Origin of the sequence: Chryseosolibacter indicum (assembly GCF_018598585.1) — a bacterium.
GTDB lineage: Bacteria > Bacteroidota > Bacteroidia > Cytophagales > Cyclobacteriaceae > Chryseosolibacter > Chryseosolibacter indicus.
Map to the genome: position 1 here is coordinate 1 of NZ_JAHESD010000050.1, position 46,174 is coordinate 46,174.

36 protein-coding genes and 1 pseudogene are annotated in these 46,174 nt (G+C 39.7%); 26 read left to right on the forward strand and 11 right to left on the reverse strand.

Annotation, left to right across the window (positions count from 1 at the left end; genetic code table 11):
* A pseudogene (locus KK060_RS18075) lies at positions 1-182 on the forward strand (gliding motility-associated ABC transporter ATP-binding subunit GldA); the annotation flags it as partial.
* 18 nt (positions 183-200) lie between these two features.
* Here KK060_RS18075 and KK060_RS18080 read toward each other — a convergent pair.
* The gene (locus KK060_RS18080; protein WP_254155183.1) at positions 201-1,610 is read right to left on the reverse strand and encodes a serine hydrolase domain-containing protein; all 1,410 of its coding nucleotides are present in this window, start codon (positions 1,608-1,610) and stop codon (positions 201-203) included.
* Positions 1,611-1,690: 80 nt separating this feature from the next.
* On the opposite strand from KK060_RS18080, the gene KK060_RS18085 reads away from it, so the two are divergent.
* The 20 genes from KK060_RS18085 (at position 1,691) to KK060_RS18180 (ending at position 26,119) form a co-directional block, all read left to right on the forward strand.
* Positions 1,691-2,488, forward strand: a complete 798-nt coding sequence (locus KK060_RS18085) for a TIGR02757 family protein (RefSeq protein WP_254155184.1) — start codon at positions 1,691-1,693, stop codon at positions 2,486-2,488.
* Between the two features lie 528 nt (positions 2,489-3,016).
* A complete protein-coding gene (locus KK060_RS18090) occupies positions 3,017-4,267 on the forward strand; it encodes a c-type cytochrome (protein WP_254155185.1) in 1,251 nt (416 codons plus the stop codon).
* A 44-nt stretch (positions 4,268-4,311) separates the two neighbouring features.
* Positions 4,312-7,413, forward strand: a complete 3,102-nt coding sequence (locus tag KK060_RS18095; RefSeq protein WP_254155186.1) for a TAT-variant-translocated molybdopterin oxidoreductase — start codon at positions 4,312-4,314, stop codon at positions 7,411-7,413.
* Positions 7,414-7,454: 41 nt separating this feature from the next.
* Positions 7,455-8,861, forward strand: a complete 1,407-nt coding sequence (nrfD, locus tag KK060_RS18100; protein WP_254155187.1) for an NrfD/PsrC family molybdoenzyme membrane anchor subunit — start codon at positions 7,455-7,457, stop codon at positions 8,859-8,861.
* Between the two features lie 30 nt (positions 8,862-8,891).
* Positions 8,892-9,422: a DUF3341 domain-containing protein gene (locus tag KK060_RS18105; RefSeq protein ID WP_254155188.1), complete on the forward strand. Its 531-nt coding sequence runs from the start codon at positions 8,892-8,894 to the stop codon at positions 9,420-9,422.
* Positions 9,423-9,428: 6 nt separating this feature from the next.
* On the forward strand, positions 9,429-10,085 hold the full coding sequence (locus KK060_RS18110; protein WP_254155189.1) for a c-type cytochrome: 657 nt from the start codon (positions 9,429-9,431) through the stop codon (positions 10,083-10,085).
* Between the two features lie 55 nt (positions 10,086-10,140).
* Positions 10,141-11,544, forward strand: coding sequence for a quinol:cytochrome C oxidoreductase (locus KK060_RS18115; protein ID WP_254155190.1), 1,404 nt, complete (start codon positions 10,141-10,143; stop codon positions 11,542-11,544).
* Positions 11,545-11,557: 13 nt separating this feature from the next.
* Positions 11,558-12,631 (forward strand): cytochrome c oxidase subunit II, encoded by a 1,074-nt coding sequence (locus tag KK060_RS18120; protein ID WP_254155191.1) that lies wholly within the window; start codon positions 11,558-11,560, stop codon positions 12,629-12,631.
* Between the two features lie 17 nt (positions 12,632-12,648).
* Complete coding sequence (locus KK060_RS18125) at positions 12,649-14,535, forward strand: cytochrome c oxidase subunit I (protein WP_254155192.1); 1,887 nt, start codon at positions 12,649-12,651, stop codon at positions 14,533-14,535.
* 79 nt (positions 14,536-14,614) lie between these two features.
* Positions 14,615-15,625, forward strand: coding sequence for a COX15/CtaA family protein (locus tag KK060_RS18130; RefSeq protein WP_254155193.1), 1,011 nt, complete (start codon positions 14,615-14,617; stop codon positions 15,623-15,625).
* A gap of 1 nt (position 15,626) precedes the next feature.
* Positions 15,627-16,523 (forward strand): heme o synthase, encoded by an 897-nt coding sequence (gene cyoE, locus KK060_RS18135; protein WP_254155194.1) that lies wholly within the window; start codon positions 15,627-15,629, stop codon positions 16,521-16,523.
* Positions 16,524-16,542: 19 nt separating this feature from the next.
* Complete coding sequence (locus KK060_RS18140) at positions 16,543-17,127, forward strand: cytochrome c oxidase subunit 3 (protein WP_254155195.1); 585 nt, start codon at positions 16,543-16,545, stop codon at positions 17,125-17,127.
* 14 nt (positions 17,128-17,141) lie between these two features.
* Positions 17,142-17,915 (forward strand): cytochrome c oxidase subunit 3, encoded by a 774-nt coding sequence (locus KK060_RS18145; RefSeq protein ID WP_254155196.1) that lies wholly within the window; start codon positions 17,142-17,144, stop codon positions 17,913-17,915.
* Between the two features lie 26 nt (positions 17,916-17,941).
* Entirely contained in the window at positions 17,942-18,280 is a 339-nt protein-coding gene (locus tag KK060_RS18150; RefSeq protein WP_254155197.1) for a cytochrome C oxidase subunit IV family protein, read from the forward strand.
* Between the two features lie 65 nt (positions 18,281-18,345).
* On the forward strand, positions 18,346-18,834 hold the full coding sequence (locus KK060_RS18155; protein WP_254155198.1) for a hypothetical protein: 489 nt from the start codon (positions 18,346-18,348) through the stop codon (positions 18,832-18,834).
* Between the two features lies 1 nt (position 18,835).
* Positions 18,836-19,372, forward strand: a complete 537-nt coding sequence (locus tag KK060_RS18160) for a DUF420 domain-containing protein (RefSeq protein WP_254155199.1) — start codon at positions 18,836-18,838, stop codon at positions 19,370-19,372.
* Position 19,373: 1 nt separating this feature from the next.
* Positions 19,374-19,628: a hypothetical protein gene (locus tag KK060_RS18165; protein WP_254155200.1), complete on the forward strand. Its 255-nt coding sequence runs from the start codon at positions 19,374-19,376 to the stop codon at positions 19,626-19,628.
* On the forward strand, positions 19,588-19,971 hold the full coding sequence (locus KK060_RS18170; protein ID WP_254155201.1) for a DUF983 domain-containing protein: 384 nt from the start codon (positions 19,588-19,590) through the stop codon (positions 19,969-19,971). The genes KK060_RS18165 and KK060_RS18170 overlap by 41 nt, the downstream gene beginning before the upstream one ends.
* 30 nt (positions 19,972-20,001) lie before the next feature.
* Positions 20,002-23,649 (forward strand): sensor histidine kinase, encoded by a 3,648-nt coding sequence (locus KK060_RS18175; protein ID WP_254155202.1) that lies wholly within the window; start codon positions 20,002-20,004, stop codon positions 23,647-23,649.
* Positions 23,650-23,758: 109 nt separating this feature from the next.
* Entirely contained in the window at positions 23,759-26,119 is a 2,361-nt protein-coding gene (locus KK060_RS18180; RefSeq protein WP_254155203.1) for an ABC transporter permease, read from the forward strand.
* Positions 26,120-26,155: 36 nt separating this feature from the next.
* Here the strand turns inward: KK060_RS18180 and KK060_RS18185 are convergent, their stop codons facing one another.
* Complete coding sequence (locus KK060_RS18185) at positions 26,156-26,908, reverse strand: ABC transporter ATP-binding protein (RefSeq protein ID WP_254155204.1); 753 nt, start codon at positions 26,906-26,908, stop codon at positions 26,156-26,158.
* Positions 26,905-27,639 (reverse strand): MlaE family ABC transporter permease, encoded by a 735-nt coding sequence (locus KK060_RS18190; protein WP_254155218.1) that lies wholly within the window; start codon positions 27,637-27,639, stop codon positions 26,905-26,907. Before KK060_RS18190 ends, KK060_RS18185 begins: the two co-directional genes overlap by 4 nt.
* 66 nt (positions 27,640-27,705) lie before the next feature.
* Here KK060_RS18190 and KK060_RS18195 point away from each other — a divergent pair, with 66 nt between their 5' ends.
* From KK060_RS18195 to KK060_RS18215, 5 genes are all read left to right on the forward strand, one after another.
* Positions 27,706-28,413, forward strand: a complete 708-nt coding sequence (locus tag KK060_RS18195) for an SDR family oxidoreductase (protein ID WP_254155205.1) — start codon at positions 27,706-27,708, stop codon at positions 28,411-28,413.
* A 331-nt stretch (positions 28,414-28,744) separates the two neighbouring features.
* Complete coding sequence (gene ispG / locus KK060_RS18200) at positions 28,745-30,706, forward strand: (E)-4-hydroxy-3-methylbut-2-enyl-diphosphate synthase (RefSeq protein ID WP_254155206.1); 1,962 nt, start codon at positions 28,745-28,747, stop codon at positions 30,704-30,706.
* Between the two features lie 11 nt (positions 30,707-30,717).
* A complete protein-coding gene (locus KK060_RS18205) occupies positions 30,718-30,930 on the forward strand; it encodes a DUF6728 family protein (RefSeq protein WP_254155207.1) in 213 nt (70 codons plus the stop codon).
* 23 nt (positions 30,931-30,953) lie between these two features.
* Positions 30,954-31,307, forward strand: coding sequence for an MmcQ/YjbR family DNA-binding protein (locus tag KK060_RS18210; protein WP_254155208.1), 354 nt, complete (start codon positions 30,954-30,956; stop codon positions 31,305-31,307).
* Between the two features lie 155 nt (positions 31,308-31,462).
* Positions 31,463-32,464 carry a hypothetical protein gene (locus tag KK060_RS18215; protein WP_254155209.1) on the forward strand — a complete coding sequence of 334 codons (1,002 nt, stop codon included), beginning with the start codon at positions 31,463-31,465 and terminating at the stop codon, positions 32,462-32,464.
* Here the strand turns inward: KK060_RS18215 and KK060_RS18220 are convergent.
* From KK060_RS18220 to KK060_RS18255, 8 genes are all read right to left on the reverse strand, one after another.
* Positions 32,461-33,159 carry an SOS response-associated peptidase gene (locus tag KK060_RS18220; protein WP_254155210.1) on the reverse strand — a complete coding sequence of 233 codons (699 nt, stop codon included), beginning with the start codon at positions 33,157-33,159 and terminating at the stop codon, positions 32,461-32,463. The genes KK060_RS18215 and KK060_RS18220 overlap by 4 nt on opposite strands.
* Positions 33,160-33,257: 98 nt before the next feature.
* Complete coding sequence (locus KK060_RS18225) at positions 33,258-34,214, reverse strand: YheT family hydrolase (RefSeq protein ID WP_254155211.1); 957 nt, start codon at positions 34,212-34,214, stop codon at positions 33,258-33,260.
* Between the two features lie 86 nt (positions 34,215-34,300).
* Positions 34,301-34,825 carry a YfiT family bacillithiol transferase gene (locus KK060_RS18230; RefSeq protein WP_254155212.1) on the reverse strand — a complete coding sequence of 175 codons (525 nt, stop codon included), beginning with the start codon at positions 34,823-34,825 and terminating at the stop codon, positions 34,301-34,303.
* Complete coding sequence (locus KK060_RS18235) at positions 34,818-35,573, reverse strand: TerC family protein (protein ID WP_254155213.1); 756 nt, start codon at positions 35,571-35,573, stop codon at positions 34,818-34,820. Before KK060_RS18235 ends, KK060_RS18230 begins: the two co-directional genes overlap by 8 nt.
* A 183-nt stretch (positions 35,574-35,756) precedes the next feature.
* The gene (locus tag KK060_RS18240; RefSeq protein ID WP_254155214.1) at positions 35,757-42,188 is read right to left on the reverse strand and encodes a fibronectin type III domain-containing protein; all 6,432 of its coding nucleotides are present in this window, start codon (positions 42,186-42,188) and stop codon (positions 35,757-35,759) included.
* A 26-nt stretch (positions 42,189-42,214) separates the two neighbouring features.
* Positions 42,215-43,489, reverse strand: a complete 1,275-nt coding sequence (locus KK060_RS18245) for a hypothetical protein (protein WP_254155215.1) — start codon at positions 43,487-43,489, stop codon at positions 42,215-42,217.
* Positions 43,486-44,532 (reverse strand): porin family protein, encoded by a 1,047-nt coding sequence (locus KK060_RS18250; protein ID WP_254155216.1) that lies wholly within the window; start codon positions 44,530-44,532, stop codon positions 43,486-43,488. The genes KK060_RS18245 and KK060_RS18250 overlap by 4 nt, the downstream gene beginning before the upstream one ends.
* A gap of 63 nt (positions 44,533-44,595) precedes the next feature.
* Entirely contained in the window at positions 44,596-45,864 is a 1,269-nt protein-coding gene (locus tag KK060_RS18255; protein WP_254155217.1) for a WD40 repeat domain-containing protein, read from the reverse strand.
* Positions 45,865-46,174 lie beyond the last annotated feature (310 nt).

Below are 46,174 nucleotides of genomic sequence, written 5' to 3' on the forward strand. Positions count from 1 at the left end.
CAATAGCAGGTGTTAAAGAAGTGATGGAAATTTCATCCAATACCTATCGGATCACGAGCACGGAAGAAAAGGACCTTCGTCCTGAAATTTTCAGGTTCGCTGCCGACAGAAATCTTTCTATGGTAGGGTTGAAACAGGAGAAGAACTCCCTTGAAAGTATTTTTCAAGAGCTGACCAAGTAGCTTACTTTTTAGTAACTTCTAATATTCCTGATTTTCTATCGAAGTTTGACTATTCGGAAGTGCATTTATGATTTTTGCAAGAAACTCGTTATCATCAAGATAATTGCCTTGCGAGAGGCTTAGTTTCACCACCACTAATTTTTTTGATGGAAGTATAAAGACGTTTTGTCCTTCAAAACCATCAGCCCAATACAAATCTGTAGGAACGCTTGGGTAATATCGTAACTCCGGTTTTCCGGGGGCACCTGCATTTAACCAGAATTGCGCACCATATTGTCCTCTATCAGCACCACGTGCAGGTGTAGTTGTGTATTTTACCCATCCTTCTGGTAGTATGCGTTCGCCATTCCATACACCATCATTTAAATACAAGAGTCCAAATCTGGCCCAATCTCTCGCCGTTCCAAATGAGTATGAAGAACCAACGAAAGTGCCGGATGCGTCTGGTTCCAGCGTTGTATTAAACATTCCAATCTTATAAAATAACTCCGTGTAGGGAAACTGATAATAGTTCTGATCACCAATAGCGTCTCTTACAATCCTGGAAATTATATTAGTAGTACCACTTGAGTAATAGAAGACCTTTCCCGGTTCGTTAGCCAATGGTACGTCAGCCGCATATGTTCCCATTGCCTTCTTCTTAAAAAGCATGTTGGTAGCGCCGCTAGGGCCACTATAATTCTCCTCCCATTTTAATCCGGAGCTGGCATGCATCAGGTCATTTAAAGTAATCCTGTTTCGGTCATCATTCTTCCATTCACCAACAGGGGCAGGTTCATTTACGTCTAGTTTGCCTTGCTTTACAAGAATACCCACAAGTGCATTGGTTATACTTTTGGTCATTGACCACCCGATCAACTTTGATTCTGTGGTAAAGCCAGGTGCATAGCGCTCTGCAATTATTTTTCCGTTATGTACTACAATCACGGCTCTTGTTCGCCGTAGCTTTTTTGGCCCTGGTTCTGCAAAGGCAGTTTCTAATACAGCTTCAAGTGTCTCATGCTTTGTACTTTCATTAATTGAATCCATTATTAGATTTCCAGTAGGCCATGCGACAGTATCCTGATTAACACGGGGAGGAGCAGGGATGTTAATCTTTTGATTTCTGAGGTCTTCCTCGTCCATTTCTGCAATTAAAGTGCATCCTAATCCCTTGCGATAAATGGCTTTTCTCTTCGCAAGGCCGAATACAGTACCAGTTGTTGAAGAGTCATTGAAGTTAACAGAGAATGAACCAAGGTGAAGCGGGAATTTGCCCAACTCGTTTTTAATAACATCTTCAGCGTTTCGTTGAGCAAGCATTACGCATGAACACATGTTTTTAGCTCCATAACCGCTTATTATCGGAAATGCTCTCCATACATAAAAGAGAGCATAAGCAATTATAAGTAACAGGGAAATAAGGAGGATACGCTTTAAGATTTTCATCAATAGAAGTATAGAGTCATTGCTGCTAAATTATTTAAAGATTGTAGGATTTACATTAATCTTGTAAAAATCAAATTGCATTGGCGCGCAGGTTAACTATTTCAGAACTAAAAGAATTCCTGGATGAGAAAACGGATCAATACAACGTTGAAGGCTTTATAGAGAATGATCCTGTTTCAATTCCTCATGAGTTTAAGAAGAAACAGGATATCGAAATTGCTGGTTTTTTTGCAGCAGTACTTGCCTGGGGGCAGCGGGTAACAATTATAAGGAAATGCCGTGAGCTTTTAGAACGGATGGATAACGATCCTTATAAATTCATTCTTAATCACAGAGAGAAAGATTTAAAGCAATTTGAGGATTTTAAACACAGGACTTTTAGCAGTACGGATGCTCTATATTTTATTGAAGCCTTAAAATCTATTTACTCACAGTATCCATCGCTCGAAGAGGCTTTCAAGGTACCGCAAGAAGCTGAGAATATTGAAGCGGGCCTCGTTCAATTCCATCATCTCTTCTTTAGTTTGGAGCACCATCCCCATCGCACCAAGAAGCATTTGCCGACACCCGAAAGGAAGTCGACCTGTAAGCGACTCAATATGTACCTAAGATGGATGGTTAGAGCTGATAATAAAGGTGTTGACTTTGGAATATGGAAAAAGATCTCTCCATCTCAGCTGATATGCCCATGTGACCTTCATGTAGATCGTGTATCCAGAAGACTTAAACTTATTAAAAGAAAGCAAACAGACTGGTTAACAGCAGTTGAGTTAACAAATAACCTGAAGAAGTTTGATCCGATAGATCCCGTAAAGTATGATTTTGCATTATTTGGTTTAGGTATAGAGGAGGGGTGGTCGAAGTTGAAGTTGGATTAACAAACATTAAGGCCATATTAGAAAGACGTGTCGCTGTAAAATGCGCGTTTAATTTTTCTAAGATATTAACGAATAAAGGTTAAGTTTGAAAAGGCTTAATTCTTAGGCATTAGAACCGGAAGCCGGAAAGGCTTAGATAACCTGCAGGAGAACAATGAGGAGTTTATGAAGGCAAAACAAGGTTTTTAAATAAATTAGATATACCGACTCTTTAAGATATAAGTTAAGATAAATACAGTGATAGTAAGTAGTTGTACGTTGCCTTAAGTACTTCTACTTATTTAGTAGTTATTAAACTGAAGAAGAGTCCTTCAAAAAGGGTGATGTCAATTTAAAATCGTTCTAAATTAATAATTTCTCGCTTCTTGTTCGCTTTCTGTAACTACCTTTCGCGGCCGATTTCGCGCCTTGTGATCGAGCCTTTAAAATATTGATAAAATATTGTGCAGAACCATAAATAAATTTGAAAAAATGAGTTCCGATAGTAGATTTGTGCCACTTGTTTTGGAAACGGACACTAACCTAATCATGATAAATAATTACCTTTATTCATCGTACAAGTCCTTCATATTAGTTTTCCTTCTCTCATTATTTAGTTTCACCGCTTTTTCCCAGGATATTCCATCAGAACCTGCTGCGATTTCAGCTGGAGAACAACTATTTAACGGAAACTGTAAGGCCTGTCACCGTGTAAATCAGAAACTGGTTGGCCCAGCATTGGCAGGCGTATACGATAGGGCTCCTTCCATTGACTGGATCAAGTCTTTTATAAAGAATTCTTCTGCCGTGATTGCAAGCGGAGATCAGTACGCTGTGAACTTGTTTAACGAGTACAACAAGACACAGATGACTGCTTTCACAAGCTTTAAGGATCAGGACATCATGAACATCCTGGCCTATATTAAGGCTGAAGCAGGAAAAGCACAGGCAGGACCAGATGGAGGTGGACAAGACGGAGGCGCGCCAGTACCTCCTCAAGGCGGAGATACTGCACCAAAATATCTTAACATCATTCTGATAGGAATGGTGATCATCCTCATTCTGCTCGTTATCATATTAGGCTTCTTGATTTCTGCTATCAAGCGTTTCCTCGATCAAAAAACTTTAACAGAAGAAGAAAGAGAAGTTGTACATTCTCCTATTACGGCAGGATCAATCACAAGAAGTCCTGGTTTCATCTTCGCTGTTACATTTATTGTTGCGGCACTTGGTTTCAAGACAGTAATTAATGGTTTATACTCTGTTGGTATTCAACAAGGTTATGCACCAAAACAACCAATTGCATTCTCACACAAAGTACACGCGGGTCAGTATGAAATTGACTGTAAATATTGCCACACTGGTGTAATGAAGTGGCAAAGCGCAACAATTCCTTCTGTAAATATTTGTATGAATTGTCATAATCAGATTAAGTCAGGTACAAATACAGGCGAAGGAGAGATAGCAAAAATTGTAAGAGCCTATAATGAGAATAAACCTATTGAATGGGTTCGCATTCACAATCTGCCTGATTTGGCATACTTTAACCACGCGCAGCACGTAAATGTTGGTGGTGTTGAATGCCAGACCTGCCATGGTCCTATTCAGGAAATGGATGTAGTTCGCCAGCATTCTTTATTAACAATGGGATGGTGTATTGACTGCCATAGAAAAACCGATGTTAATGCAAAAGGTAATGCGTATTACGATAAGCTAGTTGAATTACATAATAAGACATCTAAGCAACCAATGAAAGTTGAAGACATTGGTGGTCTTGAATGTTCTAAATGTCACTATTAAGAAGAAAAGATTAGTCTAGATCTAGAAGATATAGTATTAAACAGATGAAAGATTCTAAGAAGGTTTACTGGAAAGGCATCGAGCAACTCAAAAATTCTTCTGAGTTTGTAAAAAATGCTAACGCAGAATTTGCTCAACCTGGTCCGGAAGAAGATTTAGGTCACTCACGCAGAGATTTCTTAAAGATGATGGGATTTGGTGTTGCTGCAGCTTCATTGGCTGCCTGCGAAGCCCCTATCAGAAAAGCAATTCCATATGTGCAGAAACCTGTTGATGTAGAGCCAAGTCTTCCAAACTACTACGCGTCTACATATATTAACGGTGGTGATTATTGCAGCATTGTTGTTAAAACACGCGAAGGTCGTCCTATAAAGATTGATGGTAACGCGTTATCATCAGTAACACAAGGCGGCGTTAATGCACAAGTTGAAGCTTCAGTTCTTTCATTATACGATAACTCAAGACTTCGCGGGCCAAAGGCAGCAGGTAAGAAGATCGATTGGGCAGATCTAGATAGTCAAGTTATTGCAAAGCTTAACGAGATTGCCGGAAAGGGTGGTCAGATAAGAATTATCAGTTACAGTATTTTAAGCCCGAGTACAAAAGCTGTAATTGAAAGATTTAAAACAAAATATCCTACTACACAGCACATTCAATACGATCAAACTTCACATTACGGAATTGTAAAAGCTAATGAGGAGTCTATTGGCAGTGCTATTTTCCCTTCTTATGATTTCAGCAAGGCAAATACTATAGTAAGTATAGCTGCGGATTTTCTTAACAGCTGGGGATCTACAATAGAGAATACAAAGCAGTATGCTAAGACACGTGACGTTTCTGACGATAAGAAAGTAATGTCACGTCACTACCAGTTTGAGTCTATATTGTCAATTACTGGTGCAAATGCTGATTATAGAACACAAATTAAACCTTCTGAAGAGGGTGCGGTTGCGATACAAATTTATAATACAATCGCTTCCAAAGCAGGACGTCCTACAATTTCAGGAGGTATTGAAAAGCCAAATGTAGCTAAGGCTGCAGAAGAATTATGGGCTAACCGCGGAAAGGCGTTAGTAGTTGCAGGTTCTAATGATAAGTCAGTACAGACAATCATTAATGCGATCAACGATATGCTTGGAAGTTATGGAACCACCATTCTTCCTAATATCCCTGTGAACTTTAAACAAGGCAACGATGCTGCAATGGCAGCTTTCGTTTCAGATCTAAAAGCAGGAAAGATAGAAGGTGTAATCTTCTTAAACAGCAACCCTGTATACGATCATCCAATGGGACAGGAAATTGCCGAAGGATTAAAAACAATTAATCTCTCTATAGCAACAGGTTATAAGGAGGAAGAAACTGCTGCGGCAGCTCCTTCGATCTTTATTGCCCCTGATCATCACTACCTGGAATCATGGAATGATGCAGAACCTAAGAGAGGTTTCTATAGCCTTTCTCAACCTACCATCACACCAATATTTAAGTCACGTGCTGCACAAGAAAGCTTACTTATTTGGGCTGGTGAGACTAACGCTGATTACTTTGAATTTGTAAAAAATAACTGGAGAAATTGGTTCTATACAAACCAATCAATGGACTTCCAGACCTTCTGGGATAAATGTCTGTACGATGGTATTTATGAGCAACCAATTCAGGGATCGGGCTCTGTTTCTTTTACAGGAGATGTAAATGCAGCAGCAAGAGCAATAGCAAGCAACTATAAGTCTGAAGGATTCGAAGTTGTCTTTTTTGAAAATGGTACAGTTGGAAATGGCTCGCAAGCCAACAACCCACTTTTGCAAGAGCTACCTGATCCTATTACAAAGGCCGTTTGGGATCACTACGCAACTGTATCTCCTAAAGATGCGAAGGAGATTTCTTTCGATGAGAGCTTTACCAAATTCGCTTCAATAACTATCAACGGTAAAACAGTTAAAGTGCCAGTACTGGTACAGCCTGGTCAAACACCGGGAACAATTGGATTGCCAGTTGGTTACGGTCGTACAAAAGCAGGTAAAGTTGCTGATGGAATAGGGGTAAATGCTTATCCATTAGTAGCAATGGTTAACGGATCATTGAGCTACAGTGCAACTAATATTAAGTTCGAGATCACATCTGAAAATTATCAGATTGCTCAAACTCAAACACATGAGACTCACATGAATCGTCAAACTGTAATACAGGAGACGACGCTTGATAAATATCAGGATGGTAGCTTTAAAGAAGATCACTACCAGCCAATGATCAATACATGGAAAGATCCTGATCACAAGATGGATCCGGAGAAGCTTTCATTATGGAAAGGTCACGATTATAAGAAGCATCATTGGGGAATGGCAATTGACCTCAACACCTGTACAGGTTGTGGTGCTTGCGTAGTTGCATGTAACGTGGAAAATAACGTGTCTCTTGTTGGCCGTGATGAAGTAATTAAGAGAAGAGAGATGCACTGGTTACGTATTGACCGCTACTACAGCAGTGATGCGGCACCGGATGATTGGAAAGGACTTGAAGATGCAGCTGAGAATCCTGAAGTAGTATTCCAGCCGATGCTATGTCAGCATTGCAATAATGCACCATGTGAAACCGTATGTCCTGTTGCTGCAACAACACACAGTACTGAAGGTTTGAACCAAATGGCTTATAACCGTTGCATTGGTACTCGTTACTGCGCTAACAACTGTCCTTATAAAGTAAGACGTTTTAACTGGTTTAAATATCACGACAACAAACAGTTCCAGGACGTGAATCCGGCGATGAATACCGATCTAGGTAAGATGGTATTAAATCCGGACGTAACAATCCGTTCACGCGGTGTAATGGAAAAATGTACATTTTGTGTACAACGCATCCAGGCTGGTAAATTAAATGCGAAAAAAGAACGCAGAGATGTTAGAGACGGTGAGGTAGTAACTGCTTGTTCTGCTGCCTGCTCTACTGGTGCGATTGTTTTCGGAGATATGAATGATCCTGAAAGCAAAGTTGCAAAACTGTTAAAGATCAGACCGCTTTATCCTGAGAGACCGCTTATCAACGATAAGGAATCTGATAATCCACGTGCATACAGTGTACTGGAAGAAATTAACACACGTCCTAATATCTGGTACCTCACAAAGGTTAGAAATAAGGATACTAATAAAGCTTAAGAATAAAGAAGAAGTAAATAACGGATAACGTATAAACGACAATGGCAGTAACTTCGGCAGTTCGCGACCCGCTTATCACAGGAGGGAAAACCGTAGGGGATGTTTCTCATGACATTAGCCGTCATGTGGAAAACAAACCAACACGCTCATGGTATTTAGCCATGGCAATTTCTCTGGTACTTTTTGCCTATGGTCTTTACTGTGTTTGCACAGTTCTCTGGCAAGGTATCGGGATGTGGGGTCTTAATAAAACAGTAGGTTGGGCGTGGGATATTACAAACTTCGTATGGTGGGTTGGTATCGGTCACGCAGGAACATTGATATCTGCAATTCTTTTACTATTCCGTCAGCGTTGGAGAATGTCAATCAACAGAGCCGCAGAGGCAATGACGATCTTCGCCGTAATTTGTGCTGCAACGTTCCCTTTGATTCACATGGGGCGTTTGTGGTTAGGATTCTATTGGGCACTTCCACTTCCAAACACATTCGGTTCGCTTTGGACGAACTTTAACTCTCCTCTACTTTGGGACGTATTCGCGATCTCTACATATTTCACAGTATCATTGGTTTTCTGGTACATCGGTCTTATTCCTGATTTCGCAACAATTCGCGACAGGGCAGTAAGGCAAGGAAAGAAAGTTCGTGCAATTGTTTATAACACGCTTAGCTTTGGCTGGCAAGGTGGTGCAAAAACATGGATGAGATATGAAGCAGTTGCATTGATATTAGCCGGGCTTTCTACACCACTTGTATTGTCTGTGCATACAATCGTATCCATGGACTTTGCAACATCTGTAATACCAGGATGGCATACTACTATATTTCCTCCGTACTTCGTTGCCGGTGCGATTTTCTCGGGCTTCGCTATGGTGTTAACCCTGCTGTTGATTACGCGTGCACTATTTAAACTTGAGGATTATATTACCATCTATCACATTGAACTGATGAACATCATCATTATTGTTACAGGTTCAATTGTGGGGGTTGCTTACATCACAGAGTTGTTTATTTCGTGGTACTCAGGTGTAGAATATGAAGGTTATGCATTCTACAATCGTGTATCTGGTCCATACGCATGGTCATACTGGTCTATGATGACTTGTAATGTAATCTCTCCTCAGCTTTTCTGGATTAAGAAGATCAGAACAAGTATTGTAGCAACATTTGTATTGTCAATAATTGTAAATATAGGAATGTGGTTTGAACGCTTCGTAATCATTGTTACTTCATTGCATAGGGATTATGTTCCTTCAAGCTGGACAATGTTTCACCCGACAATGTATGATATAGGTGAATACGTATTTACTTTCGGATTGTTCTTCTCAGCATTCTTACTGTTTGCTAAGTTCTTTCCTGTGATTAATATGGCAGAAGTAAAGAGTATTGTGAAATCAACTTCTGAGGGGACACAAGGCACACCAAGAGAAGTAGATCAAACAAGACATTAATATTTTCCGATAACTACAGTTATAAGATAAATGGAAGCAAATAAGAATTATATAGTAGGAGTTTTTGAGGATGAAGATGTGCTGCTTGATGCTGTAACAACAGTAAGAAACTCTGGTGTGAAGATACATGAAGTATATTCTCCATTTCCTGTACACGGCCTTGAGACGGCTTTGGGGTATAAGAGAAGCAGACTACCAATTGCGGCTTTCTTTTTTGGACTGACAGGTACCACACTCGCATTGACGATGCAGATCTGGATGCTTGGGTTCGACTGGCCCATGATTATTGGTGGTAAAAACTTTGTCTCTCTACCTCCTTTTATTCCAGTTACGTTCGAATTGACAGTACTTCTTGCGGCATTAGGTATGGTTGCCACTTTCATGATAGTAAGTGACATGAAGCCTTATAAATGGCCTCAGCAGTTTGATGTGAGAAGTACAGACGATAAACATGTAATGGCAATTGATCTAGCTACTAATTCAGGGAAGACTACTGACGACCTCAGCAGCTTGCTGAAGAAAGTTGGAGCTTCGGAAGTTAATCTAAAGAGTTTTGAATAATAAGATATGCGCTTAGTAAAAAGCTTATTAATAGGATTTGCAGGAATTTCACTACTGGCTTCATGTAGCGCTGGAGGTGATGATCAGGGAACTGAGTATGCTCCTAACATGTACCATTCTGTAGCTTATGAACCTTATAAGCAGATTACAGATAAGGAAGCAGGACGTTGGGTAACGTCAATTGAATATCCTGATAATCATGCGGAGTATTACAATTCAAATAATTTCAATCCGTTCCGCATGAATATGAGGACGCCTCCTGCCAATACAGTTAAACGTAATGCCCAAGGATGGTTGCCTTATCGTTTGCCAAATGATTCAACTGGTTTAAGGCTTGCCGATAGATTAAAGAATCCTTTGGATTCTACAGTTCAGGTTCTTTCTGACGGCAAAGCACTATACGAAATGTATTGCGATCATTGTCACGGTGCAAAAGGAGAAGGAGATGGTAAAGTAGCTTCTGGGGTGAAAGTTGATGGAAAGGACAAAAGTGCATACGCAGGTGTACCTAATTACAAGTCAGATGCATTGAAAGGTATTACAGAAGGACACATTTTCCATGTTATAACCTATGGTAAAAATTTAATGTGGCCACATGGCTCTCAAATAGCTCCTGAAGATCGCTGGAAGATTGCGAAGTATGTAAAAACACTACAGAAATAAATATAAGAGCAAAAGATTTAACGAATAACCGATAAACGGATAACGGAACAAAACAATGGCTCATCATCAAACAATAGTTGCAGACGAACAATACGTATACAGGACGGAGACGCGCAATAAGCTCTTTATACTATTAGGTGTAGGGGTGGCGTTATTTATCCTGGGCTTGATACTTGCCATGAGCGGAGGTGGAGATCATCACGGGGCAGAACATGGCGGCGGTCATGCTGAAACGGTAAATACAAGTAAATTAGTTGCGGGCCTTCAGGATGGACAGCAACATGATACCGAAACTTCATCTGAGGAGGATCAGCACGAGGTACCTGCAGGTCATCATGAAACTACGTATTGGGTTAAAAGATTGTTCACAACACTTTGGATGAACAATGTTTTCTTTGCAGGTCTTGGAATCATTGGTTTGTTCTTCATTGCTATTCAATATGCCGCACAGGCGGGATGGTCTGCTGGCGTACTTCGTGTACCAATGGCTATGGCCAATTGGATTCCGATTGCTGGTGTTTTAATGCTTGTTCTATGGTTTATTACAGGTCATGATATTTTCCATTGGACTCATGATTACCTGTATAAAGAAGGGGCTACGTTTGATCCGATTATAAATAAGAAAGCACCGTTTTTCTTCTGGCCAGGATCGCCAGGTGGGTTTCCGATATTCTACATTTTTAGAATGGTATTGTTCTTCGGAATGTGGTATTGGTTCTTCATCATGATCAGGAGAAATATGCTTGCAGAGGACCTGGATCCATCAACATCATATTGGTATAAGAACAGGGTTGTATCTACGGTATTCCTTATCTTCTTTGGTGTAAGTTCTTCAATAGCAGCCTGGGATTGGGTAATGAGTATTGATACGCATTGGTTCAGTACAATGTTTGGCTGGTATGTATTTGCAAGCTGGTGGGTAACCGGTCTAGCAATGATCACTTTAATTGTTGCTTATTTGAAGAGCGCGGGGTATCTGAAAGTTGTGAATGAGAATCACTTACACGATTTAGGAAAATTCTGCTTTGCGTTCTCAATCTTCTGGACATACATATGGTTCGGTCAATTCCTGTTGATTTATTATGCGAACATTCCTGAAGAATCTGTTTACTTTATTGAGCGTATAACAACAAGTCCTTACGGCTGGATATTTTATACCAGTCTTATCCTAAACTTCGTATTGCCTTTCTTGTTATTAATGACAAGAGATGCAAAACGCCAGGTATCTATGCTAAAGGTTGTTTGTCCGATTATCATTGTAGGTCACTGGTTTGATTTCTATAACATGGTAACACCGGGAGTTATGCAACTACAAGGGGGACTGGGTTTCCTCGAAATAGGATTGTCCTTGGTATTCCTTGCTGTGTTCCTGTTGGTTGTTTTAAGCAGTTTAGCAAAGCATCCATTGGTTGGTAAAAATCATCCGATGTTACAAGAAAGTCTTCATCATCACATTTAACAGATAGCGATTTATGACGAGTTTGATAATAGGTTTAGGTGTAATTCTGATTCTATATATATTTTATCTAATATTCAGAGTTAGCAACCTGGTTAGTATTGCAAAAGGAAGAAAGACTGACCGCGTAGATGAATCAAATGGGGTTCATGCAATTCTGTTTGTTGTGTTCATGGTGATAAGCTTAGGAGTATTCTTCTGGTATTCATATACCTTCTTCGATGATTACACATTGCCAATAGCATCTGAACATGCTGTTAAAACTGACAGTGTTTTCTGGATTACAATGGCTGTGACGGTAATAGCATTTTCTATCATCAGTATTGTAATGTTCATCTTTGTTTACAAGTACCAGTATAAGGAAGGTAACAGAGCCAAATTTTATCCAGACAACCACTATCTGGAATTAACATGGACGATTATTCCTGCTATCGTTCTTGCTATACTAATCTTTACAGGTCTTCGTGCCTGGAATGAGATAACCAGTCCTGCTTCAAAGGAAGCTGAGGTTATTGAAGTTGTTGCGCAGCAGTTTGCATGGACAGCAAGATACCCAGGTATCAAGGATAATGAGTTAGGCAAGTATAACTTCAAATTGATTGACCCGATTAATGAATTTGGGTTGGATCTTTCGGATAAGAACTCTTTTGATGATTTTAAGTCGTTGGAGCTTCATCTGCCAAAAGGAAAAGAAGTTTTATTAAAGATCAGAGCAAAAGATGTAATTCATTCTGTATTCCTTCCTCACTTCCGTGTGAAGATGGACGCCGTACCTGGAATGCCTACACAATTTAAATTCGTAGCTACAAAAACTACGCAAGAGATGCGCGATGAGATTGGAAATCAGAATTTCAACTATGAGCTTGCTTGTACTGAAATCTGCGGTCGTGGTCACTTCTCTATGAAAATGCCTGTGTTTGTTCATGAAGAGGAAGAATATGAACAATGGAAAAAAACACAGGAAGCCTGGTTAAAGCAAAATCCTGACTATCTGAAGAAGGTTCCGGCAGCTTTGCAGGAAGCTGCAATGATCAAAGCAGGTCTTCAGGAAGATCCAGGGAACACGGTAGCGGAGAACGAAGTAAAATAAGTAAAAGAAATTAGAACATGGCAACAACAGATATTCACACCCATCTCGATGTTCACCACCATGATGATCATAGCCATGATCACGAACATCATGAAGGAAATTTTTGGACAAAATATATCTTCAGTGAAGACCATAAGGTAATTGGAAAACAATTCCTTTTTACCGGTATTTTCTGGGCATTGATAGGCGGTACGCTTTCAGTGATTTTTAGATTGCAACTGGGTTTTCCTGATGCAAATCTTGATTGGTTAAGGCCGATATTAGGAGAATGGATTACAGGTGAAGGCAAACTCGATCCTGAGTTTTATCTCGCCCTTGTAACAATGCACGGAACCATTATGGTATTCTTTGTCCTTACTGCTGGCTTGAGTGGTACATTCTCAAATTTCCTTATCCCATTGCAAATAGGAGCCAGAGATATGGCTTCTGGGTTCATGAACATGCTGTCATACTGGTTCTTTTTCTTGGCCAGCGTGATAATGTTTATCTCTTTCTTCCTTGAGACAGGGCCTGCCGGTGGTGGATGGACCATCTATCCTCCGTTAAGCGCGTTGCCGCAAGCTATTAAAGGTTCGGGTACCGGTATGACGATGTGGCTTGTATCGATGGCGTTGTTTATCGTAAGCCAGCTTTTAGGTGGTATAAACTATATCACAACTGTTATTAACCTGAGAACACAAGGTATGTCGTTCACAAGAATGCCCCTTACAATTTGGTCATTCTTCTTTACGGCTATTATTGGTTTGCTTTCATTCCCTGTATTGTTCGCAGCTGCGTTACTGCTGATCTTTGATCGTAGTTTTGGTACCAGCTTCTATTTATCTGATATTTATATTGGCGGTGAAGCATTACCTCATACAGGAGGAAGTCCGATTTTATTCCAGCACTTATTCTGGTTCTTAGGTCACCCTGAAGTATATATTGTACTTCTGCCTGCATTAGGTATTAGCTCTGAGATTATAGCTACTAACTCTCGTAAACCAATATTTGGTTACAAAGCGATGATTGGATCAATGTTATTTATTGCTATCCTTTCATTTATCGTCTGGGCGCACCATATGTTCGTAACAGGTATGAATCCGTTCTTAGGGTCAATCTTCATGCTGTTAACACTGATCATTGCAGTGCCTTCTGCTGTGAAGATCTTTAATTACGTGACTACTTTATGGAAAGGTAATATCAGATTTACTCCTGCCATGTTGTTCTCGATTGGACTTGTGTCATTTTTCCTTACAGGAGGTATCACAGGTATATTCCTAGGTAACTCAGCTATTGATATTCAGCTTCACGATACCTATTTCGTAGTTGCACACTTTCACCTTGTAATGGGTAGTGCGTCATTCTTTGGTATGCTAGCAGGTATCTATCATTGGTTCCCTAAAATGTTCGGTCGTATGATGGATAATAGATTGGGAGCGATTCACTTCTGGTTGACATTCGTAGGTGTGTATCTTGTATTCTTTCCAATGCACTACATTGGCATAGCAGGTTTCCCTAGAAGATATTACTCATGGACTAACTTCGATACATTCAATGGGTTCTTTGATTTGAACATGCTTGTAAGTATTGCAGCGATTGCGACATTAGCGGCTCAGTTCATATTCCTTTTCAATTTCTTCTATAGCATTTTCCGTGGTCGCCTAGCGTCTACGAATCCGTGGTACTCAAATACTTTAGAGTGGACTACTCCGCGTGTTCCTGGTCATGGTAACTGGGCAGGCCCGATTCCTTCGGTTTATCGATGGCCTTATGACTACAGCAAACCAGGAGCGAAGGATGACTATATTCCTCAACATATTCCATACTCTGAAACCCCTGAATCCAATTTGCCTCATGAAAATGAGCTGATTAAACTAGAGACATCAGGTGAACAGGGAGCGATAATTGTAGAAGGAAAACACTAAACGATTTTAAATATGTAAGAGTCCAAAGTTTAAAGAGAGCTAATTTTTAAACTTTGGACTTTTCTTTTGTACAGATATTATGCGATCATTTCGCAGATTAAGCATCGGAACATTAGTTGCAGTATACGTACTGATAATGGTGGGAGGAATTGTGAGAAGCACAGGTTCTGGTATGGGATGTCCTGATTGGCCTCGGTGTTTTGGCAGCTGGGTGCCGCCAACGTCTGTTAAAGAGCTTCCTGAGAACTACAAGGAAATATATGCTGATTATCGGCATAAAAAGAATGTCAAGTTTTCGAAGTATCTTAATTTCATTGGTCTCTCAGAAACTGGAGAGAAAATATTAACCAACGAGTCTATTCTTGAAGAAGGAGATTTTAATCCTACGAAGACACTTATTGAATATGTAAACAGAATAATCGGAGTAATTATTGGCTTTCTGATTTTCGCAGTCTTTGTAAGCTCATTAAAATTCTGGAGATCACAAAGAATGTTAACCATTGTCGCCTTGCTTACCTTCCTTCTCGTTGGTTTTCAAGGCTGGATTGGCTCTTTCGTCGTATCAACCAACCTTACCCCTTGGACCGTTACAGTCCATATGTTTTTAGCTATTGTCATTGTCGCCCTACTCATTTATCTTGTTGATCAATGTGATTACGATCATTACTCCATACAAAGTCCCGTACCTTTCTGGCTATTACTGGGATGTATTGTTACGCTGCTGATACAAATATTGTTGGGTACTCAGGTGAGGGAAGCAATTGATCTGGTAGCATCAACAACGGAAAGAAGTAATTGGCTAACGTCAATTGGTACCACGTTTACTATTCATAGGTCATTTTCCTGGTTGGTGTTGATCTTACACGTTGGTTTAATTCTGATTTTGAGAAAAACTAAGGGACTAAAAGCTTTCCCGCTTACTTTAATACTGTTAATTTTGGGGACTATATTAACAGGTATAAGTATGGCTTGGTTTGCTATTCCTTCCTTTCTTCAGCCTGTTCATTTAGTACTTGCTACAATCTGTTTTGGTGTGCAGTTTATGTTGTTGTTGAAGTTAAACAGAAAAGAGGAACCCGTATTAAATTGATATGATTGCCGGACAAATTCATACTTTATCAGGGGCGTCGCTTCTACTCGCCAAGTCCAAAGCATATTACGAATTGCTTAAATTTCGTCTTTCTTTTTTAGTTGCCTTTTCATGTGCTTTTGGGTACGTTCTAGCCTCAAGAACTGTCGAACCATTAGTATTAGTAATGTTATTTATTGGGGGCTTTTTGTTATCCGGAGCGTCTTCAATAATCAATCAGATCATAGAAAGGGACCTTGATAAGCTGATGGGAAGAACCATGAGCCGTCCGTTACCTTCTGGCCGCGTTTCGGTTAATGAAGCGCTTGCGTTATGCTTTGTTTGTTTTCTATTGGGAGTTATAATTCTTTCATTATTCACTAATACACTTACTACTGTCCTATCAGTAGTTTCGATGATCTTATATGCTTTTGTTTACACGCCTCTTAAGCGAGTGGGTTCCATTGCTGTCTTTGTTGGAGCTATTCCAGGAGCGCTTCCTCCACTCTTAGGATGGATAGCATCTCGTGGAGCCATTACGCATGAAGCGTTAATTATATTTGGTATCCAATTTATTTGGCAATTCCCCCATTTTTGGGCAATAGCCTGGGTGGCGGATGAAGATTATAAAAAAGCTGGGTTTAAATTACTTCCGTCAGGTGGTGCGAAAGATCTTAACACTGCAATTCAAATCATGATCTATACGATGTGTCTTATACCCTTAGGGTTATTACCAGCAGCTTTTGGAATAACAGGTATTACGTCGGCAATTGTTGCAACAGTTTGTGGTGTACTTTTCTTTGCCCAAACCTTTTCTTTAATGCGATCAGGAGATAGAAGATCGGCATTAAAGATAATGTTCGGATCTTTTTTGTACTTACCCGTTGTTCAAATAGCGTATTTGTTAGATAAACTTTGATTAGTAGGGTAGATTAAATATGGCAGCAGATATTAAAATAGTAGAAGAAGCAAAAAAGCCACTCTCAATGCATCCGCAAAAGTTTGCTTTGTGGCTTTTTATAGTAACTGTTATCATGCTTTTTGGTGCATGGACCAGTGCTTACATTGTAAAAAGAGGAGATATTGGATGGTCTGAAATTGTGATTCCTAATCTTTTCTATGTTAATACCGGTATTATTGTATTGAGCAGTATTAGCATGGTTTGGGCTGTGAATGCGGCCAGAAAGGATAATTTGGAGAAGTTAAAGCTGGCAATCAGTATTACAACCATACTTGGTGTAGCTTTTTTAGTTGGTCAGTTTCTTGCGTATGGTGAGATGATAGCGATGAAGGAATTCTTCACTGGTGGAAATGTTTCGCATTCATTCATGTATGTGTTGAGTGGGGCGCATGCATTGCACGTGATAGGAGGGGTGGTATTTTTATTGATAGTATTAACGGCATCATTTAAAAACAAAGTACATTCAAAAAGCATGGTACGCATAGAAATGTGTGCTACCTACTGGCATTTTTTGGATATCCTTTGGCTATATTTGTTCATCTTTCTAATATTGAACCGATAAATTGAAATAAAACAATGGCAAGTACCTCAACGACTAGTGTTCAAGCACCCGGAAGAAGTATATGGGATGGCGGAGTATCACCAATGGGCGCAAGCTACGGCAAGCTCATGATGTGGTTTTTCCTTCTTTCCGATGCTTTTACTTTCTCAGCATTACTTATTACTTATGGTCTAGTGCGCTCTTCTCACCCTGGATATTCAGGTGAGGTTGAGTCTTTTGTATTCTCTCCGGAATATTGGCCAGTTCCAGAAAAAGTATTTGATGCTGTGCCATTCCTTCACGGCGTTGAACTTCCTCTTGTCTTTGTTGGTATTATGACATTTATCCTGATCATGAGTAGTGTAACCATGGTGTTGGCAGTTGAAGCCGGACATCGTATGGATCGTGCTGCTGTTGAAAAATGGATGCTCTGGACTATTATCGGAGGAATTACTTTCCTTTCTTGCCAGGCCTGGGAATGGACTCACTTTATTATTGGTACTGATGCAGGCACAGTTGTAAAACAAATTATCAATGGCCAGGAAGTAACAAGAACCATTTTTGGAGCTAACCTTATGGAAAATCAATATGGTCCTCCGGATTTTGCTGGATTCTTTTTCTTCATAACCGGATTCCATGGGTTTCACGTATTTAGTGGAGTTTGTTTAAATTTCCTCGTTTACTTCAATACAGTAATGGGAGTTTATGATAGACGTGGGCACTACGAAATGGTTGAAAAAGTTGGTTTGTACTGGCACTTTGTTGATCTTGTATGGGTGTTCGTATTTACTTTCTTCTACCTGGTTTAATTTGATAAAAAGATAATTAAGATAAGATGGCACATCACGAAGAATCACATTCCCATGTTACAGTTCTACCTCCGGATAAGGAGAAGATTAAGAAGCTTTGGACTGTAGCTGGTATTTTAGGTATTATTACTGCACTGGAATTTGCTGTAGCCTTTCTTGTGCCTCATGAATATGCTAATGTACGTGTATGGATTTTTATTACCATGACTATTGTAAAGGCTGCTTACATTGTTGGTGAGTTCATGCACTTACGTCATGAAGCAAAGGTTTTAATCTGGTCTATTCTGATACCTTTAATTTTTATTGTTTGGATGTTAGTTGCCTTTATTTACGAAGGAACATCTATATCAGATGCAAGGTTTTAATTCTTGGATATTATAAAAATATGAGAGAGGCTTAGGTTTAACCTAAGCCTCTTTATTTTCAGTACATGCGAAGTAAAAAGTTAATATTCCTGTTCGTCGCGCTGTTGCTACCAGTGTTGATTTTTGTTTTTCTCAGAATATTTGGAAAAAATCAGTTCGAAGTTCCTCTTATTTTTGAAGAAGGTGTCACTGATGTCCCTTCCGAGTGTAATTTCGAATACACCTCGCCTTATGTATTACCAGATTCACTTGTAAATAAGCTTTCCATTGCAGAAAATAAGTTGACCATTCTTACCTTTGCCAGGGAAACGCAGGCTCTTAGACGCGTTGTCGAGGGTTTGAATGATGATGGAAGGATAACCATGTTAAATGGTAACGCGCTAGGGTTCAAAAATGAAAATTTAGTTAAAAATTGCGTCTTGCTTTTAAAAAGCCCTAACGATGTCGTTCTTTTTGATGGACAAAAGCAGATCAGGGGCTATTATGATTCACGGGACAGAGATGAGCTGGACCGCCTTGAGGCTGAACTAAAAATCCTTTTGGAGAAATATTAATATGAATAAAGTAAATGCAATTCAGTCAAAAGACCCGTACAGCAAATGGGTGATTACTCTTTCTATAGCAATACCTGTTGTTGTTGCAGTATTATTCGGCATGCCTAAAGTCGAAGGATATAACTTTTCTTTTCTTCCGCCAATTTATGCTACAATAAATGGATTAACAGCTGTGTTCTTAGTTGCAGCAGTAATGGCGATAAAGAATGGAAAGCGACAACTTCATGAGCGATTGATCAAAGTCTGCATTACATTGTCTGTTTTATTTTTGGCAATGTACGTAGTCTATCACTTGACAAGCGATAGCACTCCTTTTGGTGGAGAAGGGGCAATACGGTACGTTTACTTTTTTATTCTTATTTCGCACATTTTGCTATCTATTGTTGTTATTCCTTTTGTGTTGTTCACATATGTACGAGGCGTAATTGGTAATTACGAAAAGCACAAGGCTTTGGCAAAATACACTTTCCCGCTTTGGCTTTATGTTGCTGTAACCGGTGTTGTAGTCTTTCTGATGATAAGTCCATATTACAAGTAATATGAAAAAAGTTTTGTTTATCCTATCGATTTTGATCCTTGCAATTACACACGTAGAGGCCCAATGTGCTATGTGCAGATCAACGTTAGAAAATAATTTCAGTAACGGAAATCCAGGTATAGCTTCTGGGATCAATACAGGTATTTTGTATTTGCTTTCTATGCCCTATCTGGCGGCGGCAGTAATTGGTTATCTGTGGTATAAAACAAGTAAAAATGCCAGGAAGAAATTATCTGACAGCGTTATTGCAAGGTAGATGTCCACGTTGCAGAACAGGAAAGATGTTTGCCTTTCCCGCTACTAACATTGCTAAATTTAATGTGATGCATACAGAGTGTCCTGTGTGCGAACTAAGGCTTCAGCCAGAACCAGGGTTTTACCAGGGTGCGATGTATGTAAGTTACGCATTCACCATTGCCTTTCTTGTTGTTGTAAGTGTGGTTCTTTATTACTTTGCAGGAGATCCTTCAGAGTGGGTATATATTGGTGTTTTTATAACACTCATGATTTTATTGGTGCCATTGAATTACCGTTATTCGCGCATTCTATTTCTTTATCTATTTGGAGGGATTAAATATAATCCGCCCCTCTCGAAGTAAATTCGTAAATTTAGTTTTTACTAATCTCTAATGAGTTTGAACAAAAAGTCAATCTTATACTTTATTGTTTTTATTCTATTCCTTTCTGCAGGACTTGTTACTGCTCATTTTTTCACACAACCTCAGACTGCAGAAGAAATAACCGAAGAGATAGCAATAGCTGTAGCGGAAGAGTTAAAAGAAGTAGATAAAGATCTTGAGTGGATTTCGAAAGCATCGCCTTATGACTACTATGAAAAGGCAGATGAATTTCAGTATCCTGTATTTATCTTCATTAATAGACGTTTGATCTATTGGTCGGATAATAAGTTTATACCACCTGCAGAAGTTACAGCAGATAGTGCCACTATCGGACTTATTACAACCGGAAGCGAAGCCTATCTTTTGAGAAAGAAATTTCTTGATGATGGAAGGGTAATAGTAGCCTCTATACAACTCTTGAAAAAATACCCGATTAATAATAATTATCTGACTCCTCAATACAATAAGCAGATATTACTTTCGGAAAATGTAAACGTTTTTGATTTAAGTGCTACTTCCGGTACGGAGGTTTGTGTGAGAGGTAAATGTTTTTTTAGAATAAGTTTTCAGTCAGGTGATATTCCTGCTCACCGAGATCTGAGATTTATTGCGTTTGCCTTTCTCTCTTTAGCTATCGTTGCACTTATACTACTCATCTATAGCCTTCTACCTACTATAAGAAAAAGATATTATGAGTTAGGGCTTATCTACTTGCTAGCAGTTTTTTATTTGCTACGTATTATAATGACGCAGACTGCTTTTCTTAGTAACGTTATTATTGATTCTCCATTATTTGATCCGCTGGTTTTTGCGTCCTCATCATTAAATCCCTCCCTGGCAGATCTTGTAATGAACCTTCTCGCATTGCTTGCACTCGGTTTTTATCTGTTTAGAAATTATTTTAAGTTCCACTTATTTAAGTATACTACAAGCCGTCGCATCTCATGGTATTTGGGGATCCTTTATGCAACAGGTGCTTTTTTCTCGTTACTCTTTCCGATTGTTGTAATTCAAACATTGTATAACAACTCTACAATTGTTTTAGATATAACTCAGTCTTTAAAGTTTGATGGATTAAGGATCGTTGCTATCATATCATTACTACTTTCCGGAGTGTGTGCTTTTTTGTTTTCACATGCGTTTATCAGAATGCTGGTGGCACTTAATAGTAGCGTTAAAATATTTATTTCATTGATAGCCGGTGCTGGTTTGTTTAGCTTAATTAATGAGTATACCGGCCAACAATACTTGTCTACATTAATTCTGTCCTGTGGTTATTTTTTAATTATTTACTGGTTTCACCTTTACAAGACCCTTAAGCGGCTTACGTTTGAAACTTTTGCTTACTTATTTGCTGCTATCTTTTTTCTATCCTTAAACGGCGCATTAGCTATTCAGTCATTTACGCACAAAGAGAGAATTGAGAATCAGTTTCGTTTTGCCAGCAATTTCTTAATTGATCGTGATTACTTTGGCGAGTATTTGTTACACGAGGCGTCACAGAAGATAGCAAAAGATGTTTTTACTCAAAAGCGACTTATTAGTCCTTTTTTAGGTAAGGATGCAATCAGACAAAAGATTCGTCATGTATTTCTTTCAAGTTACTTTAATAAGTATGATGTAGACATTCATATTTTTAATTCGTTGGGTGAGCCTGTTGATAACAGCAACATGAGCTTTTCTGAATTTGTAAAATTATATGATAAGGATTCATACAAAACACAATATGAAGGTATTTACTTCGTAAATAACCCCCATTCTGATGTAACACAAGAGTACTTAATCAAGGTACCTATAAGGCGTTCTGTCATTAGAATTGGTTATGTTATTGTTCAGCTTTCGCTGAAAAAGATAATACCAGAGAATGTGTATCCTGAACTTCTTGTTGACTACCGCTCGCAGCAGTCTTATAGGACCGGAGATTTAAACTACGCGATCTTCTCAGGAAAAAGCATAGTATTGACTTCAGGTAACTTTAATTATGATCGCTTTTTTCCTAGGGAGTTACTAGGGAGCATCGAGCTTTATACTAAAGGTGTCTCTTTTGCCGGTTATGACCATATTGCGGAAGATGATCAGAATGGAAGGATCGCTGTTGTATCCGCTAAACAAATTCCGTTTACATATAAGCTTTCTAACTTCTCTTTTCTTCTTGTACTCGGACTATTTATTGTTTTGATCCTTATCTTCTTTCAAGGTATATACCAGTATTTTCTTGGTGGAAGACTGTTCTTCTCAGCAAGAATACAATTGTATTTAAACCTTGCGTTTTTCATACCACTCATTATCGTGAGCATCAGCACACTCGGCCTTGCAAGTAGATCTTCTCAAGGTCAACTTGATGAGGAATACATCAGTCGAAGTAAGGTATTCAGTCAGCAGATAATTGATTACCTGGATGAGGTGAGTGATCAAAAATCTTCTGAAGGTATCACTTTGTCAAATCGTGTAAGTGATCTCGCCAAGCTATCTAATCTCGATGCCAATGTTTATAGCCCGCAAGGTTATCTGGTAGCTACAAGTCAGCCCCAGATTTTCGAAAGCAATCTCATTTCAAATTACGTCAATTCAAGGGCGTATGAAAGAATTAAGAGGGGAGAGAACTTTTTTATAGAATCAGAAAGGGTAGGAACGCTTCAATACTTTGTTTCTTATGCTGTTCTTAAATCTTCGCAGACGGGAAACATTATAGGCATCTTGGGCATTCCATTTTTTCAGTCTTCTTACATGCTTGAAAAAATCCAATCAGTAGCACTGATTAACATTCTTAATATTTTCGCCTTCATATTTATTATCCTGCTTATACTCTCTTATGTTGTTGCCGGAAGTCTGACTTTTCCGTTGCGATTTATCACACAGTCTTTAAGAAAAACTTCGCTTAATAATAATACACCACTTACTTGGGAGGCTCAGGATGAAATTGGGTTGATGGTAAAGGAGTACAACAGCATGCTTTACAAGTTAAGTGAAAGCAAAACAGAACTAGAGCAAACGCAACGGGAAAAGGCATGGAGAGAGATAGCGCAACAAGTTGCGCATGAGATTAAGAACCCACTGACACCGATGAAGCTCACCTTACAACAATTGGAGCGTAACGTGCAGCAAGGGAACAATACAACCGAACGAACACAAAGGGCCATTAGTACACTACTAACGGCGGTTGAAACGTTGAACGATATTGCATCATCTTTCAGCGGATTTGTAAAAATGCCTGCGCCTATCATTCAGGAGTTGGATATTGTAACTACTGTAAAGCGGGCTGTGGATTTACATAGCCCTACAGGTGAAATATCATTTAAATCAGCTTTAAAGGAAGCTTGGGTGTTAGGCGATAACCAATTATTAAGTCGTACCTTTTCAAATATTATTCTCAATGCTTTACAAAGTGGTAAGGTTGGGCAACACACGCATGTGCATGTAAGGGTAGAGAAGGTTTACCACCAATGCCGTATCTCGTTTGTTGACAATGGTAACGGAATGGAACCTGAAGTAGCGGAACGTATCTTTCTCCCTCATTTTACAACTAAGAAGTCAGGCTCAGGGCTTGGATTAGCAATTGCAAAACACGCTATTGAGCAAATGAAAGGAAGAATATGGTTCGAAACACAAATTGGTAAAGGCTCCTCATTTTATATAGACTTACCCTTACTTAAGTAGTAAAATGAAATAAACTTGTTACTACGTTGTAACTTTTTTTGGGGCCCTGGGTAATAAGGATGCAACCTTTGTTTTTGTCATAGGTCATTTCCTTAAACCTGTTAGAGATATGCTTAAAAATTATCTGACCATTGCCGTAAGAAACATCTTCCGGAATAAGCTCTTTTCGTTTGTCAACATCCTAGGGCTGGCCTTTGGTATGTGTAGCGCGCTGGTAATCTTCCTTTGGGTTAATGATGAAATCCAAGTAGATAAATTTCATACAAATATCAATCGTCTTTACAGGGTAATGGAGAATCAGCACTACTCCGATGGAAGGTTGTTTACATTCGCATCTACGCCTGGCCCAATGGCGCCATACATCAAGGAGAAGTATCCAGAAATTGAAAAAGCGTCCAGGTTGACATGGGAGGTCAACAATCTTTTTCGCTTTGATGACAAGTCATTCTATGAGCCTGGTAGATATGCTGACCCTGACTTTATTGAAATGTTTTCTATCCCTTTTAACGCTGGGAATAGTTCAACAGCACTAAATGGCAAAAACTCAATTGTGATAAGTAAATCGATGGCAGAGAAGTATTTTGGAGATGAAGACGTCATCGGAAAGATATTGCTTATGAATACAAAAACGCCCTTTACCGTTACAGGTGTTTTTGCCGATATGCCTAAGAACTCTTCGCTTCAGTTTCAATATTTGCTTCCATTTCAATATTTCTTTGATGAGAACAAAAGCTGGCTTGACCAATGGGGTAACAATAACATCCGCACGTATTTAATGTTAAGAACAGATGCAACCATTAACAACTTCTCTGCAAAACTTAAAAACGAAGTAAAGCTTCATAACGAGCAGAGTAATGTTGAATTGTTCATTCAACCTTTTGGTGATGCTTATCTGTACGGCGATTTTGAGAACGGTGTTCAGGCAGGGGGGAGAATTGAATATGTACGCATTTTCTTTATCGTAGCAGTTTTTGTATTGATAATTGCTTGTATCAATTTTATGAACCTTTCTACCGCCCAAGCTACTAAACGTGCTAAGGAAGTAGGTTTAAGAAAAGTAATAGGCGCCATACCCCATCAGTTATTCCGGCAGTTTATGGGAGAGTCTTTTCTTACCGTTATTATTGCTGCGTGCCTGGCTGTGCTGTTTCTAATTGTGCTCTTGCCATTTTTTAATGAAATCACAGGCAAAGCCCTGGGACTAAATCTGCTCGACCTCAGGATTGTAATGATATTTGTGGCTATCGTTTTCTTTACTGCATTTCTGGCAGGAAGTTATCCAGCATTTTTTATTTCTGAGTTTAAACCTGTCCAAGTTCTTAAAGGGCAGTTAAAAAGTGGTAATCGCGCATCCGTATTTCGTAGAGCATTGGTGACAATTCAGTTTTCACTATCAATTATATTAATTATCAGTACTGCTGTGGTGTTCAGGCAAATGCAGTTTATGCAGAACCGCGATATCGGTTTCGATCGCAACAATGTTTTCTACGCATGGCTCGATGGTGATGTTGCAAATAACCTTGAAACGGTTCGAAACAGGTTATTATCATTACCTGGAATTGATGGGGTCACTGCTGCAAGTCAATTGCCTATTGATATTGGAAATTCTACCTCAAACTTATCATGGGAAGGAAAAGATCCGGAAGCAAATATTCTTTTCAGCGTACTAGCGGTTGACCAAGACTTTATTCAAACAATGAAGATGGAAATGATTGAAGGTCGTCCGTTCGATAGAAATTTAGTAACAGATACGGCTAACTATATCGTTAATCAGAAGGCCGCTGAGAAACTTGGTTTTAAAGATGAGGTAGCAGGTAAGGACTTGACGCTGTGGGACCGAAAAGGAAAGATCATAGGTGTTGTTAAGGATTTTAATTTCGGATCGCTTCATAATCCCATCGAGCCATTGATATTAAGGGTTCCTCGTAATGATTTCTTTTGCTTACTTATTCGGGCAAAACAAAATGAAACGGAAGCTGCGATTAGGTCAGCAGAAGGTATATGGAAGGAATATGCTCCAGGTTATCCGTTCAAGTACTCTTTTTTAAATCAGGACTGGGAAGAATTTTATAAAGCAGAAGGACAACGTGGAAAAGTTTTTAATACACTTGCTATTCTCTCCATATTTATCTCTTGTCTTGGTTTGTTCGGATTAAGTGCTTTTTCAGCAGAGAGAAGAACCAAAGAGCTCGGGATAAGAAAGGTTTTAGGTGCTTCAGTGCCTGGTCTTGTTCAGCTAATGAATAAAGAATTTATCACCTTAGTAATTCTTTCAGCAATCATTGGATGTCCGTTGGGCTGGTACCTAATGAGTATGTGGTTGGAGAATTACGCTTACCATGTTGAAGTAGGTTTAATTACATTAATTGTAGCAGCTTCTGTTTGTTTGACTATTGCAGTTATTACTGTTTCCTATCATTCACTAAGAGTGGCTTCCACAAACCCGGCCAAAAGCCTGCGATACGAATAACATAAGACTGACCTTTGGGTAGCTTAAGAAGTAGAACTATTGTTTTTCTCTCAGGCTACTCATTACCTTATTCGCAAAGATAAAATCATCCATTTCCTGGACGTTGGAATGTGTGATTTCATTCTTTGTTCCTTCCCAAAGCTTTTGTCCTTTATAGATGAACAAGATCTTTTCTCCAATACCCATTACAGAATTCATATCATGGGTAACAACAATAGTTGTCATGTTAAAATCTTCTGATATGTCCTGGATCAGTTCATCGATAAGGATAGAGGTTTGTGGGTCGAGACCAGAGTTAGGTTCGTCACAGAAAAGATAATTAGGGTTGTTTACAATGGCACGGGCAATGCCTACACGTTTCTTCATACCGCCACTCAATTCAGAAGGCATTTTCTTGTTGGCATTTTCCAACCCTACACGCTTGAGGCAAAAATTAACACGTTCCTGTTTTTCCTCACGTTGCATCTTTGTTAGTGTATCGAGTGGAAAGCGAACGTTCTCTTCAACTGTTTTAGAATCAAAAAGAGCCCCTCCCTGAAAGAGCATCCCAATCTCGCGCCTGATAGCTATTTTGGTGTCTCTGTCTCCTTCAAAGAAATCGCGGTTGTCGTATAGTACAGAGCCTTCGTCAGGCTTTACAAGTCCTACAATACATTTCAGTAAAACACTTTTACCTGTACCGCTCGCGCCTATAATCAGATTTGGTTTACCTTTTTCAAACACCCCACTTACGTTCTTTAAAATGGGGCGGCCATTAAACGACTTGGATAGATTACGTACTTCGATCATTTTGAAAGGAGAAGTTGAGCCAGGAAATAGTCTGCTAATAGAACGGCGATAACACTATTGGTTACCGCTTGTGTGCTTGATACACCTACTTCCAAAGCACCACCTTGCGTGTGATAGCCTTTGAAAGAAGATATTGATGAGACAAGAAAAGCGAATACTACAGATTTAATTAATGCAAATGTGATAGTAAACTCATTAAAGTTATACCGTATGCCATATACATACTCGTTGGGTGTAATGATACCTGTAAGTGTACCTACAATATAACCGCCACCCAAACCACATACTCCTGCAATAATTACCAGCAGCGGGTACATAAGCATGGAAGCAGCAATTTTAGGTAATACCAGGTACGAGATAGAATTTATACCCATTACTTCCAGGGCATCTATTTGTTCTGTAATACGCATCGTGCCAAGGCCCGACGCCATACTAGAGCCAATCTTTCCTGCAAAAATTACGGCGATGATAGTAGGGGCCAGCTCAAGCACCGTCATTTCCCTTACCACCTGTGAAATTACGTAATTGGGAATAAGCGGGCTCACCATGTTATATGCAGTTTGCACGGTAGTTACAGCTCCCATAAAGGTAGAAACCAATGCTACGAGAAGAACAGATCCAAGTCCTATAGCCACACTCTCTTCAAGGATTAACTTATAATATGTTTTGAATGGCTCCCGGTTTGTAAAAAGGTGGCCGAGAAAGATGAAATACCTGCCAATCTCGCTGATCATGAACGTTATTAATCTGACGCAATTATTAAATTGCTAAAGATACTTCAAAATAAAACATCAGCAATGCGTAAATTAATTGTAGTCACTGGCGGATCAAAAGGAATAGGCAGAGCCATTATCGAAAAATTTGTGATTAATGGTTTTGATGCGGTTACATGCTCAAGAAATGAAGATGATTTAAAACAACTAAAGCATGATCTTTTAAAATTATCTCCGGTAGGGCAGACTTATACGATGCAGGCAGATATGTCGAACAAAGCTGACGTTAAGAATTTTGCGCAGTTTATTCTCGATCTAAATCGCCCTATAGATGTGCTGGTGAACAATGCAGGATATTTTGTGCCCGGAGCAATACTCACCGAGCCTGAAGGAACCCTTGAAAGTATGGTGGATGCTAATCTCTACAGTGCTTATTATATGACTAGGGGTATAGTATCCGCCATAAAGAAAACGCCTGGTGCTCATATATTTAACATCTGTTCTATTGCCAGTATTAAAGCTTATCACAATGGAGGATCTTATGCGATAACAAAATCTGCGATGTTGGGTTTCTCGAGGTGCATCCGCGAAGAACTAAAGGAGCAACAGGTTAGGGTTACCGCTGTCATGCCGGGGGCCACTAAAACCCGCAGCTGGGAAGGAGTGGACCTGCCCAACGACCGCTTTATGAAAGTGGAAGACGTTGCTGAAATAGTTTATGCAACCTATTCTTTATCCCCTCAAAGCGTGGTTGAAGAGATTCTCATAAGACCTCAGTTGGGCGATATTTAAAAAAGAAAGTAATATCCTTCACTCGGAATTAGGCTTTTTAAGCAGGCTCTTTAACCAATAACCTCGGTAAAGGCCGTTTTGTATGATTTTATTGTAGAACTTGTTTCAAATTAAAATAGGGCTTTTAAGGAAGAAGACATTAACCATGCTCCACGATAGCTAGACCATACCGGTGCTACCTTCACCGCTCGCTTTTTTGCGAGTAAGAGGATCGACGCGAAACCCTCGACTGAGGGATAAAAAGAACTTGGAGCATGTTCTTTTATAAAACCATTCATTGTAAACAAAAACCGGTTTTAATCGGTTAATTTTGTAGATAAATCGATTATACGTGAATCCGTTAGTAACATCAGTAAAGCAGTATTGCAATAGCCTTATCCAATATAGCAGAAGAAAGACGATTGAAGTGAAGATTGGCGATATTCCCTTGGGAGGCATCAATCCGATTCGTATCCAATCCATGACCACGATAGATACTATGGATACCCAAGGTTCTGTTGACCAGGTTATTAGAATGGTAGACGCAGGTTGCGAGTATGTACGGATCACGGCACCGAGTGTTAAGGAGGCACAAAACCTTCAGGAAATAAAGAAAGAATTAAGCGCCAGGGGATACCAGGTGCCCCTTATTGCAGATATTCATTTTACCCCCAATGCGGCGGAACTGGCTGCAAGAATAGTAGAAAAGGTAAGGATCAATCCAGGTAATTACGCCGACAAAAAGAAGTTTGAGGAGATAGAATATACCGATGCTTCTTATGAGGCAGAACTGGAAAGGATTCGCCTTAAGTTTACCCCGCTTATTAAAATTTGTAAAGAATATGGAACTGCACTGCGCATTGGCACAAACCATGGCTCTTTATCAGACCGTATCTTAAGCCGATATGGCGATACACCGCTTGGCATGGTTGAGAGCGCATTGGAATTTTTAAGAATATGTGAAGCTGAGAGTTATTACAATATTGTGCTTTCTATGAAGTCCAGTAACCCACAGGTCATGGTACAAGCCTACCGATTACTGGTGCAAAAACTAGACGAAGAAGGATTAAAACCTTATCCATTGCATTTGGGTGTAACAGAAGCAGGCGACGGAGAGGATGGAAGAATTAAGTCATCCGTTGGTATAGGAACATTACTTGAAGATGGATTGGGCGATACAATTCGTGTATCCCTTACGGAAGAGCCGGAGGCTGAGGTTCCGGTGGCGAAAGCGCTCGCGGATCGTTATGTAAATCGTGCACCACATGATGTAATTCCTCCTATACAACAATATCCGGTTAATCCTTTTAACTATAGCAGAAGAGTAGCAAATGAAGTTGTAAATATTGGAGGTGCACAGGTTCCTCGCGTAATTGCTGATTTTTCTGCAAAGGATAAAATAACACCTGCATCCTTGTTTGCGACAGGCTATAATTATTCTATTAAGTTGGATAAATGGAACATTGGAGACATGGCCTGTGATTACGTTTTTCTTGGTAGCCAGGTTATAGATTTCGAAATTCCAGGAACACTCGGAGTAATCTATAACCATAGCACATGGCTAACGCAAAAGGAAAAAGAGCGAACTTATCCTTTTATTAAACCAGACCAATACCTAGCTGGAGTAGAGACATCATTAAAACTTAATTTCATTTATGCAACACTCAAGCATCTTACACCCTCTTTGATTGATAAGTTAAAGATAGATTCAACTGCGGTTCTCCTTATAGATACCTTCAACGAGCACGGCCTTGCAGAACAGCGGCGACTTTTTGTTGATTTAATGAACAATGAGTGTAATGTTCCTGTAATTATCGGAAGAGCTTATAAAGATCTTACGCCTGATAAATTGCAATTATATGCTGCTACTGATATCGGAGGATTGTTAATTGATGGGTTGGGAGATGGTGTGTTTATTTCTGCAGAAAACTGCGGGGGAGACAAACTAGTTAATCAAACAGCATTTAATATTCTTCAGGCTACAAGAACAAGAATATCAAAGACAGAATATATTTCCTGCCCATCTTGTGGCAGAACGCTTTTCGATTTACAGGAGACCACCGCCAGAATCAGGGAGAGAACCTTTCATTTGAAAGGAGTAAAAATTGGAATTATGGGATGCATTGTCAATGGTCCTGGTGAAATGGCTGATGCCGATTACGGGTATGTTGGCTCCGGTCCTGACAGGATTACGCTTTATCGCGGAAAAGAAGTGGTGAAGAGAAACGTTCCTACAGCCAAAGCTGTTGATGCATTGATAGACTTAATTCGTGAAGACGGGAATTGGATTGAGCCTTCTCTTGTAGAACAGTAAACTTTAAAACGATGGAAACAAAAGCTGAAAATAATACAACCCGGAAGAAGACGGGATGGAAAAACTTCTTCTCTTTAGGGGAAGTTGGTGGATATTTCTTCAGAGGGAAAGATTCTTCGAGGCCCAATAATATTAACATCAGAATGATGCATGGTATTAACAAGATCTCTATTGTAGTGTTTCTTTTGGGTGTTATTTTTCTTATCCTTAAAAGATTGCTTTAATTCATAGATATTCCTGACCCATAATGGACATTGAAGGATTCCGAAGTTATTGTCTTTCCAAAGCTGGTGTAACAGAGGAGTTTCCTTTTGGTGAGAATACCCTTGTGTATAAGGTAATGGGTAAGATGTTCGCCTTAACTGATATCGAACTGTTTGAAAGTATAAACCTGAAAGTTGACCCGGAAGTAGGAGTTGAGTTGAGAGAACACCACGAAAGTGTTCAACCCGGATATCATATGAATAAAAAGCATTGGATTACGGTACTTATAGATGGCTCGATTCCTGATAAGTTATTGTGTACTTGGATCGATAACTCATATGACCTTGTTGTAAAATCCCTCACTAAAGTAAAGCAGCGTGAATTGGGCGTTGTCTGAGTTGAGTTTCAGCTAACATCTGTTAGACGTCGAATTAAATTGCCTCTTGATCTACTAAATGAGGTTTTTCCCCGTTATAGTTAATGTAATGTTAAATAAGAATAAAACGGCAAAAATACAATGATTACTGTTATTTTTGCTTATTAACCCGCTTCATGACCAGGGCTTTTTACGTTATTATTGGAATAGTTACCTTGCTGGCGTCTTCCTGCACCCAGCGAACGGTATGCCCTGCGTATCAAAGTGCCTTTATTTACGATAGAAATGAACTTAGAAAGAAGTTCAGCTATTTTCAGGAGGATTCAACACCTAAGGTACTTGTTGCAAGCAAAACAAAATATCTTGTTGCTGAGCCTACACCTTACAGGAAGAAATTAAGAAGTATTCAAACTGTTGAAGCTAAACGAATATTCGTTGCTGTTCCTGATTCCATCAGTGGTGTTGGAAAGGATTCTGTTGCTGCAGAGGATCTTGACAGAGCAGCCAGGTCAGTTATTGACACCATTATGGTAGTTGATGTGCCAGCAAAGGAAGCAATTGAGAAAAAAGCTGAAGATAGTGTTTATGTTATTTCTAAAGATCGTGAAGTAAGGCTATTAAAGTATAACATGCCCGACAGCCTGAAGTATGACGACATCTTAAAGAAATATGTTGCTGAAAAACCCAAGTATTACGTAGAAGAAGTAGGCTTTAATACAGAGCAGGATAATTACATGTGGTACCTTCGCCATTCACTTGTTCTGCCAGACGTACGCCTTGCAAAATTACAGGCGGCCAATGCCAAGGCAGGAGAGGGTAAGAAAGCGCAGAGCGAGAAAAAAGGATTCTTTGGGTTCTTCAAGAATCTGTTTAAGAAGAAAGACAAGGCCGACATCGATTCAGCAGAACTTGATATACCAGGTGACGACGAGTTTGATTATATAGATACGACAGAAACGGTAGTACCTGTAAAACCTGTTCAGCGTAAGCAAAAACGTAATGAATTGAAAGCCGACGAGCAGGATGAGAACGTTGAGCCCACAACGGAGGCAATTAACCCTGCGAAGCCTGATAAGAAGAAAAAGAAATCAAAGAAAGATAAGACTGAGAAAACAACTACACCGCAGCAACCTCAGCAGGAGAAGAAGAAGGAAGAGGATGACGACGATGGCTTTTAATCAAACAAGGTAAGATTACCATGTTGGTCAGCCGGAGGTGTTGGAAGAATCAAAGAGGCAACATCAAGCGAAGTATTAGCAATACCAGGCGATACTGGATAATAATTTAAGTTAGATGCACTAATTGGCTTAAGCAGATCTACAATCTTCTCTTCCCCGGATGTTTTATCCAACCATATTTGCTCGCCGTTCCTGTTAAGGATAACAGGCATTCTTTCAGCGATGTTGTTTACAATGTCGTCTGCTGGTAAAGTGATAATGGAAAAAGTCTGAATTTGATTGCCCTCAGTATCTTCAAACTCCTCCCATAAAGCAGCAATAGAAAAGGTCTCCCGATCAGCCATCATAAAGTGATAGGGAATGCTTGTTTTTTTACCCACCTTCTTCCAGGCATAAAATCCATCAGCAGGAACAAGACACCTTGTTTTCATTAAGGCCCTTTTAAGAGCTGGGCGATCGTTAAAACTCTCTGTGCGTACGTTAATGATCTTTTCGCTCACCATTTTATTCTTGGACCACTCCGGTGAAATGCCCCAATAAAAAAGAGAAACTCCTTCAGGAGCAGAGCTTGTAATAACAGGAAGAAGTTGTGTGGGAGCGGCATTATACCTTTCCTTATAAAAGTCCGGTACATCAACAGAAAATCTTTCTGCTAAATCTGTACGTGATGCGGTAATGGTATAACGTTCAATCATTAAAACGGGATGGTAAAGCGATTTAAAAATTATTCAAGATTGGAGCAAGACGTTCCGGATATTTCATCTGCAGGAGCAGCATAAAAAAACAGGAGCAATTACCTTTCATGTTGAATCCAATCCAATGCCCGTTGTTCAGACCAATACAAACCGTTGCTATTTATTTGTGTGAAACCAACATGTCCGCCTCGCAGAGGCATCTCTAATTTTACGTATGGATGTTGTCTTAATAAATCAAAAGGAAAGCATTCCATGCTCAGGAACGGATCATTCTTTGTATTAACAATAAGTGTTGGTATTTGAATATTATCAAGGAAGAAAATGGAACTACATTTAGAATAGTAGTCGACGGCGTTTTTAAAGCCATGAAGAGGTGCTGTATAGGCGTCATCAAAATCGATTAACGTATTGATTGATCGAAGCTTCTGGGTGTCAAGACCGCTCATGAGATGAGCCTTGATAACAATCTTTTTCTTGAGTGAGACCACGAAACGTTGTGAGTAAATTTTGTTGGACGGTAGCGAAATCTTTGTGCAGCTACTTTCAAGGTGCAGGGGTACAGAAAATACAGCTACCCTTTTAATTTGAGGGACTACTTGTCTTTCTCCAAGATACTTCAAGGTAATATTTCCACCTAGGCTAAAGCCAATAAGGAAAATTTCGTCGTATTGTTTTTTAGCCAACGCATGTTCAATAACGGTATGAAGGTCATCGGTAGCACCACTGTGGTAGAAACGTAGCTGCCTGTTCATTTCCTGGCTGCACCCCCGATAATTCCAAGCTAGGATATCAAAGCCATTTTTGTAAAATGCTTTTGCCATTCCTTTTATATATGCCCGGTAGCTATTACCCTCTAAGCCATGCTGAATTACAACCAGCTTTTTGGTGTTATTTGTCAACCAATCAAGATCAAGAAAATCATTGTCGGGCGTACTAATACGCTCTCTTCTAAAAGATGCAATAGAAACACGTCTGAAAAGCGCCGGATAAATGGTTTCCAGATGTGCATTGAAAAGAAAGAAAGGAGGGTTATAAGGATTTATAAGATCTGCCATTCCAAATACTTCAGTAGTATACTTTGAATTGGCAAAGGTATATGGTTAAACTAATAAATCTTTATAACAATATATTCAGTAAAAATTTATTTCTTGCTTACAATCTCCAAATGACTGAGGTGATGTTCTCCGTGCCATGCATAAGTGGCTATCATCCTTTCCAGCGAGATATACTTCTTTGTTTCCGGATGGAGGAACTGCTTCTCCATGTCTTTCTCAGTAAGTAACTTAAGAAGCGAAACCCATTTAACATGCAATGCGTTAAGCAAGTTTAGTGAGATAGATGGATCTAAGTTTACTTCCGGCGTCTCCGCCCATGCACCTTCGTCATATGCTTTAATCAAAGGTGTATTTTCAGTTAACGTCCATTTGAGGCGTATGTAAGCGTTCATATGGCTATCTGAAAGGTGATGAATAACCTGTCTTGCTGTCCAGCCGCCTTCTCTGTAGTTGGTATCGAGTTGTTTGGCTGTAAAATTCTTTACAAGTACTTCAACTTTTGAAGGTAGTGCTTCAATAGTAGAAATAAGACTGCTGATGTCGTCTGCACTATAAGATTCTTTAGGAGAGAATTTTCCAATAGGGTATCTGAGGCTTTCATCATTATTCATGTGCTTCTTCTTTAGCTTGTTTACGCTTGTTTCTCACACGTATATTTATCATTTCAATACTCATCGAGAAAACAACAGCGAAGTAGATATAACCTTTAGGAATATCCTTATCCAACCCTTCCAGAAATATCATGAATCCTATGAGGATAAGAAATCCCAGGGCAAGCACTTCCATAGAAGGATGTTTGTGAATAAAGTCACTGATCTTGCCGGAGAAGATGATCATAATTCCTATTGAAAGAACAACTGCTATAATCATGATGCTGACATGATTTGTTAACCCTACAGCTGTTAATATAGAATCGAAGGAAAAGATTATGTCCAGTAAAATGATCTGCGTGATAACACCGGTAACATTTACTTTCTTCTTTTGATTTCCTCCATCCAGGTCTTCTTCTTCTCCTTCTGTCTGATGATTAATTTCTCGTGTACTTTTAGCAATCAGAAACATTCCACCGAAAATGAGGATAAGGTCACGTCCACTGATAGATCCGTCTTCACTTATCCAATGGGGTACATGGAATAAAGGTTCGGTAAACTTCATTACCCAGGTAATAGTGAGAAGCAGGAGGATTCTAACTCCCATTGCTAAAAGTAACCCAAGGTTTCGTGTGCGCGCCCGAAGGTCTGCAGGTAATCGGTTGGATACGATGGAGATGAAAATAATATTATCTATTCCTAAAACGACTTCAAAAAATGTGAGGGTCAACAGGGCTAACCATGTTTCTGCCTTCAGGAAAATTTCCATTATAGGGTTTTCGTATTGTTTGGAAAGTTAAAAATAAGAGAAGTAAGAGTATCCTCCAAAGGAAGGAAAGTTAATACTAATGAGTTCCAAATAGAACATTGCTTTCTGATAATGTAAGCTATAAGACATTGAGAGCCATTCCATATTCAAATGGCTTTCAATGTCCGAATAAGTAGTAATCAATTAGTGAACTATTGAAACTTTCTTCTGTAATAGGCCTCTGTTCGTTTCTATTTGTAACAAATATACCCCCGAAGTAAGATCTCTGGTCGACAAAGACTTTGATCTTTCACCTGTATTTACGTTACTACGCAATACAAGTTTCCCAAAGCTATCAAAAACATGTATTGAACTTTCTTTGTTTACAGTTTCCGACAGTTCGACATTAAGTACTTCACTAGCAGGAACCGGATAAACGTTTATTGTGCCTTCTAAAGCGATTTCTGATCCTGTTACTAATACAGGACGAGCAGGGTGATCAACCAGTTTTGCCTGAATAACTTCTTTGGAGCTTGCAGTTACCTTTTGAACAAAGACTACAATGGCACCTTCATTTGGATCAATAAGGCTTAATTTGTTCCATTCAATGGAAGGAACGGAATAAGACTCTCCTGGTTGAAACATTGCGGGCAGTTGAAGCCCTGCCGGTGAAGGTAATATATCTCTCGCCACATACTTGAACAGTTGATCGCCGTTGTTTCCTAAGAAGGCGGGGTTGTCGATTTTCTTTTCAACAATAACCGTAAACACGTTCAGGTCACTCGTATTTATTGAAGCACCTGCGGTGTTCGTAATTTTTGTATTGATTTTTACAACATCCCCGTCTTTAACAGGTACTATATCTATTCTCAACGGAGACGGCTCGAGCACACGGTTGTCGTACATCAAAGGAGCCCAGTTGGAATAGGGTCCGTTTTGGAAAGAACCATCTATTCTTAATGAAGGAGAGCTTGTCAGTCCATAAAATGCGGCCCTTGCATTATTCATATTCTGGTTCGCTTTATTAAGTGGATCTTCTCCAGGAAATGCAGTGTGATATTGTAAACCTATAATTTCAGAGGACACGTCTGTCAGTTGATTAAAGAACTCGTTTTGTGCACGTGCGTTTGCAACAGCCGACGAGTTAGTAAAGTTTTCAATGAGGATGGAACGACTTCTTTCCCCTACAACAATATTATCAAAAGCAAACCCTTCTCTGCTGCCAGTGTTGCTTGCAAAAGCAATCCGGAACTTCACATCAGATTTACCGATAAGTTCGTCTAGTTTATAGACAGCGTGCCTCCAGCTTTTGTACTTTCCTCCTGAAGCATCGCCTGTCCATCCAACATCGGTTGACGATTGGTTGCCAGGGCTTGAAGTTATACCATTATGATCATACCAGTTAACACCTGTACTAATATCACCAAGTACTTTCCAGTTATTGCTATCTTCAATATTACCTGTTTCGTTATACTGTAATACAGCGCCATCCAAACCTCTTGGTGTTTCAGACCAGATGTCCATGGCGATAACTGGCTTTTTTGCCTGACTGAAGTCAAAGCATGGACTCAATACCCACGATTGCTCATTTGCATTGCTTTTCCCGTGGAGGTTTGTCTTCCATGCATTGCCATTACCCGTCGCAGAAGAATCACGGTTAATAATTACAGCAGAAGGTTTTCCAAATCCCCATGATGAATTCGTACCACCGCTAATCCAGCCTCCGCTTCCATTATCAAAAGTTTGAGCATAAGAATCATTTTCGGTGATAGGAGCAACCCGCGGAGTTATAAAAACAGGTTTTTCAACTGTATCACGACAGTTGTTAACAGATTGTACAATTAAACGTACAGTATCCATACCAATAGTGCCGTAAACCACTTCGGGAGAATCTGTATATTCGCCATGAAGCGTATTTATCGCCAATTGGTTTTTCTTATTAAAATTCCAATCGTAAGATGCAATAGAAACGCCGTTGGAGATTGTGGCATTAAAATAAGTTTCTGTTCCCAGGCATGCATCCCTCCAGGTAAAGTTTGCATTTGGTATGGGATAGATATCAATTGGAGCAGTACCAGAAACCACACATCCATCACTTGTCATCATCCTGTAATTGACAGAATAATTTCTTACAGTCGGGAATTTGTGTTTGATATTTCTATAGGTCCCTTTAGTAGTACCTCCATGAGTATTATCAGGTATAAGGCCGTTACCAAAATCAAGGATACCGGTGTTGTCATCGAAATTCCATGAGTAGCTGGTTATGGTAGAGGTAGCTGAAGAAGGAATAATCTCTGAGTTATTATCAATGTCTACGAAAAAGCCATTGCAGGAAGTGCCTAGATCAACCTGAGCATGGATACTTGGAAGAATGGTGATAGTAGCAGATGCCTGGTTTGAACAGGAAGTAGAAGCATCTGAATAAGTATAAGTAAGGTTGTAAGAGCTGCCGGGATTAAAGGTTGGACTATTTGGTAAAATATCTACAGTTCCAGAGCCAAAGTTACCTAACCCAGTAAATGCAGTGCCTCCCCATGTTCCTCCTGGAATGGACTTAATTGATATAGGTCCATCTGACTTACATATTTCTGTTAAATCAATTTCAGGATTTGCTGTACTGATAGCAACAGCAGGAAGATCCTTGATTGTTATGGTTACTTTTCTGTTAGAACTCTGGCATCCGTCAATTGTTTGCGTTACAAACCTGTTAAAAGTAAATGGGCTGGAGGAAGAAAGCGCTAACTCAACAGGTGAAGCATTCGTTGGTGTTGTTACAGTTATTTCATTTGCAGGGCTTTGTGTTTCGTCGTTATACCACTTAACAGTGGCTGAAGGCGATGAGGTAGTTACCTGCAAAGGAGAAATTGCTGCATTTAAGCAATACTCAGCTGAATTGCTTAAGGGTGGTAAAGGAACTTGTTTAACTGTAATATTTATGGTGGATACAGGGCTTTCGCAGGAATTTATAATCTGCGAAACAAAACGTTGAAAAGTTGTTGTTGACGTGACGCTATTAGGGACTTCCAGCTGACCTGGTGTTGCCGTATTTGAAGTTGGAGAATAAACTACATCCCGGTCAGGTGTGTTTGCTGCCAGGGCGCCATACCACCTGTATGCACCACTTCCTCCTGCTACTGTAATTGGCAGAAATGCGTCATTCGAACAATAGGCAGGTATAGACGGCACTGCAGGAGGAGTAGGGTTACTATTAACAACAATATTAACTTGTGAAGCAGGACTCGTGCATCCATTAATTGTAGTTGTCATGTAAGATGTAAAAGTACCTGCACTATTTTCAGGAACGTTTAATTGAGAAAATTTTGGAGTGGCCGGGTTGGGTGATATTGGAATGGGAGATGTAAGCGAGTTATTGCTATACCATTGGATGGTCCCGCCAGATGTTACTTTAACTTCTCTATTGGAAATATCATCAGAAACGCAAAGCGGGGCAATAGCCTCAAAAGAAGGTGCTACAGGATTCTCGCTGATTGTTGTTCTTCCATAAACTGCTAAGTATTCAGTAGTTCCGTTTGTAACAAATACGTCAAGATAGTAGGACCCAGCCCCCACAGCAGATGGATTTAATCGAAATGTTTTAGGATTACTTCCAACAACTTCCTGGAACATATTTTGATAATTTGCAGGATCGGCGACATCAAGGTACCCATGCGGTCCATTACCAGCAAATCGATACAATCTTATTCGGATATAGGTTGTGGTAACAGGAATCGTTGCAGGATTATGGCTTAATACGCTACTCAATCCATCGGAAACACAATACTGGTTTTGTAAGTTGTTTACAATTGCTGAAGAGCTAAATACGTTTACAGCAATAGAGGTACTGTTAGAACAACCTGCATCACTCGTATGGGTATAAGTAATTGTAATTGGATTGTTAGCGGTGCCTGCAACCTGCGGGTTGAATTTGTATTTTCCATCAGGATATAAACTAACACCCAAGCCTGAAAATACTCCTGTTCCATTATTGGGTATTACAGTTGCATTTAATTCATAAGGGTCCTGTGTATTATTAAATTGTGTCCTTACCATCGCTTCTGTACCAGAGGGAGCGAAGCTAACAGCAGGGGTTGGATTAACTGTAAAATCAATTCTATTACTTTCTTTTGAACAGCCTCCTGTTACCTGTTGAACAACTACAGAAAATTTATCTCCGTTTGTAAAATCTGTTCCTGCTATTCTGTTAAGGTTTTGGTTACTACCGTTGTTAATTGAAGTTTGTAGTACATCCGAAGAATTGTACCTTCTGAAGGTATAGTTAAATGCAGCGGAAGGTGTCGCCCTTAACGTTATTGCATTTCCCGAACATAAGGCTGCAGAACCCGAAACTAATGTAATGTCTGCAGTGGGGGTAGGATTTACGGTTAAGGTAACTGGTGTTGCTGCGCTTCTGCAGACTCCAGGGGTTTGTGTAACATACCGAGTAATGGTAGCTGAGGATGATGTTACAAATCCAAGCAAAGTCATGTCCGCTGAAGTCGGATTAGCAGGGTTAGAAAGCCCTGTTATTTCTGTAGTAAGGTTAACATCAGAATACCACTTAACATTAATGTTGTTGGCTGTAACAATTGGACGAGGATTAATAACATCTCCCTGACAATATGTATGTGGTGTAAATGTAACTGCAGGACTCGCCGCATTACTACCTGCGTTGATTGTAGCAAGGTTACCGGTCAATCCATTAATCGTTCCACTTCCTCCGGTCTTATTAATGTGGGCAGTTGAGTTTGATGAACCATCATAAGTGACTTTAATTCCACTGATAATAATTGACTCTTTGTCATTATTGTTACCGTCCAAAGTATAAGTAATGGTAATTCGCGATGCATTAACAACTATTGAAAGTGTTTCAATATCATTATACATCGTACCTGGAGGTCCTGGGCTAACAGAGACACTTCCCTGACCGGGTACAAAACTGTAAGCCAAATTATCAAGCTCAAAGATAATTGTTCCTTGATTTGCAATATCACTCTTTCCTACTTCCGCAATAGTAATGTTGGATAAGGTTATAGAAGATCCCTGGCAGACTGATGCGGTATTCGCTGGTGTCACTGCTACCCCTGTCGAGGGAGTTTCCGAGGCAGTTAAAATAGTTGCACTTGTTAAGTAATTGTAAGTTTGGCTGTTGACGCCATTCCAATTAAAAGGAATAATAGCATAATTGTACTGCGTTCCTGCGGTTAAACCGGTATGGACATATGAAACATCAGAAGGAGAGGTTACGGTAGTAATTACGGTAGTTCCGCTTGGTAACGTAAATGAACCTGGAGCTACACCATCATCTATTCCGGTAACAGTGGGATCTGCGCCATCACTTCTTCTTAAAATAATATATCCATCTGCGTTTGTAATTGTATTGGCAGCGGTAAAAAACAGTGTTATCTGCGTTGAACTTGTTGCTACGGCATCGAAGTCTGAAGGGTGGGCTGACGGTTCGAGTGCATAAGTAAAGCTATTTGCTGAGGGAGGAGAATCAGTTTTGTAATTTATTGAAGAGCCTGATCCATTATAGGAATATATTTGAAAATTGTAATTGGCTTGAGGATCAAGTCCCGTCCAATCATAGTGGTCAGGGCCCGCAATATGTGCGACGTTAATTACACCCCTGAAATTAGCATCGGTAAAATCATTGTCATCAGCGAGCGTATTTCCATCCGTTATGGTGTGAAATGTCCCTGAGGGATTTTTCTTAGCTACAATAATATAATTAGATGGAAGATTTGTACCCGTTGCGCCTGTCCAGGTTAATCGTATGGTGGTTGCGTTAATGGCAGATGCTGCAAAAGCAGTAGGTTGGTTGGAAGGTTGTACGGCTAATGTTGTAGCAGATATAGTTGGAACACTTGCTGTATTATAATTAATAGTGGCGGATGATCCGTTATAAGCATAAACTGCAAAATCGTATGAAGTGTTGGGATCCAGCCCAGTCCAATCATATTGGTTAACCCCTGCGGTATGTACAACATTGTGTGCACCATTTAAATCTGCGCCGGTAAAATCAATATCATTGGCTACCGCAACACCATCTACCACAGAAGGATAAGAACCTCCGGAATTTTTCTTTGCCACAATCAGGTAGTTTGATGGGGTTACAGCACCCACCGCCCCATTCCATGTAAGTCGTATTGAACTCTCTCCAAGTACTGATACATTTAAACCTGAAGGTTGATTAGTAGGTTCGTCAGCAAAGGTAGTAGCAGATGCGGAAAGGGGAGATGAGGTTTTATAATTAGAACTTGCTCCTGCGCCCGTATACGGATAGATTTGAAATTCATACGCAGTTTGGTTGTCTAATCCCGTCCAATCGTATTCATTTAGACCACTATCATGCGTAACATTGATAGCACCATTTTTGTTACTGTCTGAAAAATCGTTGTCATCTGCTACAGCAGTTCCATCCGTTACAGTTTGAAAAACACCACCTGAAGATTTCCTTGCAACGATCAGGTAGTTTGCAGGGATGGTAGCACCCGTTGCGCCAGTCCATGACAGACGAATTGAAGAAGAACTTGTAGCCGTTGCTGTAAAGCCTGTCGGATGGTTGGTAGGTTCCTGTGCGAATCCTAAAGAAGTTATAAGTACCAGACTTAGAATGTGGGGTAATAAACGTATCATAGAAATATACTATAGCTCTTAAAGAATTAATTTTTTAGTTCACCATTTTCATCAATCTTCAATAGCATCATTGATGATAAGCCAGACATTGTATTAGTTCCGCAAATAATAAGGCTGCCATCTGTATCTTCAGCTACTGATATTACATCTTCATCCCCGTCTCCTCCATAAATTTTACTCCAGATAATGTTACCAAAGGCATCTGCTTTAATTACATAAGCATCTCTTGTACTTGTCCCTCCCTTAGTTGTTCCGATAATAACATAACCACCGTCATGTGTTGATGTAATGCCTTCACCACTGTCTTGATTTGCCGACTCCATTGCAGATACAGTTCTGTCATTAAACAAACTACTTCCATCATACAATTTCTCGGAGCCTTCGATAAAGCTACCCTGCCTGTTCACACGCGCAAAGTATATGTTGGCGTTTGCTCCATCTGTTTGAGAACGGGTTCCCACTACAGCAAAGCCCATTGCTTGATTGTAGTCTCTGCAGATATCTCCTGCCTTATAAAATTGACTTGATGTTTCTCCTCTCAAAGAAAAATTTTTGAAAGTGGAGTTTTCGGCTGCCACCGGAATGGCTAAATAGCTTTCATTAAAAGCAGGTTTTAAGATGGATGAAGCCCATAGAATATTGCCATTGTCGTAGTAGATTGACTTGCTATTAACATAGTTACGTTCAAGCAAATCATACTGCTTCATCCATTTCAATTGTAAATCTTTATCAAGTAATGCAATGAATGGTTTTTCAGCACTTGATAAATCCTGTTTATACAACCCAAGAGCGACAATGTCACCGTTTTCAGTAAGCTGCATAGAACTACTCATGAAATCTGTTATGGCAGATGACTGGTTGGTATTCTTGTCTTCGAACTTTTGCTTATTTAATACCGTTCCGTCTGCTGTAACTTTCAAAATATGTGTTGAAAGGATTTCAATGTTTGCGACGTTATCCGTGTTCTCATTTCGTTGGATGCTGTCTCCTAATACAATATACTCACCTGTAGATAGTATCTCGAACGACTTCGACCTTATCCCCGGGATATAAACAGTTTTGCCTGATGGTGAACCTTTTTTATCTGTTGTTATAAGTACTGTTGAATATCTTCCTTCATTACTGGTTGTATTTCCCAATAAGACGTAGCCATCAGAAACCACCTTTAGGTCTACTCCAGTGTAGCTATTCAAACCATGAAAGAACTTGATGAATGTTTTATTGGGCGAGATTTTAGCATCATCAATGTTGTTGCAGGATGCAGCAGTCAATGCAATTACGAAGACAAAGATGAATTTCATTTTCCTACTTGGAGTTTTTTAGGTTTGAAAATGTTCTGAACGTACCCAGCAGTTATCGAGAGTGAGCTGAGCCTGAACAACGCATCGCCTACGTTGTTGTTGAAGTTAATTTCAATGTTCTGGTAGTATGTATTGGCTGAGTTGACTTTGGTTAACCCATAAAGATATTTTAACTCGGCTGTCATATATCCGCCGAAGATGCGCATTTTGATTCCCGCAGAAGCAGTCGCGCTTATGTTAAAGCGCTCACGTGTTATTTCGATGGTTTTCTGTTGAACCGCTCCTGCATTGTCTTGTAACGTTTCTGTAGTAACGTTTGAGGCAAGAAGAAGGTCAGGGGTTATGCCCAGAGAAAGGTATGGAATAAAATTGGTCTCATCTTTTAAAATATATTGAACTGATAAGGGAACAGTAACCCAATTCTGCTTTTCCTGTGCTGTAGTTGTATTGTAAACAGCAACATTTGTTACCTCATCTAATCCACGGTAAACGCGGTTTGTAAGATCAAATGCTTTTTGTTGAAATAATACTCCAGGGTTTAGCGTGAGTTTCTTCGTTAATGGAATTTCGCCGACAATACCTGCCTGAAAACCAAGTGCATTCTTATACTTACTGTCACCCTGGTTTGTGGTAATGCGTTCAGTAACGTTGGGCTGAGTGGTGTTAACGCCAATATTTACACCAAGACGGTAAATAGGTTCTGTTCTGAATGTTCTGTATAAGGCAATAAATTCAGCGGGATCAACAGCGGAGTTTACTTTAAAATAGGGATCGGCCTTCAGTAAGTTCAGCATTTCTTCATCAGCTTTTCCCGGTTCTTCAAGATAGATGTATGTAAGGGTTAATAACTTATAGGCATTAATCCGTTCCTGATTGGTAAAGCCGTTTTTCAGACAGTTCTGAATTAACGCTGGAAGTTCCTGAAGACGACCCTGATCATAAGCTGATTGGGCCAGACGTAAAGTTTGCGTACAGGTTGATTGACCTATTGCAAGGTAATGCGATGACATTGTCACCACTATGAGTAGTAGGGTTTTCCTCATAGGAGGTTATTATTAGCATTTGTGATAATCGTTTAATACGAACGATTATCTGGTTAGTTATACTTATTTGTTGTTAGATGGCAGACTTTCGCACGTTAATACGTAAGGAAGATCTTTGTCTACATACGTCTCCCATTCATCCTTACTTAAGTTGCGAGGTAGAAATCCACATAAAATACCCGACATGGTTTGTATTCTTGTCGGCCATGCATGAATCGTCTGATCTACCTGTCCAACCCTTGTTTCCTTTACACTTTGAATGCCTGCAATAAGTTGTTCATCATCGGGAGTAAAGGCAACATTCCATACCCAATCATGATCGCTTAAAACAATGGGTTGTTTGGTTAGATCTTTGTAGTTCCAAAGGCGAACAGTAAAGTCTTTACTCGCCGTTGCCATGAACGTTCCTGCATTATTGAATTTTATGTGTTCAATATTTGAAGTGTGACCTGTAAGCGGACGGGAGAGGATGCCATTGTCAACAAAGAACACTTGCCCGTTTGTATTACCAATCACTATCTTCTTATCCGGAGTAAAACAAATTGACGTAAGACTTGCATTGGAGACTTTAATCGCTGATTCAGTAAAATTGTTTTTGATGTCCCATATATAAAGCACCCCATTAATTCCTGCTCCTGCAAGTTTACTTCCGTCAGCACTTAGGTCAAGTGATGTGATTCTTTCTCTGGGAGAAATAATTTCTTTTGCGGTGCTTAGGTCAGAATAACGGATACTTTTACCTGAATTATCTCTTGCATAAAATCCTTTTCCATCAGGGGTAAAGTGTATATCATCGATGTCAGATTTAAAACCAAAAATCTTTTTGGGAGCCTGATCGGGTTTATTCAGGTTATACAGTTCTGCGTAATTCTGATCGGGGTTTTTAGGATAACTTCCTCCGGCAACTAATAATGATTCATCAGGACTAATGTCCAATGAAAATACGAGGTAATCATTGTTAGGATTATTATCACTAACGCGGTCAGCAACTATCTCAAGGGCCCGCCATTGACCATTTATGTAACTCCATTGGATTATTTTTCCATCACTGCCACCAGAGAAAATATGATTGCCATCGCTTCGCGTTTCAAGCGCCCTTGCGCCACCTTTTTTATGTCCTTCAAGACTTTTGGTAAGCGTGTGATTTTGTGTTCTTAAAGCGTAGAACAAACCATTGTAGATGTCATTGTCATAGTCGTAATCTCCGTACGCTTTGTTAAAGTTATAGGCTTGCTGCGCCAGTAATGATTGCTGATCAGGATCACTTGACAGTTCTTTAGACTTAATGGCCATAGCTTTTGCAATGGCAATGTATCGCCTCTTGTCGGCCAAGGCTTTCTGTGCCTTTGCTTCTTGTTCTTTTTCTACAGCAAGGTCACGGGCCTGAAGTGCATTTTGCTCTTCTATCTCCGCCCTTTGTTTCTGAGCATTTGCCAGCTCCTCATTATCGCGCGCGAGCTGAGCATTTCTGATAGCGAGGTCTTTCTGTATCTCCGCTTCTGTTTGAGCAATCCGGGCTGAATCACGCGCTATTAACGCAATGTGCTCCTGACGTTTTGCTTCTGCGGCCGCCGTTTTTGGCTGTTGTGGATTTTTTTGGTCCCGCGTTTTTTTTTTTTATTCGTTTTGTGTTTGTCTGTGA

What these genes read in the sequence shown, in the direction of transcription:
- KK060_RS18095 (WP_254155186.1), top strand. Translation starts at nt 4,312, where the DNA reads ATGAAAGATTCTAAGAAGGTTTACTGGAAAGGCATCGAGCAACTCAAA.
- KK060_RS18120 (WP_254155191.1), top strand. Translation starts at nt 11,558, where the DNA reads ATGACGAGTTTGATAATAGGTTTAGGTGTAATTCTGATTCTATATATA.
- KK060_RS18160 (WP_254155199.1), top strand. Translation starts at nt 18,836, where the DNA reads ATGAATAAAGTAAATGCAATTCAGTCAAAAGACCCGTACAGCAAATGG.
- KK060_RS18130 (WP_254155193.1), top strand. Translation starts at nt 14,615, where the DNA reads ATGCGATCATTTCGCAGATTAAGCATCGGAACATTAGTTGCAGTATAC.
- KK060_RS18215 (WP_254155209.1), top strand. Translation starts at nt 31,463, where the DNA reads ATGACCAGGGCTTTTTACGTTATTATTGGAATAGTTACCTTGCTGGCG.
- KK060_RS18150 (WP_254155197.1), top strand. Translation starts at nt 17,942, where the DNA reads ATGGCACATCACGAAGAATCACATTCCCATGTTACAGTTCTACCTCCG.
- KK060_RS18115 (WP_254155190.1), top strand. Translation starts at nt 10,141, where the DNA reads ATGGCTCATCATCAAACAATAGTTGCAGACGAACAATACGTATACAGG.
- nrfD (WP_254155187.1), top strand. Translation starts at nt 7,455, where the DNA reads ATGGCAGTAACTTCGGCAGTTCGCGACCCGCTTATCACAGGAGGGAAA.
- KK060_RS18170 (WP_254155201.1), top strand. Translation starts at nt 19,588, where the DNA reads ATGCCAGGAAGAAATTATCTGACAGCGTTATTGCAAGGTAGATGTCCA.
- KK060_RS18250 (WP_254155216.1), bottom strand. Translation starts at nt 44,532, where the DNA reads ATGAGGAAAACCCTACTACTCATAGTGGTGACAATGTCATCGCATTAC.
- KK060_RS18230 (WP_254155212.1), bottom strand. Translation starts at nt 34,825, where the DNA reads ATGAATAATGATGAAAGCCTCAGATACCCTATTGGAAAATTCTCTCCT.
- KK060_RS18185 (WP_254155204.1), bottom strand. Translation starts at nt 26,908, where the DNA reads ATGATCGAAGTACGTAATCTATCCAAGTCGTTTAATGGCCGCCCCATT.
- KK060_RS18235 (WP_254155213.1), bottom strand. Translation starts at nt 35,573, where the DNA reads ATGGAAATTTTCCTGAAGGCAGAAACATGGTTAGCCCTGTTGACCCTC.
- KK060_RS18105 (WP_254155188.1), top strand. Translation starts at nt 8,892, where the DNA reads ATGGAAGCAAATAAGAATTATATAGTAGGAGTTTTTGAGGATGAAGAT.
- KK060_RS18240 (WP_254155214.1), bottom strand. Translation starts at nt 42,188, where the DNA reads ATGATACGTTTATTACCCCACATTCTAAGTCTGGTACTTATAACTTCT.
- KK060_RS18225 (WP_254155211.1), bottom strand. Translation starts at nt 34,214, where the DNA reads ATGGCAGATCTTATAAATCCTTATAACCCTCCTTTCTTTCTTTTCAAT.
- KK060_RS18125 (WP_254155192.1), top strand. Translation starts at nt 12,649, where the DNA reads ATGGCAACAACAGATATTCACACCCATCTCGATGTTCACCACCATGAT.
- KK060_RS18195 (WP_254155205.1), top strand. Translation starts at nt 27,706, where the DNA reads ATGCGTAAATTAATTGTAGTCACTGGCGGATCAAAAGGAATAGGCAGA.
- KK060_RS18175 (WP_254155202.1), top strand. Translation starts at nt 20,002, where the DNA reads ATGAGTTTGAACAAAAAGTCAATCTTATACTTTATTGTTTTTATTCTA.
- KK060_RS18205 (WP_254155207.1), top strand. Translation starts at nt 30,718, where the DNA reads ATGGAAACAAAAGCTGAAAATAATACAACCCGGAAGAAGACGGGATGG.
- KK060_RS18220 (WP_254155210.1), bottom strand. Translation starts at nt 33,159, where the DNA reads ATGATTGAACGTTATACCATTACCGCATCACGTACAGATTTAGCAGAA.
- cyoE (WP_254155194.1), top strand. Translation starts at nt 15,627, where the DNA reads ATGATTGCCGGACAAATTCATACTTTATCAGGGGCGTCGCTTCTACTC.
- KK060_RS18245 (WP_254155215.1), bottom strand. Translation starts at nt 43,489, where the DNA reads ATGAAATTCATCTTTGTCTTCGTAATTGCATTGACTGCTGCATCCTGC.
- KK060_RS18155 (WP_254155198.1), top strand. Translation starts at nt 18,346, where the DNA reads ATGCGAAGTAAAAAGTTAATATTCCTGTTCGTCGCGCTGTTGCTACCA.
- KK060_RS18080 (WP_254155183.1), bottom strand. Translation starts at nt 1,610, where the DNA reads ATGAAAATCTTAAAGCGTATCCTCCTTATTTCCCTGTTACTTATAATT.
- KK060_RS18140 (WP_254155195.1), top strand. Translation starts at nt 16,543, where the DNA reads ATGGCAGCAGATATTAAAATAGTAGAAGAAGCAAAAAAGCCACTCTCA.
- KK060_RS18180 (WP_254155203.1), top strand. Translation starts at nt 23,759, where the DNA reads ATGCTTAAAAATTATCTGACCATTGCCGTAAGAAACATCTTCCGGAAT.
- KK060_RS18210 (WP_254155208.1), top strand. Translation starts at nt 30,954, where the DNA reads ATGGACATTGAAGGATTCCGAAGTTATTGTCTTTCCAAAGCTGGTGTA.
- KK060_RS18165 (WP_254155200.1), top strand. Translation starts at nt 19,374, where the DNA reads ATGAAAAAAGTTTTGTTTATCCTATCGATTTTGATCCTTGCAATTACA.
- KK060_RS18110 (WP_254155189.1), top strand. Translation starts at nt 9,429, where the DNA reads ATGCGCTTAGTAAAAAGCTTATTAATAGGATTTGCAGGAATTTCACTA.
- KK060_RS18145 (WP_254155196.1), top strand. Translation starts at nt 17,142, where the DNA reads ATGGCAAGTACCTCAACGACTAGTGTTCAAGCACCCGGAAGAAGTATA.
- KK060_RS18090 (WP_254155185.1), top strand. Translation starts at nt 3,017, where the DNA reads ATGATAAATAATTACCTTTATTCATCGTACAAGTCCTTCATATTAGTT.